At 64.8% G+C, this 55,426-nt stretch carries 66 protein-coding genes and 1 pseudogene; 33 read left to right on the top strand and 34 right to left on the bottom strand.

Annotation, left to right across the window (positions count from 1 at the left end; genetic code table 11):
- The first annotated feature begins 533 nt into the window (after window positions 1–533).
- The 18 genes from ABT053_RS05715 to ABT053_RS05630 all read left to right on the top strand — a co-directional run bounded on the left by ABT053_RS05715 (window position 534) and on the right by ABT053_RS05630 (window position 13,498).
- Window positions 534–953, top strand: coding sequence for a hypothetical protein (locus ABT053_RS05715; protein ID WP_350967704.1), 420 nt, complete (start codon window positions 534–536; stop codon window positions 951–953).
- 85 nt (window positions 954–1,038) lie between these two features.
- Window positions 1,039–1,287 carry a hypothetical protein gene (locus ABT053_RS05710; protein WP_350967703.1) on the top strand — a complete coding sequence of 83 codons (249 nt, stop codon included), beginning with the start codon at window positions 1,039–1,041 and terminating at the stop codon, window positions 1,285–1,287.
- A gap of 35 nt (window positions 1,288–1,322) precedes the next feature.
- Complete coding sequence (locus tag ABT053_RS05705; RefSeq protein WP_350967702.1) at window positions 1,323–2,105, top strand: RecB family exonuclease; 783 nt, start codon at window positions 1,323–1,325, stop codon at window positions 2,103–2,105.
- A 71-nt stretch (window positions 2,106–2,176) separates the two neighbouring features.
- Window positions 2,177–2,986: an AAA family ATPase gene (locus ABT053_RS05700; protein ID WP_350967701.1), complete on the top strand. Its 810-nt coding sequence runs from the start codon at window positions 2,177–2,179 to the stop codon at window positions 2,984–2,986.
- Window positions 2,973–3,404, top strand: a complete 432-nt coding sequence (locus ABT053_RS05695) for an endonuclease VII domain-containing protein (protein ID WP_350967700.1) — start codon at window positions 2,973–2,975, stop codon at window positions 3,402–3,404. Before ABT053_RS05700 ends, ABT053_RS05695 begins: the two co-directional genes overlap by 14 nt.
- A complete protein-coding gene (locus tag ABT053_RS05690; RefSeq protein WP_350967699.1) occupies window positions 3,401–3,526 on the top strand; it encodes a hypothetical protein in 126 nt (41 codons plus the stop codon). Before ABT053_RS05695 ends, ABT053_RS05690 begins: the two co-directional genes overlap by 4 nt.
- Before the next feature lie 214 nt (window positions 3,527–3,740).
- On the top strand, window positions 3,741–4,376 hold the full coding sequence (locus ABT053_RS05685; RefSeq protein ID WP_350967698.1) for a toprim domain-containing protein: 636 nt from the start codon (window positions 3,741–3,743) through the stop codon (window positions 4,374–4,376).
- A gap of 38 nt (window positions 4,377–4,414) precedes the next feature.
- Complete coding sequence (locus ABT053_RS05680) at window positions 4,415–4,729, top strand: hypothetical protein (protein WP_350967697.1); 315 nt, start codon at window positions 4,415–4,417, stop codon at window positions 4,727–4,729.
- On the top strand, window positions 4,729–4,872 hold the full coding sequence (locus ABT053_RS05675; RefSeq protein ID WP_350967696.1) for a hypothetical protein: 144 nt from the start codon (window positions 4,729–4,731) through the stop codon (window positions 4,870–4,872). Before ABT053_RS05680 ends, ABT053_RS05675 begins: the two co-directional genes overlap by 1 nt.
- Complete coding sequence (locus ABT053_RS05670; protein ID WP_350967695.1) at window positions 4,869–5,201, top strand: hypothetical protein; 333 nt, start codon at window positions 4,869–4,871, stop codon at window positions 5,199–5,201. The genes ABT053_RS05675 and ABT053_RS05670 overlap by 4 nt, the downstream gene beginning before the upstream one ends.
- A gap of 193 nt (window positions 5,202–5,394) precedes the next feature.
- Complete coding sequence (locus tag ABT053_RS05665) at window positions 5,395–6,210, top strand: metallophosphoesterase (RefSeq protein ID WP_350967694.1); 816 nt, start codon at window positions 5,395–5,397, stop codon at window positions 6,208–6,210.
- A 35-nt stretch (window positions 6,211–6,245) separates the two neighbouring features.
- The gene (locus ABT053_RS05660; RefSeq protein ID WP_350967693.1) at window positions 6,246–6,896 is read left to right on the top strand and encodes a hypothetical protein; all 651 of its coding nucleotides are present in this window, start codon (window positions 6,246–6,248) and stop codon (window positions 6,894–6,896) included.
- Window positions 6,897–6,899: 3 nt separating this feature from the next.
- Entirely contained in the window at window positions 6,900–8,957 is a 2,058-nt protein-coding gene (gene nrdJ / locus ABT053_RS05655; RefSeq protein ID WP_350967692.1) for a ribonucleoside-triphosphate reductase, adenosylcobalamin-dependent, read from the top strand.
- Between the two features lie 377 nt (window positions 8,958–9,334).
- Window positions 9,335–9,859: a D29-gp49 family protein gene (locus tag ABT053_RS05650; RefSeq protein WP_350967691.1), complete on the top strand. Its 525-nt coding sequence runs from the start codon at window positions 9,335–9,337 to the stop codon at window positions 9,857–9,859.
- A gap of 27 nt (window positions 9,860–9,886) precedes the next feature.
- Complete coding sequence (locus ABT053_RS05645) at window positions 9,887–11,701, top strand: DNA polymerase (RefSeq protein ID WP_350967690.1); 1,815 nt, start codon at window positions 9,887–9,889, stop codon at window positions 11,699–11,701.
- A 9-nt stretch (window positions 11,702–11,710) separates the two neighbouring features.
- Complete coding sequence (gene thyX, locus ABT053_RS05640; protein ID WP_350967689.1) at window positions 11,711–12,415, top strand: FAD-dependent thymidylate synthase; 705 nt, start codon at window positions 11,711–11,713, stop codon at window positions 12,413–12,415.
- 143 nt (window positions 12,416–12,558) lie between these two features.
- Complete coding sequence (locus ABT053_RS05635; RefSeq protein WP_350967688.1) at window positions 12,559–13,017, top strand: hypothetical protein; 459 nt, start codon at window positions 12,559–12,561, stop codon at window positions 13,015–13,017.
- 82 nt (window positions 13,018–13,099) lie between these two features.
- A complete protein-coding gene (locus ABT053_RS05630) occupies window positions 13,100–13,498 on the top strand; it encodes a deoxycytidylate deaminase (protein ID WP_350967969.1) in 399 nt (132 codons plus the stop codon).
- A 575-nt stretch (window positions 13,499–14,073) separates the two neighbouring features.
- Here ABT053_RS05630 and ABT053_RS05625 read toward each other — a convergent pair.
- Window positions 14,074–14,376, bottom strand: coding sequence for a hypothetical protein (locus ABT053_RS05625; protein WP_350967687.1), 303 nt, complete (start codon window positions 14,374–14,376; stop codon window positions 14,074–14,076).
- A gap of 343 nt (window positions 14,377–14,719) precedes the next feature.
- On the opposite strand from ABT053_RS05625, the gene ABT053_RS05620 reads away from it, so the two are divergent.
- Window positions 14,720–15,091, top strand: coding sequence for an Lsr2 family DNA-binding protein (locus tag ABT053_RS05620; RefSeq protein WP_350967686.1), 372 nt, complete (start codon window positions 14,720–14,722; stop codon window positions 15,089–15,091).
- A gap of 302 nt (window positions 15,092–15,393) precedes the next feature.
- Entirely contained in the window at window positions 15,394–15,762 is a 369-nt protein-coding gene (locus ABT053_RS05615; RefSeq protein ID WP_350967685.1) for a hypothetical protein, read from the top strand.
- 99 nt (window positions 15,763–15,861) lie between these two features.
- Here ABT053_RS05615 and ABT053_RS05610 read toward each other — a convergent pair whose 3' ends face one another.
- Window positions 15,862–16,401, bottom strand: a complete 540-nt coding sequence (locus tag ABT053_RS05610) for a hypothetical protein (RefSeq protein WP_350967684.1) — start codon at window positions 16,399–16,401, stop codon at window positions 15,862–15,864.
- A 1,437-nt stretch (window positions 16,402–17,838) separates the two neighbouring features.
- Here ABT053_RS05610 and ABT053_RS05605 point away from each other — a divergent pair.
- The 10 genes from ABT053_RS05605 (at window position 17,839) to ABT053_RS05560 (ending at window position 24,684) form a co-directional block, all read left to right on the top strand.
- Window positions 17,839–18,099 carry a hypothetical protein gene (locus ABT053_RS05605; protein ID WP_350967683.1) on the top strand — a complete coding sequence of 87 codons (261 nt, stop codon included), beginning with the start codon at window positions 17,839–17,841 and terminating at the stop codon, window positions 18,097–18,099.
- Window positions 18,100–18,150: 51 nt separating this feature from the next.
- A complete protein-coding gene (locus ABT053_RS05600) occupies window positions 18,151–18,738 on the top strand; it encodes a DUF7178 family protein (RefSeq protein WP_350967681.1) in 588 nt (195 codons plus the stop codon).
- Between the two features lie 255 nt (window positions 18,739–18,993).
- Window positions 18,994–19,509: an antirestriction protein ArdA gene (locus ABT053_RS05595; RefSeq protein WP_350967679.1), complete on the top strand. Its 516-nt coding sequence runs from the start codon at window positions 18,994–18,996 to the stop codon at window positions 19,507–19,509.
- Window positions 19,510–19,552: 43 nt separating this feature from the next.
- Window positions 19,553–19,804, top strand: coding sequence for a hypothetical protein (locus tag ABT053_RS05590; protein ID WP_350967678.1), 252 nt, complete (start codon window positions 19,553–19,555; stop codon window positions 19,802–19,804).
- Window positions 19,805–20,116: 312 nt separating this feature from the next.
- Entirely contained in the window at window positions 20,117–21,376 is a 1,260-nt protein-coding gene (locus tag ABT053_RS05585) for a DUF3987 domain-containing protein (protein ID WP_350967677.1), read from the top strand.
- A gap of 642 nt (window positions 21,377–22,018) precedes the next feature.
- Window positions 22,019–22,282: a hypothetical protein gene (locus tag ABT053_RS05580; RefSeq protein WP_350967676.1), complete on the top strand. Its 264-nt coding sequence runs from the start codon at window positions 22,019–22,021 to the stop codon at window positions 22,280–22,282.
- Window positions 22,275–22,778 (top strand): DUF6879 family protein, encoded by a 504-nt coding sequence (locus ABT053_RS05575; RefSeq protein ID WP_350967675.1) that lies wholly within the window; start codon window positions 22,275–22,277, stop codon window positions 22,776–22,778. Before ABT053_RS05580 ends, ABT053_RS05575 begins: the two co-directional genes overlap by 8 nt.
- A gap of 14 nt (window positions 22,779–22,792) precedes the next feature.
- A complete protein-coding gene (locus ABT053_RS05570) occupies window positions 22,793–23,641 on the top strand; it encodes a helix-turn-helix domain-containing protein (protein ID WP_350967674.1) in 849 nt (282 codons plus the stop codon).
- 60 nt (window positions 23,642–23,701) lie between these two features.
- Complete coding sequence (locus tag ABT053_RS05565) at window positions 23,702–24,082, top strand: hypothetical protein (RefSeq protein WP_350967673.1); 381 nt, start codon at window positions 23,702–23,704, stop codon at window positions 24,080–24,082.
- A gap of 146 nt (window positions 24,083–24,228) precedes the next feature.
- On the top strand, window positions 24,229–24,684 hold the full coding sequence (locus ABT053_RS05560) for a hypothetical protein (RefSeq protein ID WP_350967672.1): 456 nt from the start codon (window positions 24,229–24,231) through the stop codon (window positions 24,682–24,684).
- A 115-nt stretch (window positions 24,685–24,799) separates the two neighbouring features.
- Here ABT053_RS05560 and ABT053_RS05555 read toward each other — a convergent pair whose 3' ends face one another.
- From ABT053_RS05555 to ABT053_RS05450, 22 genes are all read right to left on the bottom strand, one after another.
- Complete coding sequence (locus tag ABT053_RS05555; protein ID WP_350967671.1) at window positions 24,800–25,057, bottom strand: hypothetical protein; 258 nt, start codon at window positions 25,055–25,057, stop codon at window positions 24,800–24,802.
- A gap of 11 nt (window positions 25,058–25,068) precedes the next feature.
- Window positions 25,069–25,602, bottom strand: coding sequence for a DUF4082 domain-containing protein (locus ABT053_RS05550; RefSeq protein WP_350967670.1), 534 nt, complete (start codon window positions 25,600–25,602; stop codon window positions 25,069–25,071).
- Window positions 25,599–26,276, bottom strand: a complete 678-nt coding sequence (locus tag ABT053_RS05545; protein WP_350967669.1) for a hypothetical protein — start codon at window positions 26,274–26,276, stop codon at window positions 25,599–25,601. Before ABT053_RS05545 ends, ABT053_RS05550 begins: the two co-directional genes overlap by 4 nt.
- On the bottom strand, window positions 26,269–26,616 hold the full coding sequence (locus tag ABT053_RS05540; protein WP_350967668.1) for a hypothetical protein: 348 nt from the start codon (window positions 26,614–26,616) through the stop codon (window positions 26,269–26,271). The genes ABT053_RS05545 and ABT053_RS05540 overlap by 8 nt, the downstream gene beginning before the upstream one ends.
- 77 nt (window positions 26,617–26,693) lie before the next feature.
- Window positions 26,694–27,236 (bottom strand): hypothetical protein, encoded by a 543-nt coding sequence (locus ABT053_RS05535; RefSeq protein ID WP_350967667.1) that lies wholly within the window; start codon window positions 27,234–27,236, stop codon window positions 26,694–26,696.
- Complete coding sequence (locus ABT053_RS05530; protein WP_350967666.1) at window positions 27,236–27,976, bottom strand: peptidoglycan-binding protein; 741 nt, start codon at window positions 27,974–27,976, stop codon at window positions 27,236–27,238. The genes ABT053_RS05535 and ABT053_RS05530 overlap by 1 nt, the downstream gene beginning before the upstream one ends.
- A 148-nt stretch (window positions 27,977–28,124) precedes the next feature.
- Window positions 28,125–28,373 carry a hypothetical protein gene (locus ABT053_RS05525; RefSeq protein WP_350967665.1) on the bottom strand — a complete coding sequence of 83 codons (249 nt, stop codon included), beginning with the start codon at window positions 28,371–28,373 and terminating at the stop codon, window positions 28,125–28,127.
- A gap of 14 nt (window positions 28,374–28,387) precedes the next feature.
- The gene (locus ABT053_RS05520) at window positions 28,388–29,449 is read right to left on the bottom strand and encodes a hypothetical protein (RefSeq protein WP_350967664.1); all 1,062 of its coding nucleotides are present in this window, start codon (window positions 29,447–29,449) and stop codon (window positions 28,388–28,390) included.
- A 25-nt stretch (window positions 29,450–29,474) separates the two neighbouring features.
- Window positions 29,475–30,791 carry a hypothetical protein gene (locus ABT053_RS05515; protein ID WP_350967663.1) on the bottom strand — a complete coding sequence of 439 codons (1,317 nt, stop codon included), beginning with the start codon at window positions 30,789–30,791 and terminating at the stop codon, window positions 29,475–29,477.
- 3 nt (window positions 30,792–30,794) lie between these two features.
- Window positions 30,795–32,342, bottom strand: a complete 1,548-nt coding sequence (locus ABT053_RS05510; RefSeq protein ID WP_350967662.1) for a Gp37-like protein — start codon at window positions 32,340–32,342, stop codon at window positions 30,795–30,797.
- On the bottom strand, window positions 32,342–33,421 hold the full coding sequence (locus ABT053_RS05505; protein ID WP_350967661.1) for a hypothetical protein: 1,080 nt from the start codon (window positions 33,419–33,421) through the stop codon (window positions 32,342–32,344). The genes ABT053_RS05510 and ABT053_RS05505 overlap by 1 nt, the downstream gene beginning before the upstream one ends.
- 79 nt (window positions 33,422–33,500) lie before the next feature.
- Entirely contained in the window at window positions 33,501–36,707 is a 3,207-nt protein-coding gene (locus ABT053_RS05500; protein ID WP_350967660.1) for a hypothetical protein, read from the bottom strand.
- 460 nt (window positions 36,708–37,167) lie between these two features.
- A complete protein-coding gene (locus ABT053_RS05495) occupies window positions 37,168–37,518 on the bottom strand; it encodes a hypothetical protein (RefSeq protein WP_350967659.1) in 351 nt (116 codons plus the stop codon).
- Window positions 37,519–37,646: 128 nt separating this feature from the next.
- On the bottom strand, window positions 37,647–38,495 hold the full coding sequence (locus tag ABT053_RS05490; protein WP_350967658.1) for a phage tail tube protein: 849 nt from the start codon (window positions 38,493–38,495) through the stop codon (window positions 37,647–37,649).
- A 44-nt stretch (window positions 38,496–38,539) separates the two neighbouring features.
- The gene (locus tag ABT053_RS05485; protein ID WP_350967657.1) at window positions 38,540–38,971 is read right to left on the bottom strand and encodes a hypothetical protein; all 432 of its coding nucleotides are present in this window, start codon (window positions 38,969–38,971) and stop codon (window positions 38,540–38,542) included.
- A complete protein-coding gene (locus tag ABT053_RS05480; protein WP_350967656.1) occupies window positions 38,971–39,264 on the bottom strand; it encodes a DUF5403 family protein in 294 nt (97 codons plus the stop codon). Before ABT053_RS05480 ends, ABT053_RS05485 begins: the two co-directional genes overlap by 1 nt.
- The gene (locus tag ABT053_RS05475; protein WP_350967655.1) at window positions 39,261–39,629 is read right to left on the bottom strand and encodes a hypothetical protein; all 369 of its coding nucleotides are present in this window, start codon (window positions 39,627–39,629) and stop codon (window positions 39,261–39,263) included. The genes ABT053_RS05480 and ABT053_RS05475 overlap by 4 nt, the downstream gene beginning before the upstream one ends.
- Window positions 39,626–39,997, bottom strand: coding sequence for a hypothetical protein (locus ABT053_RS05470; protein ID WP_350967654.1), 372 nt, complete (start codon window positions 39,995–39,997; stop codon window positions 39,626–39,628). The genes ABT053_RS05475 and ABT053_RS05470 overlap by 4 nt, the downstream gene beginning before the upstream one ends.
- Before the next feature lie 70 nt (window positions 39,998–40,067).
- A complete protein-coding gene (locus ABT053_RS05465) occupies window positions 40,068–40,946 on the bottom strand; it encodes a phage capsid protein (RefSeq protein WP_350967653.1) in 879 nt (292 codons plus the stop codon).
- Window positions 40,947–40,989: 43 nt separating this feature from the next.
- Complete coding sequence (locus tag ABT053_RS05460; RefSeq protein WP_350967652.1) at window positions 40,990–41,583, bottom strand: hypothetical protein; 594 nt, start codon at window positions 41,581–41,583, stop codon at window positions 40,990–40,992.
- Between the two features lie 88 nt (window positions 41,584–41,671).
- Entirely contained in the window at window positions 41,672–43,150 is a 1,479-nt protein-coding gene (locus ABT053_RS05455) for a phage portal protein (RefSeq protein WP_350967651.1), read from the bottom strand.
- 59 nt (window positions 43,151–43,209) lie between these two features.
- Entirely contained in the window at window positions 43,210–44,808 is a 1,599-nt protein-coding gene (locus tag ABT053_RS05450) for a terminase TerL endonuclease subunit (RefSeq protein ID WP_350967650.1), read from the bottom strand.
- A 44-nt stretch (window positions 44,809–44,852) separates the two neighbouring features.
- Between ABT053_RS05450 and ABT053_RS05445 the strand changes: the two genes are divergently transcribed.
- Entirely contained in the window at window positions 44,853–45,383 is a 531-nt protein-coding gene (locus tag ABT053_RS05445) for a hypothetical protein (RefSeq protein ID WP_350967649.1), read from the top strand.
- Here the strand turns inward: ABT053_RS05445 and ABT053_RS05440 are convergent, their stop codons facing one another.
- The 6 genes from ABT053_RS05440 to ABT053_RS05415 form a co-directional block, all read right to left on the bottom strand.
- Window positions 45,384–45,809 carry a phage terminase small subunit gene (locus ABT053_RS05440; RefSeq protein ID WP_350967648.1) on the bottom strand — a complete coding sequence of 142 codons (426 nt, stop codon included), beginning with the start codon at window positions 45,807–45,809 and terminating at the stop codon, window positions 45,384–45,386.
- Between the two features lie 4 nt (window positions 45,810–45,813).
- Window positions 45,814–45,975: a hypothetical protein gene (locus tag ABT053_RS05435; RefSeq protein WP_350967647.1), complete on the bottom strand. Its 162-nt coding sequence runs from the start codon at window positions 45,973–45,975 to the stop codon at window positions 45,814–45,816.
- 142 nt (window positions 45,976–46,117) lie between these two features.
- Window positions 46,118–46,528, bottom strand: a complete 411-nt coding sequence (locus ABT053_RS05430; RefSeq protein ID WP_350967646.1) for a CHAP domain-containing protein — start codon at window positions 46,526–46,528, stop codon at window positions 46,118–46,120.
- Window positions 46,529–46,604: 76 nt separating this feature from the next.
- Window positions 46,605–46,922 carry a hypothetical protein gene (locus ABT053_RS05425; RefSeq protein WP_350967645.1) on the bottom strand — a complete coding sequence of 106 codons (318 nt, stop codon included), beginning with the start codon at window positions 46,920–46,922 and terminating at the stop codon, window positions 46,605–46,607.
- Window positions 46,919–47,110, bottom strand: coding sequence for an HNH endonuclease (locus ABT053_RS05420; RefSeq protein WP_350967644.1), 192 nt, complete (start codon window positions 47,108–47,110; stop codon window positions 46,919–46,921). The genes ABT053_RS05425 and ABT053_RS05420 overlap by 4 nt, the downstream gene beginning before the upstream one ends.
- A gap of 393 nt (window positions 47,111–47,503) precedes the next feature.
- Window positions 47,504–48,736, bottom strand: a complete 1,233-nt coding sequence (locus tag ABT053_RS05415) for a tyrosine-type recombinase/integrase (RefSeq protein WP_350967643.1) — start codon at window positions 48,734–48,736, stop codon at window positions 47,504–47,506.
- Window positions 48,737–48,863: 127 nt separating this feature from the next.
- On the opposite strand from ABT053_RS05415, the pseudogene ABT053_RS05410 reads away from it, so the two are divergent.
- Together ABT053_RS05410 and ABT053_RS05405 are read left to right on the top strand one after the other, a co-directional pair.
- A pseudogene (locus ABT053_RS05410) lies at window positions 48,864–49,892 on the top strand (catalase); the annotation flags it as partial.
- 275 nt (window positions 49,893–50,167) lie between these two features.
- Window positions 50,168–50,440 (top strand): WhiB family transcriptional regulator, encoded by a 273-nt coding sequence (locus tag ABT053_RS05405; protein WP_350967642.1) that lies wholly within the window; start codon window positions 50,168–50,170, stop codon window positions 50,438–50,440.
- 116 nt (window positions 50,441–50,556) lie between these two features.
- On the opposite strand, the gene ABT053_RS05400 is transcribed toward ABT053_RS05405, so the two are convergent.
- The 4 genes from ABT053_RS05400 to bdeA all read right to left on the bottom strand — a co-directional run bounded on the left by ABT053_RS05400 (window position 50,557) and on the right by bdeA (window position 55,179).
- Entirely contained in the window at window positions 50,557–51,579 is a 1,023-nt protein-coding gene (locus ABT053_RS05400; protein WP_350967641.1) for a DUF72 domain-containing protein, read from the bottom strand.
- Window positions 51,580–51,705: 126 nt separating this feature from the next.
- Window positions 51,706–52,755 carry an NAD-dependent epimerase/dehydratase family protein gene (locus tag ABT053_RS05395; RefSeq protein WP_350967640.1) on the bottom strand — a complete coding sequence of 350 codons (1,050 nt, stop codon included), beginning with the start codon at window positions 52,753–52,755 and terminating at the stop codon, window positions 51,706–51,708.
- Window positions 52,756–52,870: 115 nt separating this feature from the next.
- Window positions 52,871–53,686, bottom strand: coding sequence for a DUF3152 domain-containing protein (locus ABT053_RS05390; RefSeq protein ID WP_350967639.1), 816 nt, complete (start codon window positions 53,684–53,686; stop codon window positions 52,871–52,873).
- Between the two features lie 548 nt (window positions 53,687–54,234).
- Window positions 54,235–55,179: a bis(hydroxyethyl) terephthalate hydrolase gene (gene bdeA / locus ABT053_RS05385; RefSeq protein ID WP_502991705.1), complete on the bottom strand. Its 945-nt coding sequence runs from the start codon at window positions 55,177–55,179 to the stop codon at window positions 54,235–54,237.
- Window positions 55,180–55,426: the final 247 nt, after the last annotated feature.

The following is a 55,426-nucleotide window of genomic DNA, read 5'->3' as shown; positions in this document are numbered from 1 at the left end:
GTCTGGTAGCTTCAAAATACGCACCGCCACCGACCAGCCCGCAAGGCCGGAAAGTAGAGCGGATACGCACTCGGCACGAATTGACAGCATTAACGTGGGCACCGTCGCCAGAAGAACGGTCCGGGATCAGTAGCTAAGCTCGTAAGGCGAACCGCTGAAATCTCGTGAGGTGGAAAGATGCAAAGACGGCTGTCATGGCCGCGCCCCAGTCATTGCATGACCACAAAGGTTCTGTGAATCTAAACCGAAAACCGTGGGCCTGCTTATGCGGGCAGTACTGGCTCTGGGTTGGAACCTGACTATGTGGATTCGATAGTAATTGAGCGTACGGCCTCATGACCGTACGTTCGGATCACCGTCGAAACACCAACAATTCAATAGAATTTCACATAATCCAATAACAGGGACCGATACCACCATGTTAAACATACGAGTTGAAACCGTATGTGCCCACTTCTACCACTACTACACGCATTCGTAGTCCCCCGAAGAGAGGTAGCCCATTGGTATAAGCGACCTACTAAGGAATCGAAATGGCAAACAGGCAGATTGATCCTCTGGAACTCAGGCGAATGGTCGAGTCCGGGACGAACTACAGCGAGATTGCCCAGCATTTCGGCGTTTCGGTCGGTGGTGTACAGCAAGCCGTCGAGCGGATCGGCCTACAGCGGAGGAATCTCCGGCACGACAAGTTCATTCCCTGGAAGATGGCCAAGGAGCACAACCAGTCCGGCCCCACCACCTCCCTGCGCCAACTGAGCCGGGTCGCACAAGGACAGCCAGTCCCCCTTGCGAAAATGAACTCCGCGCTCCGCTGGGCCACCCGTTTACACGATGCCCACCTGGACATCGACTACAACGAGGAGACCGGCTTCTTCGAGAAGCCCGCCGACGAGGCCAGCTGGCACATCAAGATGGTCCTCGACGACGTAGACCGTGCTCTCAATCAATAGACTTCCCCCCTCGCGTGCGGGAATAGCGGCCCCATCTCACTGGGGCCGCTTTTTTTATCCTCACGAACATAAGATTGGTAACACTATGCTCGGACCCGACAACCTCAATGACCTCGACACCCCCGAGCCCATCCTGTCCCTGCCCGGTCTCTCGGTGGACCTCTCCAGAGGCGAGCAGGGGACGTACTACGAGATCACTGCCGAGCGCGAAGCCTTCAACACGGTCGCCGACATCATCGCCGCACTCCTGCTCCTGCCGCAGGACGCCCTGATGCGCGACGCGTTCAGCTACCCGGACGGCATCTGCATCAACTTCTGGAAGGAGGTTGCCTGACCCATGATCTCAAACAAGAGTGTGGGAGCGATCAAGTGAGTCGCCGAACGTCCGTCTCCCGGATCACGAGCATCGCCCGCTGCGGAACGGCCTTCGAGCTGGAACGCGTGATGCGCCTGCCCTCCCTCCCGGCCGGATGGCTCGCCCAGGGAACCGCCATCCACGAGGCCGCCAACCGCTGGGAACTCTCCGGCCGGACCATGTCCATCCCTGAGGCCCAAGAGGTCTTCAAGCGCACGTGGACGGCCGAGATTGCCAAGGCCGACGCGGTGGAGCCCGACCGCGACAGGTGGCTTGTGGGGGGCCGCAAGAAGGTCTCCACCGACCTGCGTGACCGCTACGACGGCGGCTTCGAACAGGTCGCCAACTACATCACCTACAACCTCGAAGACACCAACCTCCAGCCCTACCTCATGCCGGACGGCTCAGTGGCCGCCGAAGTCGGCTTCGAGATCGAGTTCCAGGGCGTCAACGTCCGGGGCTACATCGACATCATCATGCAAGACACCATCACCGGCGAGCTGATCATCCGCGACATCAAGAGCGGCTCCAAGGTCCCGGCCGTGCCCTTCCAGCTCGTCGTCTACCGAAAAGCCATGCAAGAGATCCTCGGCATCGACGTGAGCTGGGGCGACTTCTTCATGACCCGCGACGGCCACCCCACCCGCGCGATCGACCTCACCACCCTGGACAACGAGTGGATCGAGAAGTGGTTCGTTCGCCAGGTCGAGATCGAGCGGCAGGGCCTGTACCTCCCCAACCCCGGTGACGCCTGCCGCACCTGCGGCGTCGCACCCCACTGCCCAGCCCTGAAATAGGAGGTGAGGAGATCCTTCTTCTTTCTCACGCCAAGCGAAAAGCCAAGGACGCAGGCGCACCCATCCCCACGGTGTGGAAGTCCCTCGAAGCCATCGGCGTCCACGTCCGCCGCTCGCAAGTCGCCATGGTGGTCGCGGCGCCAGGAGTGGGCAAGAGCGCCCTCACGCTGAACCTCGCGATTCGCTCGGGCTGCCGGGGCATCTACATGAGCGCCGACAGCGACGAGGTCACCCAGGCCATCCGCGCAGCAGCGATCATCACCGGCGAACGCGTCCAAGACATCGAGGCCGCCTACAAGGCCGGCAAGGGGGAGAAGTACGACACGGCGCTGCGGGAGTTCACCAGGATCTGGTTCGACTTCGACGCCGCGCCGAGCTTGAGCCACATCGAAGCCGAGGTCACCGCCTACGCCTACATGTACGGCAAGTGGCCTGAGCTGATCGTGCTGGACAACCTCGCCAACGTCTTCGACGAGGACGGCGGAGAGGGCTTCACGAGCCTGGAATCCACTATGAGCTTCCTCGCGGATCTGGCGCGCAAGACCGAGGCCGCGGTGGTCGTTCTTCACCATGTCGTCGGCGATGCCGAGTCCGGAGACCAGCCGCTCAAGCTCAAGGACGTCCGAGGCAAAATCAGCAAGCTCCAGACCCTCATCATCGGTCTGGCCTACACCGACACCTACACCCCGCAAGGCCGGGCGATGGGCGTGTACGTCTTGAAGAACCGCTCAGGCATGGCCTCAGCCTCCGGAGACCTGATGGTCGAGCTGGAGGCGGACCTAGACCGGATGCTCATAACCGACATGGAGGAACAGGTGGCAGGCATGCTGCCCGACGAGGTCTGGGACGACTTCAAGCGGGACTTCTATGAAGCGCTGTGAGCGATGCGAGCGCAACCGCGACGAACGCTTCTACTCCGGACCTCGCGGCCGGATCTGCCTGTCGTGCCAGAAGAGGTCGAGAAGCGACGCCACCCACCGGGCACGCGTCGGCAAGACCTACGGCCTGCTGCCGGGGGAGTACGACACCCTCTTCTCCGCCCAAGGCGGCGTCTGCGCCATCTGCCTGGGCGCTCGCAAGCAACGCCTGAGCGTCGACCACGACCACAAGACCGGCCTGGTGCGCGGACTCGCGTGCCGGATGTGCAACGGACGGCTGCTCACCGCAGCCCGAGACAGGCCCGAGGTTCTGCGGGCCGCTGCTGAGTACCTGGAGAACCCCCCAGCCCTTCGGGTCCTTGGGGAGCGCTACGCCAGCGAGGAAGCCAACACCAACACCCGCCGAAGGAGAAAACGATGAAGCACTACACCTCCACCCCGCCCAAGAACCTCAACCGCCCGGCGCCGCGCGAGCCGAAGCCCGCCAACCTCGCGATGATGCTCGCTTTGGGCAAGGCCCTTTTCGCACGCACCGATACATGAGTTTGGTAGCCATGGACCTTCCCATCACCCCACTGCTCCAGCACTTCGGCGCGAACGTCCCCCACGTGGAGCAAGGAGGGAAATGGCGCTCGATGCGCTGCCCCTTTCCACGATGACTCCCAAGCCTCCGCCAGCGTCCGCTACGAGGCGTTCAACTGCCAAGCCTGCCCCGCCAAGGGCAACGCCTACACCCTGCTACGGAGGGTCCAGCTAGATGAAGGCGATAGTCCCCAGCGCATCCTCCAGGAGGTTTATGGAGCTGACCTCCAGGGCGTATCACGACCAGCTCGACGACGAGGCTTTGGCCTACCTGACGGGCCCGGAGCGGCTGCTGAGCGAGGAGTCCATCGCAAGCCACCGGCTAGGCGTCGTCCGTTCTCCTGAGCCCGGACACGAGCACGTCAGAGGCCACCTGGCCATCCCCTACCTCACGCCTGACGGCGAGTGCGTAGCGATCCGCTTTCGGCGGCTCGGCGACGGCGACGGACCCAAGTACCGCTCGCTCGCTGGTGACATCCCCCGCCTGTACGGCACCGAGGCACTGCAACTGGGCACCCGCAACATCTGCGTGACCGAAGGCGAGTTCGATCGCATCATCGCCAAGCAGTGCGGCCTGCCCGTCGTCGGCATCCCCGGCGCGAAGTCCTGGGAGCCCATCTGGAAGAGGCTCCTGGTCCAGTTCGACTCCGTGTACGCCCTGCACGATGACGACGAGCCCGGCCGCGAGCTGGTGGCCAAGATTGCAGAGGGCCTGGACAACGTCCGCCCCATCCCGATGACCGGGGGCGACGTTACTTCTTACTTCGCTGCCCATGGCAGAGATGGGCTGCGAGCCAAGCTCGGAGCCTGACCCCTTTTTTTTCCACTCAAACAAGAGATTGGTAGCTCATGACCAGCGAAGAACTCGCGAACGAAATCATGGCGGCCGTCGTCGCGGTCCAGGACCGCATCCTGAGCGTCGGCCGAGCCCAGTACGAGGAAGGCGCCAACCAGCAGTTCGAGCGCCAGAGCCTCCAGGAGATCGTCCAGTACGCCCTGGAGGAGGTTGAAGACGGGATCGCCTACAACGTGATGCTCCGCTACAAGCTCACCCGCCTCAAGGCCGCACTCGACCTCGCCTTCCCCGGCACCACAGCCCTCGCCCCGCCAGCTCCGGCTGCGCCCACGACGGGCGCCCACTCCTACCGCCCCACGGGACCGTGATGGCGCCCGAGCACATCGAGCAAGCGGCCGAGGACGTCTGGACCGCCTACGTCGAGCTGACCGTGAACGGCTTCAACCACGACGAGGCGGTCAAACTCGCCGGCCTCGTCCTCATGCACGCAGAGCGAAGGGGCAACAGATGAACCTGTCCGGCGAATGGGAACTCGATCCCACCGAACTGTCCGGGCTGTTTCAGGCCAAGGGCTGGTGCTACCACACCGACGAGGGCCTGATCCTGCCCAGCGCCAAGACCATCGAAGGCATGCTCGCCCGCCTCATCGGCGATGCGCTTTCCACCGGCCGCGACGAGGTCCAGGGCGGCCGGTTCATGGTCTTCAAGGACGAGGAACTGCCCAACAGCTACGACCTCTGGCTGAACGTCGGCTTCATCTGGGATGAGGACAAGCTCACCGAGGAGGAGCGGGAGATCCTCGCCGCAGGCGACGACGAGGACGACGAGGACGACGAGTGAGTCTCCAGACGCGAGCGCGCTACGCGGCGCTGCGCCGACACAGAAGGCGCCAGCAAAACGGCCTGTGGTGCGAGCCGGGGTGCTCATTCCACACCGCAGCCAAGCTCACCGCCGAACACATCTGGGACAAGTCCACGGGCGTCTGGACGTGGATGTACTGCAACAACGTCGATCAACTGGCTCGGGAGGGCTTGTGGGACTAACCAAGCGCATCGTGATCATCAGCGACACGCAGATGCCTTTCGAAGATCGCCGCGCCATGAAGAACGTCATCAGCTTCATCGGCGACTACCAGCCCGACGCGGTGCACCAGATCGGTGACCTCATGGACTACCCGACGCCGAGCAGGTGGTCCCGAGGCACCCGCCACGAGTTCCAGCAGCAGGTCATCCAGCACAGCGAGTACGGCAAGAAGCACTTCTTCGAGCCACTGCGCGCCGTCTACAGCGGCCCGGTGGGCGTCCTCGAAGGAAACCATGATGAGCGCCCGAGGGTGTACCTGGAGCAGACGGCGCCCGCTCTCGCGGAGTTCGCCGACACCTTCCACTTCTCCAAGCTGCTCGACTTCAACGGCTTTGGTGTGGACCTCATCAAGCCGTTCTTCAAGGTGGGACCGGAGACGGTGCTGGTCCACGGACACGAGATCAAGGGCATGTCCCAGATCGCCGGGACCTCCGCCTACAACCACGCCACCAAGGCCGGGGCCAACATTGTCATGGGCCATACTCACCGGCTCGGCGTCCGCCGCCACACCGCCCAGTACATCGGAGGCAAGCCCACCAGGCGGTGGGGCTTCGAAGTCGGGAACTTGATGGACCACCGCAAGACCCAGTACCTGGGGGCCGGGGGAGTGGCCAACTGGCAGAGCGGCTTCGGGCTGCTGTACGTCGGCAAGTACGACGTCTCCCCCGTCGCGGTCGACGTGTGGCCGGATGGCTCGTTCGTTGTGGAAGCCGAACGCTACGGCTCCCTCAAGCGCACCCCCAGCGGCAAGTTCAAAGCCGCGTGATGACCCATGCCCAGATACATGAGATTGGTAGCAGCGTGATCAGCAGCGAGCACACCGACCTGCTCCTAAGGGTGGCGACCAACGTCGGACGCAAGTTCGCCCAGCGATACCCCGCGATGGAAGCCGAGGACGTCTCCTCCGAGATCACCGCCCGAGCCCTGGAGGAGTGGAAGACCTTCGAGAACAAGCTCAACCGGGCCTCCGAGCACGGCCGGACCGAGTACGAGGTCCTCCACCTACTTCTCTCTCAGCGGGCCTCGAAGTACTGCGGCGAGCAGAGCTACGCCTACCAGATGAACAGCGCACAGGCGATCTACACGCCCATGGAGGTCCGGGCGCTGCTGCGCGAGCACTACTACAACCCCGACTCCTGGGTGACCCCTGGCAAGGACACCGAGCACGGCACCGCCGTGCATCACAAGGGCCTGTGGGCCAACCTCGCCGACATCCGCGAGGCACTCAACCGAGTCTCCGACAAGGCCCACGACCACATCCTTGCGGCCTACGGCCCCGAAGACCTGGGACTGCCCGAGCCTGACCGCTGGAGCGTAGACAGGGCCGTGGCTGCGGTCACCCGTGAGCTGAACCGGCATCTGAACAAGGTGAACACCCCACACGAAGGGCCGGGCGGGCGGCGGACCATCTCCAACGCCGATTCCAACTACACCACTCGAAAGCAGGGCTAACCCTTGACCAACTTCACCTTCGGACCGACTGGCGAAGCGGTGTACTCCCGCACCTACAGCCGCACCAAGGCGGACGGCAGCAAGGAGACCTGGCCCGAGACCGTTGACCGGGTGGTCCACGGCAACCTCGACCTCGTCCTCGCCCACGGAGGGTGGAACACCGATGAGTACTTCCGCGAGAGCGTCGAGCTGTCCAAGCTGATGGAGTCCTTCGCCATCCTCCCGGCAGGCCGGCACTTGTGGGCCTCAGGAGTCCGCGGGCGTCAGTACCTGTTCAACTGTCACACCTCGGGCTGGACTCCCAGGTTCAGCGAGCACTTCGAGTTCACGTTCTTGCGCCTCATGGAAGGCGGGGGAGTCGGCAGCAACTACGCCTCGACCTACCTCGACACCTACGGAGAAGTGCAGCATGACCTGACCGTCCACGTCGTGTGCGACCCCGGCCACGCCGACTACGCCGACATGAAGGACGCGGGCCTGCTGAGCGAGGACTACTCCCACGAGTGGGACTGGCCCATGGTCGTCGATGACTCCCGCGAGGGATGGTCGGACGCCCTTTCCGACCTGCTCGACGCCTACATGCGGCCCGGCACCCGGCACACCGACCGCGTCTTCGACGTCTCCAACGTCCGCTGCGCGGGCAGCCGACTGAAGACCTTCGGCGGCACCGCCTCGGGGCCAGCACCTCTGGCCCGGATGCTGCACGAGGTCTCCACCGTGCTCAACCACCGCAAGGGCCAAGCCGTCACACCGCTGGACGCCATGGAGATTGACCACGCCATCGCCCAGTGCGTCGTGGCCGGAGGCAACCGCCGCAGCGCCCGGATGGCGATGCTCCCGTGGGACGACGAGCAGATCTTCAACTTCATCGACGCCAAGGCCAATGGCGGCCACTGGACCACGAACATCTCGGTGGTCATCGACAACGCCTTCGTGGACGCCATCTCGGGGGAGGCTGGCGAGGAGGACAAGGCCCACGCCCAGGCTGTACTCGACCGGATCGCCAAGGGCATGCTCGCCAACGGCGAGCCCGGCGTCTGGAACCGCGACCTGAGCCAGGTGGGCGAGACCGGCGAGGTCTTCGCGACCAACCCCTGCGGCGAGATCGCCTTGGAGGAGTTCGAAAACTGCAACTTGGGCCATGTGAATTTGGCGGCGTTCGCCCCCGACCATGCGGGCGCCGACTTCGACCTCGCCGGGGCGACCAGGGCCGCCCGGCTGATGACCCGCTTCCTCATCCGCGCCACCTTCGGGGACGTCAACGACGCCAACCAGGCGGCGATCCTGGCTAAGAACAGGCGCATCGGAGTGGGGTTGTTCGGAGTCCAGGAGGCGTTCGCCCTGATGGGCGTTCGCTACAGCGACGCCCCCAACGTCAGCTACGTCCGCTACATCCTGCGCACGCTGAAGAAGGCCGTGCGCGACGAGGCCCGCGCCTACGCTTTCGCCCTCCGCATCCCTGAGCCGGTCAAGGTCACAACCATCGCCCCCACCGGCTCGATCGCCAAGCTCCCCGGCACCACCGAGGGCATCCACCCCATCTTCAGTCGCTACTACATCCGCCGAATCCGCTTCTCCAACCTCGACCCCGACCAGCGCAAGCAGGTCTACCGCTACATCCAGCTCGGCTACAACGTCGTGGACGACCCGATGGCGGCCAACACCGTCGTCGTAGAGATCCCCTCCAAGGAGTCCGTCGTGGAGCGGGTGGAGGCCGCAGGCTGGCCCGCCTCCATTGTGGAATCCGCCGATGAGCTGACGCTGAAGCAGCTGCTGTCCGTCCAGGAGCTGGTGCAGGCGGAGTACGCCGACAACGCAGTGTCCTTCACCGCCAACGTCGACCCCCAGCGGTACTCACCGCAGGACATGGCCGACACCATCTGGCACTTCGCCAACAAGCTCAAGGGCTTCACGATCTTCCCTGAGCAGGGATACGCCCTCGCCCCCTACGAGCGGATCACCGAGCAGGACTACCTCGACTGGGTGGCCTTCACCGGCCTGGTCAACATCGAGGACGGCATCGACGAAGAGTGCGCCAACGGCGCATGCCCCATCCGTTAGGAACCAAATAAATTGGAGATCCAGTCAGTCCCGCTAATGATCAACGCAGCGCTGAGCCATATTACGAGCATTAGCCACCAGGGAGTAAGCCTCTTCTTCCGGGGCGAGCGGTAGACGCGGGAGGTAAATCTCGACCGGAACGCCAACTCCATGCGTGGCTCCATGCGTGGCTCCATGCGTGGCGTTCGCGAGGACGGCGAGTCCTTACTGCCCAGCTCATCAAGCTTGCTCTGCTTGCGTGCGTAATGGGCCTGCATGGCGGCGAAAACTACGCCCACCAAGGCAACGACCACGCCTAAGACTTCCATGAATTCAGGCTAACGCCGGTCCTTGATCGACGCTTGAAATATGCCTTCAAACACGAGATTGGTAGCAACATGAGCGCTTTCGACACCGACCCCTGGGCCACCACAGCACCCGCCACCGCCCCGCCTGCCGACGAGGCCCAGACCGCCGCACAGCCCACCAACACCCTCCCCACCACCGCACCGAGCAAGGAGAGCACCATCACCGTCAACAACAACTCTGAGGCCAAGGTCACCACCACCATCAAGTACGGCGCGGGCTTCGACGCCCCCTGGACCGTCTTTCACAGCAACTCCGTGCAGGAGGCCGAAGCCACCCTCAACGAGGCCAAGGCCCTGCTGGAACTGACCGCCAAGGTGGCCAAGTTCGCCAAGGCGCTCGACTCCGGCACCGCCGCCCGCCCGGCCGCCAGCGGCGGGACGGCGGCATCCCGCCCGGCCACCTCCACCCCGCCCGGCCAGCAGGGCAAGAGCTGCGCCCACGGCGAGATGACCTACCGCACCGGCAACGGCACCAAGGGCCCCTGGGCCGGATACTTCTGCCCGCTCCAGAAGGGCGACCCGGACCAGTGCAAGGCCATCTTCGTCCGGAACTGACCCACGCCCACATATAGGAGTCTGGTAGTGCGAACCCACGAGATGCGGCTCGCGGGCCGCACTGTCCATGGCCACGTCGTCGAGTCGGAGGCCGATCTCCCGGCCTTCGCCGACTTCGCCAAACGGCACACCGAGTTCGGCTACGACTCGGAGACCACGAGCCTGGCCGTCTACAAGCCAGGCTTCCGGATTCGCACCGCCCAGTTCAGCGCGGGGGACCAGACCTGGTTCCTCCCCGTTGAGCGGCACCCCCGAATCCAGTGGTACGCCGCAACCACGCTTCGACACGCGAAGCGGCTCTACATCCACAACGCGAGCTTCGACCTCCAGGTGGCTGATCGCCACCTGGGGGTTCCCCTCGGGGAGCTGTTCCCCAAGACCATCGACACCGGGATCATCAGCCGCCTGGTCGACTCCCGCGCCCGCAAGGAAGGCGGCCCCGGGCACACCTTGGAGGAGCTGATCGAGGTCTACGTCGACCCGGTGGCCGCCAAGGACATCAAGGGCAGCGTCGGCCAGCAGTGCAAGGACCTCAAGGTCACCAAGAAGCAGTACTTCGAGTCGGTCTCGCTCGACGACGAGATCTACCAGCTGTACGCGCTCATGGACCCCGTTCTGGCATGGGTCCTGGCCAAGACGCTCACCCCGAAGGTGCCCAGCAGCGCCCACCACCTCATCGGCTACGAGCACGAGATCGCCCGCATCTGCTCCGACATCTCCAAGCGCGGCTACCTGCTGGACCGGACCTACACCACCGAGCTGGCTACCCGCCTCCGACAAGAGGAGGAGTACTGGCTGATGGAGATCGAGCGCGAGGTCGAGAAGCTCGGCTTCATCGACGTCGAGGAGTTCAACCCCGGCTCGACCGACCAGGTCTTCGAAGCGCTCGTCTACATGGGGCACACGGAGTTCCTCCAGACCCCCACCGGCAAGGCCAAGGTCGATGACGACCTTCTGGAGCACCTGGCCGAAGGCGGCATGTACTTCGCTCGGGCGATCAAGGAGTACAAGAAGGCCGGCAAGTGGGCGGGCACCTGGCCGGAGTCCTTCTTGGACAACGCGGACGAGGACGGCCGCTGCCACGCCAACATCAACACGCTCCAGGCCCGCACAGGCCGCATGTCCATCACCGGCATCCCAGCCCAGACCCTCCCGTCCTCGGACTGGATGATCCGCCGCTGCTTCCTCGCCGACGAGGAAGAGGTCTCCGGGTCGATCGACTACCAGGGCCAAGAGCTGCGCATGGCCGCCGCGCTCAGCGGTGACGAGCGCATGCATCGGGCCTTCGCCAACAACGAGGACCTGCATCAGATCACCGCCGACGCCGCAGGCGTGAGCCGAAAGATCGGCAAGATGGCCAACTTCCTGGTGTGTTTCGGCGGGGGCTGGAAGGCCCTCGTGGAGCAGGGCAAGGTCACCCCCGCAGTCGCCAAGCAGACCATCGCCGGATTCAACAAGGCGTACCCCGGCGTCGCCAAGCTCGCCAAGGAGATGACCCGCGAAGCAGGCAAGGCGGGCTACATCACCACGATCACAGGCCGCCGCCTGTATGTGGACTCCGACCGCGCCTACTCGGCGATCAACTACGCCATCCAGTCCGCGTCCCGCGACGTGACGGCCCGAGGGCTGATCAAGTGCGACCGGGCCGGACTTACTTCTTACTTGCGCCTGCCGGTACATGACGAGGTCGTAGCCAGCCTGCCGCGCAAGCAGGCCAAGGAGCTGGCCCTGTCGATCGGCGAGTGCCTCCGCACACAGATCCGAGGCATCGACTTCACCACCGACGTGGCACTCGGCAAGCGCAGCTGGGGCTCACTGCCCGACTACGGCGCCGACTACTAGGAGATCACCTTGAACGTAACCCTCATCGCATCTACCGAGTTCCGCTCCGGCGTCTTCGAGGACGAGACCGGCTTCGTGAGCGAGGTCGCAGCCACCGGGGCGGACGCCCTGGCCGAGGCCGCGGGCCGACAGTGCTACGAAGCTTGGGAGAGGCGAAACCCGGCTACCGCCCACAACCGTGGCTACCTCGCCAACATCATCAACCACCAGCACTTCTCGGTACTGGAGCACTCCTCGGCAACGTTCCTCATCCAAGGCGTCAGCCGAACCCTCCTGGCGGAGCTGACCCGCCACCGCCACCTGTCCTTCTCCGTGCAGTCCCAGCGCTACGTGGATGAGACCTGCCGACAGCCAGTCACCCCGCCCGCCCTGCGCGGCACCCCCTACGAGACCTACCTCGCGAACTTCTCGGTCATCGCCGAGGACTGGTACGTCGCCGTCCGCAACGACCTCGCCCGCAAGGGCGTGCCCCGCAAGAAGGCCAGGGAGGCCGCCCGAGCGTTCCTCCTCAACTCCCAGCCGGTCTCCATGGTCGTCACCGGCAACCTGCGCGCGTGGAGAGAGGTGTTGAGCAAGCGGCTGCACGAGGCCGCCGACGCGGAGATCCAGGAGCTGGCGAACGAGATCCTGACCCGCCTCAAGGACATCGCCCCAGGGTCCTTCCAGGACTTCGAGGGCCTCATCGGCAACGACGTCATTCGTCGTGCCGCTTAACAAGAGTCTGGTAGCTCCCCGAGAGGTAACCCCATGAACCAGTTCAACCGGATCGTCGCCGCCGTCTACGGCGTCCTATTCGCCCTCCTCATCACCTCCGCGCTCATCGCCGCCATCGCCTTCTTCGTGCGGACCTTCATCTGATGGGCCTCCACGTTGTCCAGCGACCCAACGGGGCTCTCGAACTCGACGTCCGCGACCTCGACTTCCTCCCCTTCATCAACCCCACGGTCGAGTACCAGGCGTACGGACGCCAGCTGTTGAACGCCGACATCCCATTCACCAAGCTCACCGTCATCAACCTGGAGAAGCTCATGGCCGACTACCCCCAGCACACCCGCCTGCGCGACGGCAACGCCACCCTCGACGCCGCCTACCGCCTCATCAAGCTCGATGACGAGATCAGCCAGCTCCGCAAGACGAACGACACCCTGCGAGCCTCACTGGCCCAGGCCAGGGCGGCCGACAACGGCCTGAAGACTCGCATCGAGAACCGCGTCGTCAAGGCCAGGAAGCTCCTAACGCGCCTCACCGAGGCCAACGACTACACGGCGATGGCCGTCGTATCCGCGCGCCTGCGCGAGCTGGAGAGCCTCCTGTGAAGATCGAGGACGCCATCTTCCTGTTCATCTCCGTGGCCTGCGTCATCCTCGGCGTCGTCCTCATGGGCCTGGTGATTTTCCTCTGAGCCCGCACGAAAGGCCATCCTGGGATGAGTACTTCCTCGGTATGGCCCGAGCAGCATCCCTCCGTGGGGACTGCTCTCGCCGCCGGGTTGGCGCGGTCCTTGTGCGCCCCGACCACCGAACAGCCGGCACCGGGTACAACGGTGTCCCGCCTGGTGCCCCTGGCTGCCTCTCTGTGCCGTGTGAGCGAGTCGGCAAGGCTCTGCGCGGGGACGATGTCTGCCCTGGCTACAGCGATTGCAGGTCTGTCCACGCCGAAGCCAACGCACTCCTGGATGCCGACAGAGACGACCGGATGGGAGCCACCCTCTACGTCACCGACGAGCCCTGCTCGTCCTGCATGAAGCTAATCCGCGGTGCCGGGGTGGCGCGCGTAGTGACTCCGCAGAGCTTGTAAAAGTGAGAGCCCACCTGCATGCAACAGGAGGGCTCTCCATTCAATGAAGCCCCCCAGTCTTGCTTAGGTCAGCTTGGCGGGCTTCTGTGGCTTCGTTACCACATGCTTCTTAACAGGAAAATTAAGTTGCACGCTTAATCGCCCTGCGATACTTCCACTTCAACGCTATTCATGCTCCGACGAACTTTGATTCCCGTGGGACTGATTTCGATATCTATGTCTGCATCTCCAATCTCGCCGGCCTGCTTTAACAGCAAGCAGGCCCCCAAGATGGCGAGTATGCGATGCAGCACGAAGAGAACGACACCGCCACTGCCAGCCGCCAGGAGCATGCTCCCGACAGTGGCCACCAGGTCTCCTAGTTCCCGGTCTCCCGACTCGACCTAGATGCTCCCATAGGCTGACCAACCTCCTAGATCACCCCGAGAGGGACGATCCCTCTCGTTCAGGCGAGACTACAAGGGCTGCTGTCGCTCCGGGAGAGCAGGATCGCGTTCTGTAGATAACTACCGGAGATGACTAGTCACATACCTGAGATGAACTAGCCCCCGGCCTTCGGGTCGGGGGCTCTTTTTCTATGTTTCTGCCACTATCGGTGGGTTAATCCGGGTCTCGCAGTGCGGGCAGTGGAACGGCTCCAGGATGTCCTCCACCAGCTCGGCCTGGTGGATCAGGAGCCAGTCGTAGATCTGATACAGGAAGTACAAGGACAGGTTGACCTTGTTCGCCATCTCCCGATACACCCCGGCCGCTATTGCCCGCCCTCCCAGGGCGGTCATAACGCTCTCAGAGCCGCGTATGTCGTTCAGCAGCTTGGCGTAAATACGAAGCTCTCTCTGAGCCTCATCACTCACCGGGCTCGGTGCGATATCGCACATCCTGTATTCCTCGCTAGACGTCGGATGATGTGGTGGCTACAACACCGGTCCGTCAGACCATATTTCGTGCACAAACTACCCAAAGCCTCCACAATGCCCAAAAGGCGCAAAGAAACCACAAAGGACGATCTCCAGCAACTTCGAAAAGGGCCTCGAAAGGCCCTCTGGGAACGTGCTTACCCAGCCTATGGAGATCAACCCGCTGTGACCGACTCCACAGCCCGAAGTGCAACCGAACGCTCACCGCAGCGGACAGGCCCCCAACGACAGCGCAGCGTGAGGGTTGCTAGGATCTCCCTCCGGTTGAACAACCGGGCTTCTTACTTCTTTCTAGGGGGTGAACGTGGCTACCAAACTGGTAGTGATCTGCGACTGGCACGAAGGCGACGCCGAAGCCACCCACCACAACGAGTGGACGGGCCTGGACGGCAAGGCCAAGGAGAACGACCTGTGCGACACCCACCAGAAGCCGTTCCTCAAGGCGTGGGAGACCATCGACAAGGGCTCCACCGTCCGCACCACCACACCGGCCGGCACCTCCAACGGCCGAACCCCCCGCAAGAAGCTCCCCAAGGGCCAGCACACCGACAACGCCAAGGCGAGGGCCTGGGCTCAGGCCAACAACATGGAAGTCAGCGGCAGTGGGCGAGTCGGCTTCCACGTTGAGCGGGCCTGGAAGCAGGCCGGAAGCCCGGATCTCCTTGGATCTACCTAAACTTGACTCCCTCTTTACTGGCCGTAACCGCCACGAGACCGTAAAGCCCTAGGTCAAGTGGTACAAATTTCAACATGTCAGGCACTCCTCTTTCACTGGCATCACAGGCCGCCCCCCACCACGGCCCCGCAGATGCGCTCCACCCCCTGGATGACCCCGAAGTGCTGACGCACTCACCTACAGGGGTTCATATCGTCCGGCAGCGGTACGCCGACGGATACGTATACGAGTACGTCGTCCCAAAGGGGACACGTATTCACCCGGAAATGGCCAATAACCTTATGCCGTTTCTGCAAGGCAGAATGCTTTTCAGTTACACGGAAGAGGACCGCAACTACCTCAGCGTCTGGGTGCCGAACGAGGAGTCGCTTGCCTACGATCTCGCCTTCGAAGAGGCGATCTCCCTCCCCGAGTACGCCTACAGCCAGCCCACCGCTGAGCCGGAGGCCCTCTACCAGGCACGCGGCCTGAACGTCACGCGGCAGCGCTACGGGGGAGGGTGGATGTACCAGGTCGAGACCACCTTGGGCATGCCCTGGCCACGTATGGCCGACATCTGCTGCTTCGAGGAGATGGTGGAGGCCCCCATCGTGGCCGTCTACCGGGACGGGAAGTCCATCTACAGCAAGATCTGGGCAGCAGACAGCCCGCCTTCGGGGAGTGTCAGGTAGAGGTCCCTCAAGTAGTGGGTATCTGACCAGGCAGGCCGTGGATACGGCCTGACACACCATCCCGGTTGAGCCGCCCTCGGGGCTAGAGGTCTAGGAAGATCAGCCGCAGGGAGTGATCTTCTTAACTTTTGTCAGTTTTAATTGGTTGATCACAAAGGGTATTTTTCCTGCCCATTTAAACAGATCTTGGGGTCCGTTCTTTTTGAATTGGGCTATCGGCCAATGCCCTCCGTCGGCCTCTTCGAATGAGGCGAGCATCTCCCAACTGTAGGCGTCGCTGGGGGGGATGGAATCGGCATAACGTACCACACCTTGAGTGCAAGGTTCGAGAATTACATGATAGATGGTCCTAAATTCTTTGGCCTTTCTGGGTGTATCGCCTTGATCGGACGTCTGTAAATCTAAAACGATGTTTTGGAGCTTGTGGTCCTGTTGGATCTTGAGGTATAAAGACACGGGAAGCGAATTAGCGTTCCGGAGACTCCAAAATCTCCCTTTCCCTGAGGGTGAATTGTCAAATCGGACGGTTATATTTTTGACGAAGGCGGATCTCTCCTTGATGTCTGCCTCCTTCTTATCCTCGATTCTTTGCTTTCGGGCGTCGTCTTGCTGCTGTCGGCTGACCTCCAGTGCGTTCATGGAGATGACGATCGCAGGGATGGACATGAGGCCAGCAATGACGGTGGCGAGGGCCGCGACCGATTGGACGCTCCAGTCAATGCGGAGCCGCTTTCTCCGGCGCGGCCGTGCGGGGAACGTGAAACGTCTGGTGGTTCGGGTCGGAGGGCGAGGATTGGTACCTCGTGGTGGGGGTTGCTGCGGCGGTCTACGGGTGATCACGGCTCCAGTATTCCGAGATGAAGCGCCTCCAGCCACCCAAACCATCACCTTCCAGACAGATCTCTCAAGGCAGTTTTCAGGTCGCCGGCTGACCCCTCACCGCGGTCCCTCAAACACCCCGCTCACGGCCCCAGAAGGGTCCTCTGAGCGGGGATTTTGTCGTTTTGACCCTCCTGTGCCAATCTGCCGTTTTTAGCCCCGAGAATGGCACATAGAGCGATCCCAGACTTGTACTTGTTCGGAAGAGGCAGACCCTCCGGGCTCGCGTGCATCATGATCTTAGGTATCCCCCCACCCCCTTGATCGCTCTCCTTCCTTGATCCATCCGTGCCCCGGCACGGTGAGAGAGAAGTAAGAGCGTTGATCACAGACTTCTTTACTTCTTTCTACTCAGTGCCTTATGCCTCACTGCCTCTGTCTCACTAGCTCACTGCCTTACTCACTCATCACTCACTCTCTGCCTGCCTGCCCTAGTGAGAGCGCGCGTGCTGAGCCCCTAGTGCTCAGCTGTGTGTGTGCCTGGTGGCACGCGCGCAACGTGCGCTGTGTCCTGTGTGTGCATGGTGCTGTCTGTGTGCGCACGGGGGAGGGAGCACCGGGGGGGAAGGGGCGAAGGCGAGCCCCTGAGTGGGCTCACCATGATTCTTTGGGGGGAGTATCGCCAGGTCAGGGGCAACATGAGTGTGGGAACTAAGCAACCTCGTCTTGAGATTGGTAACTCGGTGCCGTAATGTCTGTCCTGTCACCACCGAGCACCGCCCGGCACCACCGGGGGGAGCACGGGGGAGGCGCCCCTACCGGGGGCCAACCCAGTACAGCGGGGAGGCTGCGCAGGTGAGGGGCGTGGCGAACGGCCACCGGGGATCACGAAGAACCTGCCAGAGCGTGGGGGAGTGATCATCACCCGAACAGCCAATCGGCCACAAACAAGAGTGTGGTAAAGTGGTACCAAGTCCAGCACCTCCGGGAGCTGGCAGGCGGATCATCGCCTCATCCCTTCAAGCCTCCTGCGGGAGGCGCTGGTGAGCCCCAAGCGGGCAGGCCCTCAAGCCCTTCTTGTGAACTGAATAGCGGACGGATCAAACGCCTCTCCAATGCGAATGGTGGGTGCGATTGATCTTCATACGGGCTGCCTGTCGGGACGTTATGCACAGGCGTAGAAGTACATCACCGCTTCGGCGGTGGTCTAGGAATCGCATCTTGGAATGCGGTTCTCAGATCACAACTGGAGGTTCAATGCTCGATTTCAGCTATGGCGCATATCCTCACCGCGATGGATTGGCCATGAAAGACGGGAATGGCGAGACAAAGGGCGTGACAATGCGTCGGGAAGAGCAGGTCGGGTCCACTGTCTGGGAAACTCACGAGGCATACATCGTCCTTGGCGAGCGTGTGCGGTTCATCGGTACGGCCCACGATGTGTGGTCGGCATTCGCTCAGATCGAGCAGTGGTACGCAGACCAGGACAACTACTACCTGGGGTTCGACGCGGCCTAATGGCCTTTCCATGCCCACAAACAAGAGTCTGGTAACTAGGAGAGTGGCGCTGTGACAATTGCAATTCAGGCAAATGCCGAGACCCGCGAGCTTTATGTGAACAACATCATCCGGGTTTGGGATTCAGCCACATGCGACCAGTTGGCGCGTGGCAGGAACTGGTATCCGACCGCAAATCAGCTTGCGGAAATGATGTCTGACGGTCACGTGGTCAAGGGTGCGGGCGTTATTGCCGCACTCTCCGCTAACAAGCGATGGGGCGAAAACATCGTGCTCGCTAATCGCGCATTCGGTGCCGGAAAGGCTTCGGGACATTTCTCCGACGCCATTCGTAAGGCAGAAAGGATTATGTCAGGTGAGCAACCAGAGCAAGTGCTCCCGATGGATATTAAGACTGGCCATTTCTACCGGTGCATTCTCGACCCCACCGACCCTGACGCGATCTGCATTGATCGCCATGCTCACGACATTGCCGTGGGTGAAAGGTATGGGCAGCGTTCACGTGGATTGGGTGCGAGAGGGCGCTATGCCCTTATGGCACATGTCTACCGGGAGGCCGCGCAGCGCCTCGGGGAACTGCCGCAAGTCGTCCAGGCCGTGACATGGGTTGTCTGGACCGAGCAGAACAAGGGTGCGTGAGCGATGAGTAAGAGCGAAGCACTGAGCATCGTGCTCAATCGAATCAAGGACGTCGTATACAGCGACACATTCGGCGGCATATTCGAGTGCCCTAAATGCGGGCGACTTCTGCACGGCCTCGATGACGGCGATTACCTCGAATGCATGGTGAGCAACGTATTCGGTCACAAATGTGCATGAACGGAATGTTGGGCCTGGTGGCCCTCGGGCCACCTTACCGAGCAATTCGCTCACATATACGAAAGGGAATCAGAGATGCGTGCTCATGAATCCACCATCACTGTCCACTTCTGGAACCTTGCCGCATACACCAACGGCCAGCTGGTCGGTGACTGGGTTGACCTTGACCAGTGCAAGGACCTTGACGATTTCGAGGCCAAGGTGAAGGCGGTCACCAAGGGGGCCGAGGAACTCCTGGTCAGCGCCTCCGAGTGCGATTTCGGAATCACGTTCTCCGAGTACTCCGACCTCGGTTCGATCTGGGAAGCGCATTCAGCGCTTCTTGAGATTCTCGAAGACGAGCGTGACGCATTCGCTGAATACCTCGCCTACATCGGCGGGGTTGAGAGCTTGGATGAGTGCGTACGCAGCTGGCGGGACGCCTACTGCGGGCGCTTCAACTCGATTGAGGAATACGCCTGGTCATTCGCCGAGGACTGCTACCCGGATCTGGCCAATGTGCCGCCCGGCTTCCGCGTCGAAGTCGACACCGCTACCTGGGAATCCGACCACTGGATCTCCGCCACCGGCAATGTCTTCCGCTCCATCTGATAAGCGCCCTGATCACCTCAATCCCCACGGTTGGAGAACTGAAATGAACGATGCAATCACCCGTGCACGGAACGTCCAGAAGGACTACATCAAGGTGAGTGGCACGGACCTCTCCGAAATGGTGTCCGACATCATCACCGATCAGCTTCGGGTACTGCCCGGATATGAGTGGGAGCGCGTGATTCGCAGCGCGGTGGTAAGCGCCTATGAGGAGATCCACGCACATCGCTCGGGCCTCGACCTTGATGTCTTCATCATCGGTGCGGAGCACGACGAGGAAGAGATGGCTGCCTGATGGCTCTCACTACCTACACCGTGACCGTCTCGGGTCGAGAGCGCGAGGACGGAGAGAAGCCATACACCTGGGCTGTATCCGCTCTGAATGAGCTGGATGCGGTATGGCGGGCGAAGAACATTCACTCGGTGAATGCCCAGTGTGACCGGGCTGATCTGGAGGTCGAAGAGATCTTCGAGGGGCTGCCAGACAAGAACTGCGGATACCACTGGAACGACCATCGGAGCGTATAGCGGTTGGGCCTGGGGCGCCCGAATGGGCGCCCCTTACCGAGCCTCTAAGAACTCAACTTACTTGGTAAAGGAGAATGCCATGAACACATTGACGAATGAGATGCCGGTCGCTGGCGAGGACATGTTCCACGGTCCCATCGGCGGGATGGTCGAAGAGATCGACAAGTACACCGAGGGTTCCAAAGTGGGCGTGTTGGTCACTTTGATAGCGGCATTCAGCGCTGCGGTGGGCAATCAGCCCGGCGTTGGCACCGGCAAGGGGTCAATGCCCTTGAGTTTCTGGCCGGTGATGGTCGGGCCTACGGGTGTGGGCCGCAAGGGTACGGCTACCGGAATCGCGATGAGGGTCGTCGCGGCCGGTCTCGGCGTCTTCAGTGCGAACAACGTCTCGTACAACCTCCCGGCCACGGGGCTGGGTTTCGCCAACGAGCTGGTGGAGCGTGCGATCCGGGGCGTGTCGGCCCCCATGTTGTTCATCTCGGAAGAGATGGATGAGTTCATTGCCAACGCCCGGCGAGACACCAAGATCGGCGGGTACCTCCGCAAGGCGTGGGACGGCTCGACCATCGGTCACCGCACCAGCCAGGTTGATCTCCAGATCCACAAGCCGCATGTGGCGATCGTCGGGCATGTGCAGCCGATGAACTGGGGTGCGATCTCGGGCAGCCGGGATGCGACGGGCGGCACCTACAACCGGTTCTTCCCTGTCTGGGTGATCCAGAGCAAGAAGCTCCCGGTGTTCTCCTCGGCGAACCCAGACAAGGCCATCGAGCGTCTGGGTAACCGGTTCCGCAGCATGGTCAACTTCGCCCAAGAGGTCACGGACCTGAGCGTTCCGGAGGACGTGGCCAAGGTGTTTGAGTCCAAGCACCGCGAGATCTGCGACGCGATGACGAGCGGCAACGAGGCCCTCGGGCAGTACACCGAGCGGGCCATGGCCTACATGATCCGTCTGGCCGGGCTGTACGCCCTGGCCGACAAGCGCACAGAGATTTCGGTTGCGGACTTCGACGCGGCGCTGGCGCTCGTCACCTACATGGTCGAGACGGTCACGTACACGCTGCCTGAGACGTCGGCGTCCGGCAACGACATCCCGGCGCGCATCCTGGCCTTCATCCAGGAGGCCGGGTCGGAGGGTGTGACCAGTACTGAGGTTGCCCGCAAGTTCCAGCGGGTCCGGGCCGCTGAGATCCGGGCCATCACTGACGGATGCGAGTTCGTGGTCACCTCCAGGCTGCGGTCCGAGGGCGGCCGACCGGCAACCCTGTTCACCTGGGATAAGGAGAAGTCCGCGGTGGTTATCGAGCAGGGCCAAGACGCTCTGTTCGTGGCGGCCTAACTCCTATTGAAGGACGGACAAAGCGGATGGTGACTAGGTAGGCTCAGAGAGCACGTCATATCGGGTGGGGTCTTACATCTAGCCCGAGTGGAGGACATGACCAAGCCTGTCCCAGGCAGTGCCCGTTGTCATGAGCGTGTTTACTTACCGATCTGAAAAAAGGGAGGGATGATGACGCGATCCACTAGCTTCAAGGGTCGGGTCTAGCGAGCTATGGGGGCTACGATCGCTCAAGCGGTCAGTAGCCCCTTGGGCTGGGCGCTTGCCGCTGGTCTATGTCTCGCGATCACGTTCCTGGGCCTCCTAGGATTGATTAGAGGAGGGCGTGTTCATCGTGTGGCATCAATCGAGTGGAAGAGTCGGCTCGTTGGTGAGCTCAAACTGACCTACCGCACTGATATGAGTGCGTCGGAGTCGGACAGCGAGACCAGCGGGGAGGTGGGCACTATACCGCCACCTTCCGCCTAGAGCGTCCTCTCCAGGATTAGATGAGGCCCCTTCTCATATGGGAAGGGGCCTCGGCATATCGGAGGGTATGCGGCGAGTCGGACCTTGTGCTTATCTCGATCCCTTCGATCTGCCTCAAGTCGCTTGACTACCTCAGCACTGGCGTTCAGCCTCAGGGGGCGTACAAGTCCATGCATGCTTCCAGTACAGGAGACCCTCATGGCGTTACGGTTCTACGGCAAGGGCGGCAGTCAGAGCGACAGCTGTCCCTCGGTTCATGTGGACGACACCGACGGAAGTCTCGTGATAGTAGGTACCCTCCTCGAAGATCCGGCCATACTCGCCGAGATTCAACGGGAGAGTCACATCGACCCCCACGAGCGTGCCGTCCGCGTACCGCGTGAGTTGCGGAAGGCTCTTTGGGAGGCGTTGGGTGGGAATGATCCAGATCTTGGCTGAGCTGTTCGGGAAGGCGCAGCACTCGGTGACGCACCTGGAGTTGCGCGACACCTACGGTCATGGAGGACCTAGCTACCAGGCGTGGCGAGAAGGCGCTTCCATTGAGCAGATCATCGAGTTCGACCCCATCGAGCCTTGGGTGAACCTGGTGCGCGCAAATGTGGACCGAGGGGTCACCTTCCGTCGCGCCAGGGTCATCTCTGAGCCGGTCAGCGACTACATCAGGTTCGAGCACGCCGCCACCCCACATTCCAACTTGGCCGGAGGGGAGCAGGTGCGTTGGCTTCCCCGGCCGAAGGCGGCCGGCCTCGCCCTGCCGGGGTGTGACTTCTGGCAGCTCGATGACGGGCTCGTGTGCTTCGTCTTTCAGAGTGGTGACGGCGACCCCGTGGGCTATGACCTGGTCGACGAATCCGCGGTGGCCAAGCTGTGCTCCTCGGCGTTCGAAGCGGTATGGGAGCGGGCCTTGGATCACGCGGAGTACAACCCCGCCTAGATTCAACGACGCGCATGCCCACCCCGCCGTCTTCCAGCGCCCAGCAAGCCCGTCAAGCCATCGCCGACCGGCTACGTGAGATTCTGCGCGACTCAGGTATGACCGCTCGGGCGTTCGCACGGCAAGCCGGATGGGACGAGACCAAGTGCTCTCGTCTCATCCACGGCCGGACCCCGCCCTCGGACGAGGACATTCGTACCTGGTGTCAGATCTGCGGGGCTGAGGATGAGATCCCCAACCTCATCGCCGCGTCCCGTAACGCCGACAACGCGTACGTGGAGTGGCGCAGAGTGCAGCGCAGCCAGAAGCGGATGCAGGATCTTGGGCTGTCGCTGTATGAGGACAACCACCTGTACCGCTTCTACTCCTCCAACGTCATCCCTTGGCCCTTGCAGACCCCCGAGTACATGCGGGCCATCATGACCCGCTTTTCGGAGTTCCATCAGGCGCCTGTTCCAGACATTGAAGAGGCCGTGAAGGCGCGGGTTGCCCGCAGACGTTTCCTCAAAGACGGCACCCGCCGCTGCGCCATGGTTATTGAAGAGTCAGTGCTGCGGAGCCTTCCCTTCAACGCCGAGGTGATGCAGGAGCAGCTCCGCTACCTCCTGACCGGAATGCGCCAGTCGAATCTATCGCTCGGCGTCATCCCCCTGGAGGCTCCTCGTGTGCAGAAGCTGACCGAGACATTCCACATCTACGGGGACGCTACGGTCTCCATCGAACTGGTCTCGGCCATCGTCACCATCACCCAGCCGCGCGAGATCGACCTCTACGTCAGGTGCTTCAACGACTTGGCGTCAGACGCCGTATATGGGGACAAAGTCAAAGCGCTGATCACGGCGGCTGTCAGCGCGCTCGAATAGGCGTACAAGTTCGTACAGGTTCGTTGAGCCCCGGAAACGCCCGCTCCTACTGTCTGAGTCATGGCATCCGGACAGACAGTGACAGAGGTACACGTCGAGGTATACGAAGATGACGAGGTCACCAAGGAGACGGCGGAGGAGTACGGCGAGGCGTTGGCCGTCGTGCAGCGGTTGTTGCGTGCTCAAGGGATCCGCTCATGTCTCTTCCGTACGATCAGCCTGAAGCTGCTCGGGTCCGGAGGCCCCCACCCATACCGGTGGCGTACGCCTGAGTTGGTTGTGGCCAACTCGCGGGGCTCGCGTGATGCCACGGTGCGCGTTGGGCCCCGCTCCGGCTGCTACTTCGTGACCATCCGCAACCGCACCGGTCTTGAGACGGTGCGCGAGCCTCAAAAGGTGGCGGACCTGATCCTTGCTTCACGGCGAGGGAGCGCGGCGTGAGCGCTGCGGCGACACAGCTTCGCGCCCCGGCCGTCGTCGCCCATGAAGGCGAAGACCTGCCGCAGCATGTCATCTTCGTGAACCACCCCACCGGGCCGCGCCTGCGGCATGCTCGCCCCCGCCCCGGCGACTGGGGCCATGGGGTCTTGCGGGCTCGCCAGCGGACCAACAGGCGGGCCCGTCCCCTCTTCCCCAAGGTCCACACCCGCCGTCAGTGGCAGTACATCGACCTGGGCCTTTGCCAGATATGCACTAGGCCGGCACTTGATCAAGGCTCGGGGCGGTGGTCGTGGCTGCTCTCTGATGACGGCAAGTCGGCGGCCCAGGGATACACCAACGCGCCACCCACCTGCCAGGGCTGCATCCCCGAGGCGATCGAGCAGTGCCCCCACCTTCGCAAGGCTGCGGCCACCTACACCGTGGGCAAGTTCGCTCCCTACGGCGTCCTGGCGAACCTGTATGTGCCCCTCGGGGAGATAGCTCTCCCTCTGGCGCAAGGAGTCGAGCTGACCCTGTCGGATGACCGCCTCGGGCGGGCTCTGGCCACCCAGCTTCTTGTGCGCCTCGACGACCTCCAGCCCGCGCCGCACCTGGTGGGCTGAAAGCTCCTCCGGTAGGGCAATCCCTTCCCCGGACGGTCCACACCCAGTGACCGCGCCCTATCGGGGGCTTCAACGCAAAAAACGCCCCTCGGCCGAAGCCGGGGGGCGCTGTGCGTTACGGGGTGATGACCTGCGTGCTGGGGAAGGACCGGTAGCCGCTCACCGTCCACTCGGGGTGGGCGGTGGCCAGAGTCGTCAGGAGCTGCTGGACGGCGTCCGGCCACTGGTAGTCCATGGAGGAGCCCAGGGGGATGACCTGAAGGGCGTAGCCTCCGGGGTCGGTCTGCCAGTCCTCGCGGGGGAGCGAGGGATCGGCGATGTGGATGGTGTACGCGGACTGGCCGTGGTGCGGGGTGGCCTCTTCGAATGCCAAGTGGTTCTCCTTCAGTTGAGGGGGACAGGTCCCCAGCCGTTGACGGTCCCGCTCGCGCTCGTCTCGAAGACCGGGGTGACCCAGTAGCTGGCGGCGCGCGAGGTCGAGGTCGGGAAGACGTGGGCGGCGTTGTAGATGTAGACCCCGTTGCCGCCGTCCGTGCCAGTGGCCAGCGCGGTCAGCGGGCCGCTGGTGACTGCGGCGGTGGCGAAGTAGTCCAGGGTCACCGAGAACACGCCGGTGGTGGAGTGGTGGGTGGCCACGTAGGTCGTCGCGGCGGCGATTGGGACCGGCTCAGCAAAGTTGGCCCAGACCCAGCCAGCCGGTTGGCCGGTGCTGAGCGTGGCCGTGGCCAAAGGCGCCCCGGCTCGCGTCCACAAGGTGACCGTGCGGACGCTGGCCCGCACGCTGCCGAGGTATGTGCGGATGCCGGTGACGAAGCCGGGGATCGACGAGCGGAACTTCGTGCCCGTGACGACTGCCCCAACGCCCGTGTCGGTGACAACGCCCGGAGGCACCGTGGGCTCCCACAGGACGAAGGTCATGCGACCACCACCTGCACGACGAGGTTGGACCCCTTGGTCGTCGTACCGACCACGTCCACGTCGATCGTGATGTAACCCCCGACCGGGATGGTGGTGACGTTCATGGTGGTGACCTTGCCCGAGGTGTTCGCGCCTGCGGGGATGGATGGCCGGTTGGCCTGAGTCGTGAAGATCGTCACGTCGTTGAGGTGAACATCCACCGTGAGTGGTCCACCGGTGGGCGCGACGCCGACCGTGGCTCGGACGCTGCGGATCGTCCACGCGGCCAGGGTGTCGTTGTAGAGCCGGAACGAGCCGACTCCCGCCGAGATCTCACCGGTGGCGGAGTAGGTCAGCACTCCGGCGCCTACCGCGCCCGTTGTGCCGGTGTCGCCCTTGGGCCCCTGGGCGCCGGTGGAGCCGGTAGCTCCCGTATCACCCTTCGCGCCCTGCGGGCCGGTCTGCCCTGGGACGCCCTGCACTCCCTGGATGCCCTGGATTCCCTGGTCACCCTTGGGGCCAGCAGGTCCGGTGGCTCCGGCAGGACCCTGCGGGCCGACCTCACCCGTGGGGCCGGGCTCGCCCTGGGGTCCGGGCGGGCCGGGAAGGCCGGAGCCTTGGCCGAAGGGCAGGTAGCCGACCTCGACGACATCGGCCAGCTGGCCGCCGTTGTAGACTTCGACGACGTCACTCACCTGTAGTCACCTCCGGGGAAACTGAGACGGGGCCTTGGAGTAGGCGGGTTACCGCGCCGCTGGCTTCGACCACTTCGAGGTCGTAGACGGCCTTGAAGACGGTCCATGCCGAGGAGACCTCGGGGGCGATGATGAGCACGATCGTGCCGGATGTTCCGCCCAGCAGGATGCCCTCGTTGGCAGTGTCGAGCCGGTGGAGTAGGGCGCCTCCGGCCTTGGCCCGGATCTCCATGCGGGCGGTCGCGCCCGTGAGGTCCACGGGGGCGCCGTCTCGCATCCAGCGGAGGGGACGCCGAACGGTCGTGCCCTGGTCAATGTTGAAGCGGTACGTCCCCGCCACGGTGCTCTCTCCTTCGGGAGATGGAAACGGCCCCCGTGTGAGCGGGGGCCGGCACTTACTTCTTTCTTGCTACGGGATTACTCGGAGGCGGCAGCGGCGGCGCTGTTGTCGTTGTGGAGGTAGGTGATGGCGGCGGTCAGCACGGCCTGGCCGACCGACAGGCCCACGAGCTTCCAGTCGATGTCGGCGCTGGTCTGGAGGGAGACCAGGACACCACCGATGGCGATCAGTACGGAGGCGATGAGGCCCTGGATGCCGGTTCGCTTGGCGCGGTAGGCGGCGTTGGCGGAGGGGGTGATCTTCACATGTCCTGCTTCCTCTTGGTCGTCACGAAGGTCGTCGAGCTGGTCGAAGGGTTCGTACATCGCGGTCTGCGGGGTGAAGTACTGCTCGAAGAAGGGGTCGGCGTCGGCCGCCACGGGCGGCTCGATCTCCTCGCTCAGCAGCTCCTGGGGAACCCACGTGGGCCACTCGGGCTCGGGCTCCTGCGCCACCTCGACCGGGGGCGGGTAGTAGGGCTGCGGAACGGGTGCCGGAACCGGCGCCGGGGTGGAGGCCGGCGGATTTGCCCGCTGGGCGGCGAGCGCCTGAAGGCGGGCCTGGAGGTCGTTGGGGTCCATCAGTGCAGAGCCACCCACGTGTCACGGCCGATGACGCCGTCCACGGTCAGGCCACGGAACTTCTGGAGCGCGCGGACCTGGATGGCCATGGGCTCACCGAAGGTCTGGTCGTCAACGCCCTCGCCGACCGGGAATCCGCGGGCGTCCAGGAGCTTGTTCGCGGTCTTGATGTGGCGCTTGAGCGCCGGGGTCTTCTCGCACCCCTTGGTCAGGGTCGGCAGGTTCTCCACGAGGGTCTCCGTCCAGTTCGGGGTGGGCTTCGGCGCAGTCGGCGCGGGAGTGGTGGGCTTGGGGGGAGCGGGCGGCTTGGGGGCGGCCGGGGCCGCCGCGTAGCGGGGCCGCACGTAGCCGTAGATGCGGGTGTTGGAGCGGCTGAGGGTCTTGCGGTAGCAGCCGTCGCCGTTGCCCTGAACGCCGTTGGCGGCCGAGCCGGAGGTGTTGCCGCCGATGGTGGTGATGGTCGAGCCGGTGACCTTCTCCACCAGCTCGACGTGGTAGATGCCAGCCGCGCCACCGGTGGTGTAGATGACGAGGTCACCTACGGCCGGGGTGGTGAACCACCTCTTGTTGGCCTTGGCCCAGGCGTACTGAGACAGGACGCCAGCGGTGTGGGGGTAGTCGGTGTTGGGCTTGAGCCCGGCCGCCTTGCACCAGATGGAGGTGGCGGCGGCGCACCAGGGGTAGCCGTAGCCTCCACCGGGGTAGCCGGGAATCTTCCCGAACTCGCGGGTGATCGGCACGAGGTTAGACCCTGCGGGGCTCTCACGCATGCCCAGGTCCGCCCGAGCCTCTGCGATGACCTTCGCAGCGGTGGTCAATTGGTCCTCCAATGACAAAGGGCCCCGCCGTTTCCGGCAGGGCCCCGAGGGGGGGTGTCTTACTTCGTGATCAGGGGTTGATGACCTTGATGACCGTGATGGCGAGCGCGCTCAGGGAGCCGACCACCGAGACGGAGATGGCGTACTTCCACTTCTCCAGGCCCCGGATGCGGGACTCGTGATCGCCCTGGGTCTCGCCCACACGGTCGATCTTGACCATCACGGCCTTGAGGTCGTACTTCATTTCCAGCAGCTGGGCGTAGATCTGGTGGGTGCCGATGAACACGCCGCCGAGGTTGTGATCCGTGTTGTCGTCCATGGTTTCGGCTCCTCTCAGACCAGGTTGTAGGTGCCGGTGAAGTCCACCCGAGTGATGTTGGAGCGCAGGGTTGAGGGGGTGTAGATCTGCAACGCCCCGGTGGTGAAGATCTTCACCGCGAGGGTGGAGATGGAAGGGGTGTCGGACTCGAAGGCCACACAGGTCAGGTAGACCGGCCGGTCGGGCCGGAACCCGGCAGGGATGGAGATGACGTCGGTCTTGGCGATGGTCGTGTTGAGCGCCGTGCCAGCGCTGGTCGCCACCATGCCGCCCCGGATGTGAACGACGTTGCCCGCCTTGTAGACCTGCACCTTGGCGGTGGTGGTGTTGGCGTGCGTCACCGAGGAGGTCAGGAAGGTCGCATCGGTCCACACGCCCGGCGTCAGCGCGTTCACCTTCGCGATGGCGTCGACCGTGGCGGGGTTGGGGTCGTTGTTGAAGACCTGGGAGGCTGGCACCCACAGGCCGTTGGACCCCACCACCAGATAGTTGTTGTGGTAGTCCACGCCCAGCTCGCCATTGGCGGGCACGGGGTGCAGGAAGCCGTAAGGCCCCTTGATGGGCCGCACCTGACGGGACAGGAACCAGCGGCGGTCAGCGGGGTCGCCGGTCAGGCCGACCCCACCGGTGATGTCGATCTGAACCAGGGGCAGCTCATCAGGCGCGGCCGGGAGCGTCATGGTTCCCGCGCCGATGCCGCCCTTGACCTGAACGAAGCGGAACGTGCTCTCCGCCCGGTCCAGGCGCAGGGTCAGCAGGTCACGCCGAATGTTGGTGCCGTCGAAGCCCGCGCCGGTGATATCCAGGTCGAACGTCTTGGGGTAGCGCAGCTCGAAGAAGTGCCCGCCGATGTGGGCTACGCCCGGCTGGATCTCGATCTGGGTGTTGGAAAGCCGCGTGGCATACAGTCCGCGGTTACCCGTCACAGGCACCTCGGGGCCGGGCATTCCGCGCACTCCGTTGAGCTGCCAGGTGCTGGCCATCGTTTCCCAGTTCTCGGCCGTGACGACTCGGCCGGCACCTGTGGCGAAGGGCCAGGAATGCTCGTTGGGGTCCGGGTTCTCCAGATCCGCCATGTCTTACACATCCTTCACGTAGTGGTCAGCGCCATGCGTGGCGCCAGGTGACGTCCAGGCGGTTGGACCAGGGGGAGAACTGCTTGTTCTGCCGAATACGAGCCCGGTATCCCAGGACCTTGTAGTCGTGCGGATCGACCTGCTTCTTGCCGAAGACGCGGGTCTCCCACTTGCCGTTCGCGCCGACGGTGGTCGGCTCGGGGACGTAGTTGGTCTGGCCCCAGGCGGTGACCCGTTCGGTGGAGAACTCCAGCCGCGCTCCGGGGGTGCCGGTGCCGTAGATCTTCAGCCAGGTTCCGCCAGCTTGGTCACGTCCGGTCGGGCCGGTGATGGTGGGGGCGGTCAGCGTCGGCAGCGGGTTGCCGCCGCCGTCTGTGGGCGGGTCCGGCACGGTACCGGCCACCATGTTGAAGTAGTGCAGCGTCGGCGTGGACTCGCGGTAGTTGCGGAAACGCCGGGCGCGTACATCCCACTGCGATCCCACCGGGTAGGTGGCGGCCGTGGTGGGGATGGCGGTCGACCAGGTTCCGTCCTCCTGTGGGGCCAGGAGCCCGCCTTCGTAGCCCACCGGCTTCCAGGTGCCTGCGTTGCGGGGGCTGATCTCCATCAGCACCCACTCGCTGCCATCGGTGGCCAGCGGGGAGCTGGAGGTGGCCGACTGGATGATGACGGTCTCACCGGGCTTGAACTCGGTGGCACCGGCCGAGGGGTCGGGCGGCGGCGGGATGGGCGCGTTCGCCGCGATCACGTACCACAGGCACGGGTCGTTGGCGAAGGACGAGCCGATCTTCACCTCGCCCTTGATGACGTGCTGCTTGCTGTCAGCCGGGATGGTGATGCGGCGGGTGGCCGACTGGCCGGGGTTGAGCACGATCTCCGTGCCCACCGTCACGCCGTTGAGCAGCAGCCGGTTGGTGTACGCCTGCTGGATGCGGCCGGTGTTGGAGACCGTGACGTCCACGTACTGCTCGTTGGTGGCCGGGTTCTGGGTGACCGCTGAGACGACGTGGGAGACCACTCCGGTGCAGTCGGACCAGACCTCGATGGAGGCGGACTGGGCGCCAGGGGTGCCGTCAACTCCTCGGTCCACCACCTTGACGAAGTGGTGGCGTCCATCGTTCGGCACCGGCAGGCGGATGTCGCGCACCGTCGCGCCACCGCTGTAGAGGTAGGAGGAGGTGATGGTGGCGCCGTCGAGCTGGAGGACGACGTTGTGCGTCACCGAGCAGGTGAAGTTCACATGGTGAATCCGGTTGGGCAACGGGACCTGGACGCCACCTGAGGTGTAGGCCAGGCAGAACGTGCCGGGGTCCTGGTCGATCACCGCGTTGTTGATCGCCATGGGTTACGCCGCCTTCTTGATGGTGAAGTCCACGGCGGAGACCTCTTGCAGTTCGTTGAGCTGCTCGCGAGATTCCACGCCGGTGACACGGGCCCACAGGGCCCGGATGGATGCGTACAGGTAAGGGGTCTCACCAGAGCCGTAGGTGCCGATGGTCGGCTTCACCCTCGGGCCGTCGTCGATGCTGGAACTCAGCCGCACCTCGCGGACCATCTCGTCTCGGGTGCCGGACTTGAGCTCGACGCGGACGACGTCACCCAGGCCGTAGGCCCGGCCGAACATCACGGCGTCGGTCTCGATCGGGTCGATGGAGATGGACGCCTGCGGGCCCTGATCGAGGTTGAACGCCTCGACCTCGTCTTGGATGGCGCGGTACTGCGCTGACCAGACGGGCGGGTCCATCGCCCAGCCGGTGGGCTTGGCGGGGTCCTGGAGCCACTGCCAGCCGATGTCGCGGCGGTCGCGGTAGCGCTCAGCGGTAACGCCCCACTCGGTTTCGGTGGCGGAGTAGCCCTGGGCGGCCCAGGCCAGCGTGTGCTGACGGTCAGCCGGCGTTTCGGCCGCATCGCCCCACCAGTCGGGGTCGTACTGGTCGTTGTTGAAGTAGCCGTACCAGCGCTCGGGGCCGGACTTGTCCACCCAGCTCTCGGTGTAGCCGTCTACGACTCCTGCCGAGGTGTAGGTGGGTGTGCGCTCCAGTTCGCGCCAGGTGCGGTTCTGGGTGGCCACGACCAGGCGGGTCGCCTCGGGGGCGCGCAGCGTGTAGTGCAGGCCGCGCAGGTTGCCCAGCTCCGCGCCGAAGCGCACCTCGTTGGTGAGGTTGGCGATCGGCTCCAGCTTGAGCAGGATGCCGGGGCCGGTGGCGTTGGGGTTGCCGTTGCTGGCGACCTCGGAGGGGTTGGGGTGCCAGATGAACCTGATCCGAAAGCCGTAGACCGCGCTGAGCATCGAGGTGAGCTGGTCGGCCTGGTCGAAGCGCAGCCGGGCCGCTCGGGCGGAGTCGTCCCGGAGGAAGTTCGTGGTCGAGTCGGCGGTCGGGATGAACAGCCGGTCCAGCTTGCGCACCGCCAGCCCTTGGGTGTTGGCCAGGAACAGTTGGCGCAGCAGTTCGGCGACGTTGGGCCAGGACGGGTTGGCCTGCCAGTGCTGGACGGCTGAGGCCAGGTGGATGTCAGCGGCCGGGTTGGTCCAGGCGAGGCGCTCGGCCATCAAGTAGTTGTCATCCACCCCGGACACCACGATGGAGCCCTCTCCGGAGTTCTCCTCATCCCAGCGCTCCTCGATCTGGCGGATGGGGCCGCTGAAGAGAGGCTCGCTGTCGTCTTCCTGGCGGACGATGATGCCCCGGCCAGGGGTGAGCATCTTGGCCTGCGGGTGCCCGGCCGGGGTGGTGAGGGTCCAGGTGCCGACCGCGTTGTGTCGCAGGATGGAGGCGAAGTCGGTGTAGGAGTCGATCTCGCCGACGATGGCCAGCGGGGGGAGCCCGGCGCCTCCCTCCGCAACGCTGCGGGGAAACAAGGACTCCCGGACGAAGATTCGGAAGTTACGCATCAGATTCCCAGGTAGGCAGGCAGGTAGGAGACGTAGGCGCGGGGGCTGTTGGCCGCCAGCCAGGCGGCCTCCTGAGTGGGGTTCATGCCGGGCGGCTTGTCGATGGCCAGAGCCACCTGGTTGGTGCCGGGCTCTATCGCCCACAGCGATGAGGTGGTGTCGAAGGCCCAGTAGACGGACTTGCCTGCGGTGGGGGAGTAGTTCCCGCTCGGGCTGACCTCGGGGTAGAGGCGGATGCTCTGGGCGCCCTTGACGGTCTCGATGACGAGCACCTCAGAGGTGAGCACGGGGAACGCCTCGGCGAAGCGCAGCTCCTTGAGCGTGGCGCCCTCCTCGTCCAGCAGCATCAGCCGCAGGCGGGAGTTGAAGGGCCCGCGGACTTCCCAGCGCGGCTGTGCGCCGATGTCGCCGGGGTTGAACAGGCTGATCTCATCCGCCCAGATCGGGTTGGTGGACAGCTGAAGGCCCATGCCGGGGGTGGTGCCGTCCACCGAGACGAACGGGTCGGCGGCGGGGGCGTCGGCCATGAAGGCCCGCAGCTGGTCATAGACCTGGAAGCTGGCCCGGATGCGCGACAGGCCGGAGAAGTAGGGGACGGGGCAGCGCAGGATGAGGCCGTAGCTGGCCCAGTGGACGCCGTTCTCGCTTCCCTCGCCGCCCTCCATGCCTCCGGCGTAGAAGCACTCGATCGCGCGAGGCGGCTCGGCGATCATGTCGTCCAAGGTCGCCGCATCACCGAGGTTGTCGGGGATCGTGTACTCGGTCGTCTGGAGGGTGACCAACCCCTTGGCGGGGTTGAGGCTGTTGATGAAGCGGCGCTTGAGCGCCATCATCTCCGGCCGGGTGGTCCCGGTGATGATCAGGGGGAGGAAGAGTTCGCGGATGCCCGCTCGGGCGAAGCGCACGAACCCGCCGTCGATGGCGGGGTACTCATCCGTCATGACGTTCCAGGTGGGGGCGTCCAGTCCCTTGGCTCCGGGCCGCAGCATGACGGCTGCTCCGGTGGAGGTCTCCTCGGTCAGGGTGTAGAGCTGGCGGTCGACTCCCCACAACTGCACGACAGTGGGCTTGAACAGCACAAAACCTCCTGGAGGCAGCGAAAAGAGAGGCCCCGGCCGGGAGGGTGTGGCCGGGGCCTCAGTGCGGGGGAGCGGGGGGTTACTCGTAGAGGGTGTCGGCGTAGGAGAGCTGCTTACGCAGTTGCTCCTCGGTGGGGATGTTCGGCGCCGCCGTGATGGTGAAGTTGTAGATCTTCTGCACGGTTGGCTGACGTCCCTCGGGTGCCTCGTCCCTCGTCTTCATCTGGCGGGCGTAGGTGGTGACTCCCTGAGCCAGCTCGTTGACGGCGGAGACCGCCGACATGCTCGCCGCCATCGGGGTGACGTCCTCGACCGCCATCAGCGACATCGGCGCCATCATCCGCATCATGGGCTCGGACTGCGGAGTGACCAGGCCGGCCGGAGCCGCCCCGCCGCCCTGCACCGTGGGGGCCGTGACGGTCGGGCCCTTGAAGGTGCGGTTCAAGCTGTTGAGCGAGGCGACCATCGTGGCGACGGCCGAGGAGACCGCCGACTTGGCCGAGTTCATCGCCCCTTGGACCGCCGAGACGAACCCGGAGAGCTTGCCGGCCGATGCAGCCTGTGACGCCAGCGACTTGAACTGAGCCACCGACTGAGTGACGGCGGTCTTGATGTTGCTGGTGACCTTCGTCATGTTGGACTTGACCGCGTCGGGGGTCTTGTCGGCCCGCGCCGCAGCAGCCATCTGGGTGGGCAGCTGCTTGAACGCGGTGGTCGCCTGAGTGGCTCCCGTCTTGATGGCCGCGGTGACCTTGGTCATCTGGCCCTGGACGCCGGTGACGATGGAGCCGTCCGAGACGACCGCCGAGGCCATCCCCTTGGGCAGCTCGGCGAAGGCGGTCTTCGCCGAGGCGACCCCAGTGGTGACCGCAGCCGTGATCTTGGTCATGATCGAGGTGATGCCGGTTGAGACGTTCTCGCTCAACACCGCCTGGCTCATGCCCTCGGGCAGCTTCTTGAAGGCCGCCGCGCCTTCGGTGGCCTTGGCCCCGATGATGGCGTTCATGGCGGTGAGCTTCGTGCCGATCTCCTCCGGGGTCTTCGCGGAGTTGATGATCTCCTGCATGACCTGGGGGAGCTTGGCGAAGTTGGACTGAGCGGCCGTGACACCAGCGGCGATCTTGGCGTTGGTCTCGTCCAGCTTGATGCCCATGAGCTGGGCGATCTGAGCGGCCTGGACCTGGTCGTCCATCCCCTTGAGCATGTTCGTGACCTGGGCGATGGCCTCGGGGCTCTTGGTCTGGATCGCCGTGAGCACCGACTGCATGCTCGCGCTCATGCTCATGGCCAGCGGATCGCCGCTGGCGGCGGTCGTGGCGATGAGCTTCTGCATCGAGGCTTGCCAGGCCGCGTCAGCCTCGCCACCCTTCGTGGTGACCGTGTTGATCAAGCTAACGAACTGCTCCTGGAAACCAGCGTTGAGCTGGGCAGAGCCGGTCTTGCCGGTCTCCACCAGGCCGTCGATGGAGGTCTGCCACGAGGTGTTCAGCTCGCGCATCTTGCCGACGCTCTCGCCCACGACGGCTGCGAGAGTGAGTCCGAGCTGGCGCTGGAGGTTGGTGGCCGCTTCCTTGGTGGTGTCGGCCTGGGTGACCAGGCCCCGCAGGTGCTCCGTCGAGACGGTGGCCGTGGCCTTGAGCGTGCCCGAGATCAGGTCGCCGAATTCGGCCGTGGACTCTGCCGCGTCACCGATGTAGTCAGCCATGCCCAGGGCGGCCGAGGCCGCCGACGAGGCGAAATTGATCAACGCCGTGGTCAGGTTGGTGATGCCGTCGATGGCTGCGGAGTCAGACAGCTGGGCGGCCAGCGCACTGACCGCGACGGCCAAAGTGCTGAGAACCTCGGGCGCCATCTTGGCGAAGGCGCGAGCTACCTGCTCCAGGGCAGGTGCCATCGCCGACAGCGAATCGGCGAACGCCTGAGCCGCTTGCCCGTAGACGGCGCTGTTGCGGGAGAAGGCATCGAACAGCTTCTGAAAACCTGATGCGAGGCTGGTGATCACGCCAGGGGAAAAAGACGCGAAAGATCCCATGAGGGTCGAAATCGGGCCAGCCAGTTTGAGTGCCGCCTGGGCGATCGACGCGAACCCGGCCTGGAAGGCGGGGCCCCACTGTGACAGTCCGGCGAAGAAGGCACCGAACGCGGTACCCAGTACACCCAGGCTGGCGGAGATCCCGGCGAAAAAACCCGAGCCGTTCAGCGTGGTCAGCGCGCTCTTGAGTCCGCCGAGCGCGTTGGTGGTGAAGGACAGCAGCCCTTGGGTGAGGACCGGCAGACTGATAGCCGACTGTCGAAACGCTTCGACAAGATTCGAAAAAAGGGGCGTCCCCTTCTGGAGCGCCGAGTTGAGCAGCGTCATCGAGCTGCGCAGGCCATCGACCATCGGTGCGGCGACGGTGCCGATGGTCTGCTTGAGGGTGTCTCCGAGCTTCTTGAAGTCGGCCCGCAGGTCGTCGTTGGTGGCGACGACCGCTGTGCCGATCGCGGCGAAGACGAGTGGCACCGCTGCCAGCGCGGCCACCCCGATGACGAGCGAGCCGATCGCCAGGGCCGCCGACACGGCGGCGGTGGCCATCGCTCCCAGCGCGGCGACCACGGCGGTGAGGATGACGACCGAGCCCGCCATCTGGACCAGGCTCGCCACGATGCCCGCGACGGCGGAGCCGACCGAGCCCAGTGCGTTGCTGGCCAGGCCCCCGGCCCGCGTCATGCCGGAGAAGGCGCCCTGGGCGCTCTCGCCGAGAGATCCGAAGGACTGCATGGTCTGGCCGACCGCTGCGGAGACTCCGGCCAGGACCCCGATCGCGAGGCCACCGACCCCGCGCAGGGAGCCCGACAGCGAGGTCAGGCCAGAGCGGTCGACCTCGACCCGGACCTTCTTGGTCTCGGGCTTGGTGATCTCCTTGACCTTCGCCTTCGCCGCTGCGACGTCGGCGTTGACGTTGACCTGCTTGCTGGCCTTCTTGGTGACCTCGGCGATGCGAGCGGACGCATTCGCGGTGTCGAGCTGGAGCTTGACGTCCACGCTGCGCTCGCGCAGGAACGTCTTGAGCGACGCACCGGCCTTGCCGGAGTCGAGCGTGATCTTGACTTTGAGTTCGCGGTCACGCAGAGCCTTCTTGAGGTCAGCGTCGAACTTCGTCAGGTCCGCGTCGACCTTGATGTCGATCGACTTGTTGGACCACTTCGCCAGCTCGGCCTTGACCTTGTCGCCGAACTCGCTGGTGTCCGGGACGACCTTGACGCCGACGCGGCCGACTTCCTTACGAGCGGGACTTCCCGCCATGGATTCCTCCGGTCCGCCCCCTAAGGGGCGGACGGGGGAAGGGCAACCTTCCGCTGGCCAGGCCCGATCACAGGCGCAGGAGCGTCCTCACCCCGCAGGCGGGCAAGCAATGGGGTGGGCTTCTTGGGGGCCTGCTCCGCAGCCGGGGCGCCGGGGCGAGGGTAGGCGGGGAAGGGCTCGACCTTCTTCGGCTTGTCGGAGTTCGACATCTGGAAGAGGTAGGTCAGAGCGTTGATCGCGTCGTAGAGGTCGGCCAGCACGAACGTCTGCCGGTCCCAACCCGCGTACTGATGGCCACCGCGGACTGCCGTGACGTAGGCCGAGTCGATGGGGAGCTGCCTGATCCATGCCAGCGCCAGTTTGGGAGAGAGTCGGCCGCGCGAGATGTCGCGGATATCGGTGTGGTAGATCCGCTGGAAGTCGGCGGCCAGCTCATCTCCGTACTGGTCGATCAGCTCGATCAGGCTGAGGCTTCCCCCAGGGCGTCTCCGTTGCCGGCCTTCATCCAGGCGTCGAAAACGCGGGTGCGGATCTGCGGCGGGAGGTCGTCCAGGGAGTTCTTCAGGGACTTCTTCTTGTCAGCGGAGGCGATCAGCATCGCGTCCATCGCCTCGATGCGGGCGAAGGTGTCGGCGCCTTCGTCGCTGACGACGTTGAGCAGGGTGGTGACCACCTTGAGCTCCTCCTTGCCGAGGAGCAGGACCGGGCGAAGGGTGACGGTCTCGCCGTCCTTGGCGTGGAACTCAAGGCCCTTGGCGGCCAGCTCACGCTTGACGTCTTCAACCAGGTCTTCGTACTTCAGAACAGCCATGGGGATTCCTTCACAAGCAGCGGGAACGTGGGAATGGGAGCCCCGCCGAGAGCGCCATTCCCAAGCACTCTCGACGGGGGGTCTTAGCTACCAAACTCATGTATGAGGGCATGAGTAAGGCAGGTGGATCAGGACTGGTCGATGGTGAACGGCTTCGAAGCGGTCTCGCCGAAGTTCGTTTCGACCTTCACGTCCACCGGCAGGTCGCCAGACTCCACGGGAGTCGGGACGGTGACGGTGACCTGGGTACCGGTCGGGGTGGTGACCACTCCGGTGCCCTCGTAGACGCCGAACCACACGGTGAGGGGAGCGTCCAGGTTCGTGCCGGTGAGCTGGACCGTGGCGCCGGGCGCGGCCGTGCCGGGGGTGACGGCGCTCAGGGTCGGGGGAGAGATCTCGACGGACTTGCCCCACATGACCGGGGAGATCTCACCCAGGCCGTTCGAGCCGCCCAGGATGGTCGCCTTGACCGGCATCTCACTGAGCGCGGCCGGGTCGTAGGTGACGCCCTCGGCACCGATGAGGCTCACGCGCTCGTAGTACTCCACGACATGCCGGTCACCATCGACAGCGACGATGAGCATGGCCTTGGTGGTGGAGGAGGGGACGGACGGGATGATGAACGAGCCATCCGCCGAGACGCCGCCGCCGCCGTAGTACAGCTTGTAGGTCTCCAGGTTGAAGTCCGCCAGCGCCAGGGTGACCGTGTAGATCTTCGCCGGGCTGGTCGTGCGCAGCGCCGGGTTTTGCCACGTCCCCAACACTTCGGGCTCATCACCCTCGGACTCGTGGGTGATGCCGTTCTCCAGCGAGGTGTTGCCGATGCTCGCCCAGGAGCTGCCGACGCTCTCACGCAGGGTGCGCAGGTTGAGGATGTCCAGCGGCAGCACGGGCTTGGGCGTGCCCTCGGCGGCGACGAAAACGTATCCGGTCGCCGGAACGAGGACGGGGTCCTTGGTCAGGTACGTCGGGGGCATTGCCTATCTCCTATGTGCAGAAAGAAAGAAAGAAGGAAGGGGTGTTAGCGCAGCGCCCGGACGGAGATCTGGTAGGTCCCCTGGCTCATGTACGTATCGCCGTGCTTGGAGGAGAGGCCGTCATAGACGCGCGAGGGCGCGTTGACCTCGCGGTGGCCGAACAGGTAACCGGCCTCATCGGGGGTCTCGTAGCGGAAGCTCTCGCGGCTGGCCTTGGACAGTGAGGCCCCGGCTCGTCGAGCGAGCAGGGAGGCATCCCCGCGTTCGAAGGCGAACGCCTCCACCTCGAAGTAGCAGACCGCGAACAGGTGCGGATACCTGCTCGCGCCTCCTCCCGTGGCGCGCACCACGAGGAAGCTCTGGCGTGCCCACTCCTTGGGAGGCTGGCTGTGGATGCGGGGAACGCCATCGGTGACCAGGTCCGGCATGTAGTGCGCCAGCGCGGCGATGATGGCCTTTTCCGGATCGGGGATCATCACATCCTGCCGATCGTCTTGGCGATGACGTGACTACCGGGGACGTACTGATCGGACCGGTTGTTGTGGTGGCCGTAGTTGTAGCCGAGCGCGCCCTCGTCGCTGAGACCGAAGAAGGCGTCCTTACTCCCCATGGCCTCGGAGAAGACGCTGCCCGCCATCGCCCCGGTCTCGGAGCTGATGGTGTTGCGCAGAATCTTGGCTCCGCGATGCGCCGTCTCGATGACCTCGGCGTGGACGCCGGGTAGGCCGGCGACTATCTCGGCGATGTCGGGGTTGACCCAGTAGCTCACGGCGGGTCTCCCAGCAGCTCACACAGAACCGTGATGTAGCTGATGCGGCGGTTGGTCCAGCGGCGAGGCTGTTGAACGACCGTCCACAGCAGGTCCTGGGCCTCGACGCGTGACCACTGGTCCAGCTGGGCCAGCTCGGGCTTCCACTTGATGACCAGGGTGATGCGGGCGGTGTCGGCCCACCCCTGAGAGGCGAATCTCTGGTTGGCCGCCCACCCCGCTCCGGCGAAGCCGGTCGGCATCACGAACGCCTTGAACTCGGTGTAGTCCGCGGTGGCCACCGGGCTCTTGCCGCCGCCGTAGCCGTCGGGAACCCACTCGGTGTGAAAGACCTTGATGGTCTCGTTGGCCTTGTCCAGGATCACGCCTGCTCCTCGGGAACGAGGTGGCTGATGACCTGGATCGAGCCCAGACCGCCTCGCCTGCGGAAGGGGCGAAGAGACTCCTTAGCCGCAGGGGAGAGCGTCGTCACCGCGCCTGCGTAGGCGTAGGTCGTGGACAGGTCGCCGACCCTGTCGGCGGCCACACCGGGGTCGGTGTTGAGCGTCCGGATGACCTCCAGGCAGGCAATCGCCTTCACCGAGGCCGGGGCCCTGGTGGTTGCGTAGCTGCGCCGCAGGAAGGTCTCGACCAAGGCGGTGATGTCGGCGATGAATGACTGGACCTGGATGAGCCGTTCGTCTTCGAAAACCTGCCCGGTGCGGGCCTCGATGTCCGTGACCGTCATCAACATGCGGCCCCCTTTCGAGCAGCACGGGGCAAGCCCCCGGCGTCAGGCCGGGGGCTCACCAAGCGGGCATTGATCAGGGGGTCGGGTCCGGCAGGACGGTGACCAGCGCCTCCGGGCGAATCACGCGGGCGCCGTAGACGTGCAGGCCCTTGACCGCGTCGCTGAAGTACTTCTCGGGGCGGTACTGCTCCGTCTTCACGATCTGGTTCGCGAAGGTCACGGCCATCTGGTGGCCGATGAGCATCTCCCGGCCGCGCATGACGGTGGTCATGTAGACCGTCATGTTGAGGATGCGGCCGACCTCACCGTTGACGATGACCGAGCCCGCGCCGTACTTGTCGGCGCTGATGAAGCGCTCGTCCAGCAGCAGCTCGGAGCGGACCTTGGGGGAGACGACGATGTAGCGGCCGTTCTGGGGGACGTCGTTGCTGTCCAGGATCAGGTTGGCGGCCACGATGGTCTCGTACGCCTTGTCGGGGTTGTTGCGGACGATCTTGGCGACCGTCTTGCCCCGGCTGTCGGCGAGCGTCTCAGCCGTGGTGATGACGGAGGAGACGAACAGGTCGGCGGACTCAGCGAGCTTGCGCGAGGCGCGCTCCTGGCCCTTGGCCACCAGACCCTTGACCGCGTTCTGCACGGCCGAGATGTCCTCGACGCGGAAGTTGAAGCTGTCCGCCTGGGTGATCTTCAGGTCGGTGTCGAGCAGGGTCAGCTCCTGCGGAGCCGCCAGACCGTTCTGAAGGTGGTACGGGGTGATGGTGGGGTCCAGGATCTCCATCGGGATGTTGACGGTGTCGCCCTGGTTGCGCACCTCGCCTTCGAAGTCCCGGTTCGCGACGACCGCAGAAGCCAGAACCAGAGAGCCCTCCAGCTTGACCTGGAGGTTGGCGGAGTAGATCTCCGGCACAAAGCCGGGGTTGACCACACCGTTAGTGCCGGGGGTGAGAGCCATGCAATTCTACCAATCTTATGTATGTGGGCATGGAGAAGGAGGCTCAGGCGAGCCCGTTCTTGATGTCGTCGAAAAGACCCTTGGCATCGGCCTCGACGATTTCCGCCGCAGACATTCGCCCCAGATCGGCGCGGGTAAGCTGACCCGGCTTGGTCTGGCTGCTCTGCGGGCCGATCCCCAATCCCTGGGGGAACTTCGGCTCCTTCGGCTTCGCGAACTGGGCGGAGAACTGAGTGACGAAGTCGCCGATCGCGTCGTTGTTGACTTCGCCCTCATTGATGAACTTGGAGACATCCAGCACTTCTAGAACCGGAGTGATATCCACCCCGGCCTTAGCCGCTGCCGTCTCCAGCTTGAGCTGCGCGCGCTCGGTTGCGATGGACTCCAGCGCGGCCTTACGGCCACGTCCCTCCGCCTCGGCGATGGCCTTCTCCGAGTCAGTCATCTGGGCCTTGCGCAGTGAATCAGCCTCGGCGGAAACCTTCTTCCAGTTGCCCTCATGCAGGCGGGAGAAATGCTGCCATTTCTCTGCCTCTGCCTTCCAGTCCTTCTCCTCGGTCTGCGGGGCAGCCGGGGTGTCGGTCGGAGTGCTTGCGGGGGTGGTGCTGGTGGCTTCGCTGGGCGTAGGGATATCCATCGTCTTACGGGACCTCTCCATGTCGGATTGGGGCATGCAAAAGGCCCCAGCCATGTCAGCTGAGGCCCATCGAAAAAGGGGGGAATTACTATGCGGCGCGCTTTTGGCGCTCGACCGAAGCGACCTTGTCGGTAGCCGACTTCGGCTTGGCCTCACCGCGAGCTGGCGGCTGGCCGGCACCCTGCGATACAGGCTTGCCGTCCAGGCCCACGACCGGGGCCAGGCCGTACTTCTCCTCCAGGCGCTTGGTCTCCTTCATCTCCTCTTCGCGCATCGCTTGGAAGCGGAGAATCTGGGTCGGGGTGTAGCCGTACTCCTCCTGGAGCTGCTTGATGGGAACACCGAGTTCCTTCATCTTCAGCAGGGAGTCAGCCAGAGCCGCCTTGCTGCGGTATTCGGGGTCGGCCCAAATCGTTTCGGCGTTGTACGCCTTGGCCTTGGACGTGTCGCCCTTGACCAGGAATGCAAGCCTCATGGACTCTTCCCAGGATTCCCCGAAATGCAGCATTCTCTCGTGGGCTTTGGCCACGAGCCCTGCTTCAGCGGCGGTGATTGATTCCCCGGAGGGAGCCTGACCGCCATTGAGCAAGAAGTAGTGAAATGGAACTCGCGACTGCGACGCCATATGCTGGACGAGCATGTCGATGAGAGTCACATAATTGCTGAGATCGGCAGCCTGAAATTGCCCCCATTTCGCCTCGGGATTATCCAAGGTGAGAATGCGGTCAATGTAGGCGCGCACGGCATCCGCTCGTGCGGCTGCCACTTCCTCGTCAGTGGCGTCATCGGGCAGGGATTCGACCCCGCTGATTACCCGCTGCGGAAAGGCTGCGAACTCCGAGGCGACGATCGCGTCAGCGCTTACTTTGTTGATCGCGTCCTGAACGCGGAGGATGGCTGCCAATTCAGAGAATGGCGCCATGCGCAGTCGGGAGCGATTGTTCAGCGGGACGACCGGGACAACTCCGAGCGGGTTCTTGACGTCTGAGGGCGTTTCCCACTTCATGCCGTCACCCAGTCGGGTGGTGGTGAACACCCGCTTGGGGGTCCACAGGGTGACGTGTTCGCTTCCCCAGTCATCGGAGTACTGCTTCATGGCGGCGGCCAGGCGGCGGCGAGAGCCGGGCTCGTACTGCACCACGACGTCTTGAGCGTTCTCGGGGACCATCTGCGGCTCGTCGTCGGAGTCGCCCCACACCGTCACGTACGAGCTGCCCTGCACCAGGGCGTCGATGTGGGCGGAGTTGGAGTCGGCGTCCAGGAAGTTGCGCTGCCAGATCTCAGTGGCGTCCTTGTCGGCGGGCTCGTCAGGGCCCATGCGAAAGCCCTGGACGCGCAGCCGCTCACTGATCGAATCCACGATCAGCGCGCAGAAGTTGTCCCTCCAGCCGGTGAACATCCCGCCGAAGATTTCCGAGAACTTCTGCTGCGCGAATTGCAGGTTCTTGTTCTCGGAGTCGTAGTAGTCCACGTACTTCTGGCCCGCCGAGCGCTGCGCGTTCAGCTTGCCTTCCAGGTAGACGATCCAGTCCAGCGGGGTTTCAGGGCGGCCCCCGATGCTTGCCACTTAGTGCCACACTCCTAGCTACCAGACTCATGTATCGGGGCAAAAAAGAGGGCCAATCCCTAGTAACTGCGCAAACGCGCTTTTCTCCGGACCTTCATACGTCCGTCAGCAATGGCCTCAGCCCTCGCCTCATAAGCGAGAATCGCCGCAATGGCGATGTCGATTTTCTTGCGGGACTTCTTGCTCTCCTTGCGGATCAAGGTCCCCTGGGGAACCTCGTAGGTCACCGCGTTGGCCACATGACGAGCCATGTCGGGGTTGCCGTCGTGGCAGATGCCCTCGCCCAGATGCGCTGCGGTGTGCATGCGCTCGACCGCCTGCGCCATCTGCGTGGCGCGCTGCGGGCTGAACTCGAAGACGATGTCTCGCCCCTCGGGGTCCTTCTCCTTGAAGTCCAAGGCCCAGGTCCCGACGACGTTTTGCCAGTACGAGGGATCGGCGAAGACCCACATCACGCGGTAGGTGGCGAACGCCTCGCGCATCTTGCGATCCACGAGCAGCGTGTCCACCTGCCAGTCGGCAGCGAACTTGGAGAACTTCGGGTCCGGCTGCTCATCCAGGTGGATCAGGAACAGCTTGCCGTCGCGCAAGCGGCAGCCCACGATCGCCGTGGAGTCGGAGTAGAGGCTCCCGTCGAAGCCGATGCTGATCTGATCGCCAGCCTTGATCGGATCGACGTTGGACAGCAGCCCATCCCAGACGGGCTTGGCCATCCACGAGTCAGCCGATTCCTGGATCTTGTTGAGGTAGAACCTGTACGCCTGTGCCTGAGTCGTACGCGGGTCCTGGATCGCCTCCAGCAGCCCTGGGATGTCCACCCAATGCGAGTCGCCGTACGCCTGCCGCAGGCCCAGCTCAACGGCCTTGAGGTCCTTGAGGTCGATCTCGTCGGAGTCGGCCTCCACGCAGTCGTACAGCAGTCGCCCGTTGGGCTTCTTCAGGTACGCCTCGTAGGTGCGCTGAGCGACGCTCTCCTCGTTGGGGTTGAACGCGTTGGTGGACTCCACGATCCGGCTACCGGCTCCGGCCGTCTTTCGCACGTTGCGGTCCAACACCTCGAAGACGGAGATGCCGCCGTTGGAGGACACCCAGTGGTGGGTCTCATCCAGCACGCAGAACGTCGGCCGTGCGCCCTCCAGGCCCCTGCTGGAGCTGGTGACGGGCTCGATGCGTCCTGGGCGCCCGGAGCGGAACTGGATGCGCTCCTTGCCAATCTCGATGTCGTACTCGACCTCAGCCGGCGAGTTGGCGAGCATTCCGCGGACCATGTCCCGCGTGTTCGCGGTCTGGTCGATGCTGGTCGCGGCGATCTGAACCAGCGGCAGGCGCACCGCCTTGCCGACTGGGTAGCCGTTCTCGTCGAAGTGGGAGAAGCGGCAAGGGCCGATGAACTCCACGATCGCCAGCGCCGCCAGGACGGGCGTCTTGCCCCAGCCCTTCGACCTGCGGAGGCAGGCGGTGTCGTACAGCCACCGGCCGCGCTCGTCGATGGCGTACAGCCAGAGGATGAAGCGCTTCTGCTCGGCGGTGAAGACCCAGGGTTCGCCCGCGTTCTCCCCGTCGGGTTGAACGAGGTAGCGCTCGCCCCAGCGCAGGATCTGGTACCCCAGGGATCGTGTGGGGTGGGGAACGCCTTGGGGAAGATTTCCGCTTTGCAACGGTCATCACCCCCCGGCCCCTGGGGGCACTACGATCTGTATTTATGTCGTTAGCTACTGACGAGATCACCCTGGTCGAGGGCAGGCTTGAGGTGACCATCAATCAGGTGGAAAACGTATTCGACAGCCACCCATCTCTCTTGCGCCTAAGCAGTCTGATGACGACATTGCAAGAAGTCTTCGAGGCGGTCGCCGTGGCAGCGGATATCAAGGAGGGGCGTCGCCCTGTAGACGACGCTCCGCCCCCGCCGAACGCGCCATCCATGCCATGGCGACACCTTCCTTTAGCTATACGGAGGGAGATGGATCCCTCTCAAGTCAGCGAAAGCGTCACTGTGCGGGTAAGTAAAATATCGATGAACTCGCCGCTGGTGATGGAGTTGGTTACCACCGGGGTGGGCGGGGCGGGGGTGGTCTCTGCGGTGGTATACCTCTTTAGGAACCCCGGGAAAGTCGGCGAGTGGTTCCCGAAACTTCAGACGTCCTGGTACAACGGACGCACAGAGGCTGAGAAGGCCAGAAGGGCGTTTTTCGAACTGCGCAATGCCCGGACAGAGATGCGCGAGTTGGAATGATTAAGCTCCGCTGAGTGACCGGTAAAGGTCCATGTCGGCGACGTTCTCCGGCAGCCGGTCAGGCTTGGAGTCGTCCTTCTTCTCGGCCTTGTTCATCCGCAGGCGCATGCGGTCGGTGACTGTGGCGCCCAGGAGTGACTCGTTCTGCCGGATCTCGGCGAGAGCGTTGTGGCCGGGCCTGCGGAAGTAAGCCTCCACCAGAGGCGCGAGCATCTGGAGACGCATCCAGTCGGTGGCCCGGAACGCCTTGGACTGCTCGGAGGCGACCCAGGTGTCCCACCAGCGCTGCGTGGCGACGCTGTAGCCGTCGCGCTTGAACAGCTTCTTGACCTTGTCGGGGACGTCCTCGTCCACTTCCAGGTGGCTCAGGTCGACCGCGTTGCGGCGGACCGCGTTCTCCTTGGGAGGGGGGCCGTTGCCCGCCATCAGCTCACTCGCTCGTGGACTCGTATCGGCCGGCGAGTACGTCGGTCACGCTCAGCGGGGCGCCGTCCTCGGCGGTCTCAGGGGCGTCCTTGGACTCCTTGGCCTTGGTCACCTTCGCGACATCCTCGGGAGTTGCGTCCTTGCGCCTGCCTCGTGCTGTTGCCATGTGCGTCCTTCCGAAGGGAGAAGAAAGAAGTAAGAGGCGCGCGGAACCCGCCCTCGCGTGCGCCATGTCAGCCCCACCGGCTCAAGGCTCGGTTTTTGCTGACAGCCCATGTACTGAGGGACTGAGTCCGGGAGTAGCGGACTCAGGCCCAATATCCGTAGCCGACGATGCTGCTGGTCCGGTGGACCCGCTGCACCCGGCCGCTTGAGTTGCCCTCGATCGAGGTGATCGAGCCATCGGCGTTGACCTTCTCGACGATGCCCACGTGGTCGATCCCGCTGCGGCTCTTGCCGCCGGACCAGTCGAAGAAGACCATCGCCCCCGGCCGGGGCGTAGTGCCCCAGCGGCCCCTGGCCGCGTACCAGGAAGCCCAGGTGGGCGTGTAGGCGTCCGTGCCAACCTTGGCCCGTACACCGACCTGCTCAGCGACCCAGGCGATGTAGATGGCACACCAGGGCGCGGTGAGGAAGTAGCTCCCCATGTTCAGGTCGTTGGTGTACCAGCGGGTGTACTTGTTGGGCACCCCGGAGGTGCCCATCTCCCCAGCGGCCACCTTGAGGAAGGCGCTGACCTGGCTCGTCGCCGTGGTCGGCTTCGGCGTTGGCTTGGGAGTTGGCTTCGTGGACGGCTTAGAAGTAGGCGTCGCCTTCGGCGGCCCAGGGGTCGCCTTCGAGGTCGGCGTAGCTGGCGTACTTCTCGAAGCAGAAGTAGTTGGCGATGCAGGTCTCGACGTCGCACTCGGCCGAGTGGTCGTCCCAGCGCGCACAGCCGAGCGCGTCGGTGTCGGAGTCGAACTGGGCGTCGGCGAGGCCGACGTAGTCGGAGTCGAGCGGGCCGCGAGCGATGAGGGTGTTGAAGGAGTCTGTATCAAGAGGCTGGCAAGGAGCGGTACAAGAGCCGCAACTGCTGCCTGGGCAGTTGCCCGAGGGGTAATTTCCATCGCTCATAGGTGACGCGCCCTCCCCCGCGCGGCCTCCGTTCGAGACTTGGTGTGGTGACAGGGGTCGCAGATGCACATGAGATTGGTCAGATCCCAGGAGCCGCCTTCGGCGACGGGGATGACGTGGTCCACGATCCGTCCGGGGCCGCCACAGAGGTAGCAGCGCTCTCGGTCTCTCTGTCGTGCCTTGCGCATCAAGGTCGCGGCGTTACTCGGCCGCGTGAGGTTACGGGGGCTTGTCTGAGCCCAGGGCACGTAGTGCCCCTGGCATCGTCCCGCGTTGGTCGCTGGCTTTGAACAGCCAGCTTGGAGGCACTTCTTAGGAGCCCTAGGCATGGAAACACCCCCAGAACTCGGAGACGGTACTGGGGGTGAATCTCTCTTCGGGGGCCTGGAGGCCCCCTCGTTAACGGGGTTAGTACTAGAGCCCTAAGGGGCTCTTACCGGTAACTAGTTAAGAAGTAAGGAGTCTTGAGACTCCACTAGACGGTAGGAGCGGAGCGGAGCCCCAACCCCCCTACCCCCCTTCCCCACATGTATATAGGTGCGCTTTGTCGGAGACCGTGCATGCCCATGATGTGACCTCCGTCACACGTCTGGGGTCCAGTCGGGGAAGATCTCAGCCCGTACGGCTGCCAGGCCCGCCAGGATCTCCTCACGGGTGGTGCGGGTGTATCGGTCGGTCATCGACTCGGGGGAGTGGCCCAGGATGTCCCTGCGTACGGCCTTAGGAACGCCCACACGCTCCGCGATCGTCGCCCAGGAGCGACGGAGCCCATGGGGGCCCATGACGGGGAATCCGAGCTTCTCAGCCCCTCGGCCCACCCGAGCGGTCACCGTGTTGGGCATCGTGTGGGCTCCGGGCGCCTCAGGCTTGGACAGGTGCCAACGCCTGCGGGTGAAAATCCAGTCGCCCTCATCCCAGGTGTCGTAGCGGGCCTTCTCCTGATCCTGCTGCTTCCTGTGGCGCTCCAGGACCCATCTGGTCATGGGGTCGAGCCACATGCGCCGGGGCTTACCGCCCTTGGGGGTGGGGGAGTAGATCGTCCGGCCCATTCCCATGGTGATGTTCTCGCGCAACCGCACGAATCCCCGGTCATCCAGGCTGGACCACTTCAAGCCGATACTTTCTCCCCGGCGAGTGCCTTGGAGGGCGATGAAGGTCAGGAGTCCCTGGTGGGGATAGTGCTCCTGATCCAGGAATATGCGGAGCTGCTTGGCGGTCCAGACCGGCCCGCGTCCGAAGAGGTGGCTGAACCAGTCCTCCTCGCCCAGCTCGTCCATCTCATCCTCGTCATCGTTAAAGACCAACTGGTTGACAAGGCGTCGTGCCCCGGCTGCCTTCACCGGGTTGCCTACGTGCAGGCCGTTATCGGAGGCGAAGCCGAACGCGGCGGAGACTACGGAGATGTAATTGAGCATCGAGCTGGCCTTGAGGTCGCGATGGACTAAGTCCTCGGTGACCCAGATGGTGATCATTCCCTGAGTAATCTTGCTCATCGGGGTTTTCAAGAGCGTGCGGGGGATGTGGGGGAGCGCCTTGCGGTTCCCACTGATGGTGGACTCCTTGAGTCCCGACTGGGCGAGTCGGAACTCGATGACCTCTTCCAACGTCGCATTGGTCGGCAGAGGCTGGTGGAGTGCGTGCTTGAGGTTCTGCTCGATCTGCCAGGCGACGGCGTCTTCTTCGCTGTCGAAGGATTTTGTCGGCCTGAACGGGGAGTGGGAGACTGGGTCCAGGACGGGAGGCATCTGCACCCTGTACTTGGTGCCCTGCTTGGTCTCGTAGGTGGTGATCGTGCCCTTCAGGGGGTTACGCATAGTGACCCTCCTCAGCCGAGGTGGGGGGTCGGAAAACTGGCGTTGCCCATGATCATGCCCATGAAAAGTGGTCTCACAGTGGTGTTTCCCCTGTAGGTGTTGGGCCCAACCGGACATATGTGAACGGTTCGGCGTCAACACCTACAAGTGGGTGAACGCCCAGGGCGAGACCCACCTGGTCAAGTACCACTGGATGCCCAGGCAGGGCGTGCGCAGCATGACCGCCGAGGACGCCGCCGTCGTGCAGGGTGGCGAGCTCGGGCACGCCACCAAGGACCTGCACGAGGCGATCGACCGCGGCGACTTCCCCGAGTGGGAGCTGCTGGTGCAGATCATGAGCGACGACGACCACCCCGAGCTGGACTTCGACCCGCTGGACGACACCAAGGTGTGGCCGGAGGACCGGTTCCCGCCCAGGCCGGTCGGCAGGATGGTCCTGGACCGCAACGTGGCCAACAATTTCGCCGAGAACGAGCAGATTTCTTTCGGCACCGGCGTCCTGGTCGACGGTCTCGACTTCTCCGACGACAAGATGCTGACGGGCCGTACGTTCTCCTACAGCGACACCCAGCGCCACCGGGTGGGTCCCAACTACCTGCAGCTGCCGGTCAACCAGGCCAAGCACGCCGAGGTGCGCACCAACCAGCGTGACGGCCAGATGACCTACCACGTCGACGGGGAGGGCGAGAACCCGCACGTCAACTACGAGCCGTCCATCACCGGGGGGCTCAGGGAGGGGCAGTACCCCACCCACGACGAGCAGGGTCCTGTCGTCTCGGGGCGGCTGACCCGCAAGCGCATCCCGCGTACGAACGACTACACCCAGGCGGGCCAGCGCTATCTGCTGATGGAACAGTGGGAGCGCGACGACCTCGTGCTGAACTTCGTCGACATGCTGTCCCAGGCCGCGCGCCCGGTCCAGGAGCGCATGGTCTGGCACTTCCTGATGATCGAGGACGACCTCGGCCTCAGGGTCGGGGAGGGACTCGGGATCGCTCCCGAGGACGTCTCCCACCTGGAGCCGCTGGCCGGACAGGACCTGAGCGACGAGGACCGCGAGCGGATGTCCGGACTCGGCAAGAACGGGTCCCGCGACGTGAGCGGTATGAAGATGACCCACTGCGTGCCCGACGAACGGGCGCGGGCGGAGAAATAGGAGCCGCCGCCGGGTCGGAGCGGGCAGTGCTCCGGCCCGGCGGGGCGGGAGGCGTGAGCGGGTGACCACCGCGCCGAGACGGCGTCCCGGGGCGCGAGAAGATGATCCACTCGCTCCGGGAGGTCGCTGACCAGCAGCTTCAGTGCGGGGAGAAACGCTCGGTCAAGGTCGCCCGATTTTTCCGCTTAAAAGGTATGAATGCCATTACAGCGGGCACGCGATCCTCAACCTGAGCCGCCAGCACCTGAGCCGTTCCGACTCCCAATTGGATTGCCATGCCTGCTAAGAGCAACGTCATTCCGATCATCCACTGGTCCCGCCGCTCGTCATGCCTCAGTGAGGATCCCGAGCTGTTCTTCCCCGTGTCGTACGAGGGGCCGGGCCGTGAGCAGTACGAGCGCGCCAGGGCGGTGTGCCGCCGGTGCCCGGTGCGCGGGCGCTGCCTGGAGTACGCGTTGAACACCCAGCAGATGTACGGCGTCTGGGGAGGTACCACCCCGGAGGAGCGCAGGGCCACCATGACCGGGGAGAGACGGCGGGTCAGATAGCGGCCCTTGGCGGCCCTTGGCGGCACTGCCGCGCCGATCGCCGCTTCGGCCCTTTTCCGGCTTTTCCTGGCTTTTCCTGGCCTCTTGGCCTCCTGAGCCTTTTCCGGCCTGCCCGCTCAGCCGCGCCCGCTCGGCGCCCGCTCCGGTGTGTCCGGTCTGCCGGGTCCTTTGAGATCACCTGGCTCACCGGATTCGCCGGGCCCGCCGGATTCCCCGGCCTCCCGGACTTTCCCGGCCTCCCCGGCTCCCTCGGGTTCCCCAGCCTCCTCGACGAGGGCGCGGAACCGGGACGCGTTGCGCTGGGAGTTGTCCGCGCAGCAGTTGTTGAAGAGCACGTGGGTCGTCTCGGCGCCCTCCGCGAGCTCCCGGACCCTGGCCGCCCACCGCCCGAGTTCCGGCTCCGAGTACATGTACGCGAAGCGCTCGTCGATGTTCTTGCTGGTCCACTTGTCGGAGTGCCCGTGCAGCCGCAGCACGGCGAGGCCGGAGGTCGCGGCCAGGATCGGCGGGATCGACGAGGTGTGCCCCTGGGGCATGTCGACCCCCACGTACGCGAGGTCGTGTTTTGCGAGGAAGGCCAGGGTGTCCTCGCGGTTCTCCTCGTCCATCCAGGTGTGGTTGCGGAACTCGACGCTGACGCGCATCGGCGCGCAGCGCCGGGCGCACTCCAGGATGTAGCGCCGGTTGCCCTCCCCGATCGGGAACCACGGCGGGAACTGGAAGAGCACCGCCCCCAGCTTGCCCGCCTCGTGCAGCGGCTCCAGCGCGCCGAGGAACCGCCGCCAGACCTCGTCGGTGATCTCCGGCGGCACGTCCTTCGGGTAGAGGTTGCGCTGCGGCGGCGCGCCGAGGCTCTCCCGCAGGTCCTTGTAGAGGGCGGCGGGCCGGGTGGGGTGCCCGGTCAGTAGGGAGAACGCCTTGATGTCGAAGGTGAACTCCGGGGGCGTACGGTCACGCCACGCCTCCACGGTGCTCAGCGACGGCGGGTGGTAGTAGGTGGCGTCCACCTCGGCGATCGGGAACCTCGTCGCGTAGTAGGCCAGGCGTTTCGCCGGGGTGGAGGCGTCATCGGGGTACCAGCCCGACTCCAGCAGCGACCGGTGCGTCCACGAGGCCGTGCCCACGAGGATCCTGCCCATACTTCGCGTCCTCCCTGACGAGTCCGACGTCCGCTCCGAGCCCTGCCCCTTGAGCTCCAAGATCCGTTTTCCCCTGCCCCTGCCTCTGAGCCCCGAGCCCCGGCCGGGGCGGCGGGGAGAGGGCCGCTAGGGCTTTCCGCCGACACCTCCGGCCAGCTCGCCCAGGCGCGCGGGGCCTCCGGTGTGCGGCGACAGCGGCGGGGTGTCCATGCCCTCGGCGCTCCGCAGCCCCTCGAACATCTCCCGCATCGCCTCCGTCGCCGTGTGGCGCGGCCGCCAGCCCAGCTCGTCACGGGCGCGGCCGATGTCCATGATCGGCATTCTGAGCACCAGGTCGACCAGGCCGGGCGAGGCGGGGATGAGCCTCATGTGCCAGGCCGCCGCGACGGTGCTCCTGAGCGCCCAGCCCGAGACGGGGACCAGCCGGGCGCCGAGCAGCTCGGCCAGCACCGAGGGCTCGATCACCGGGTCGGCGGCGATGTTGAAGGCGCCAGACACCGGCCGGGTGACCGCGAGGCGGTAGGCCTCGCCGACGTCGTCGCTGTGGACCGTCTGGAAGCGGAGCCCCGGGGTGTCGGGCACGAACGGGATCAGGCGCGGCCGTACCAGCCGCTGCGGCACGAACGGCCCGCCGAACAGGCGCCGCTGCCCGACCGCCGCCTCCCGTTTGAAGATGAAGCCCGGCCGCAGCCGTACGACCCTGATGTCCGGGTGGTCACGCTCGAACAGGTCGAGCACCCGTTCCACATAGGCCTTCTCCCGGCCGTAGGCGGCACCGGGCCAGCCGTGGGTCGGCCAGTCCTCGGTGACGGCCCGGTCCTTGGGAGCGGAGGAGTACGCGCCCACCGAGGAGGCGTGCACGATCGCGGAGACCCCCGCCCGCGCGGCGGCCTCGAAGACCCTGATGCTGCCCAGGACGTTGTTCCGCCAGGTGGTCACCGGGTCGCGGGTGGGCTGGAACAGCCACGCCAGGTGGACGACCGCGTCGGCCCCCTCCAGGTGCGGCGCCAGGTCGCCTCCGGCGACGTCGGCGGTCCGCCAGGTGGTCTTGGGCGGGCGCCAGTCCGGCTGCCTGCGGGCCAGGCCCACGATGGATGTGACGTCCTGATCTGCCGCGAGGGCGGACACCACGCTCGTGCCCACGTTTCCCGTCGCGCCGACGACTACTACTCGCATGCCTACCGGGTGCCCAGGGAAGGCCCGGCGAACCCAACCTTCGCCACGGCTTTGCCGTACGGGGAGACGATCCGGCGACATGTGACCGTCACGTCCGTCACGTCCGTCGCGGGGGTCAGCGGCGGGGGGACGGCCAGGGGTTGGGGCGGCAGCCGTACAGGGACTTGGTCTGCTGGAGCATCACCGGCGCCCGCCGCCCGCGCCCCGGGCAGGACACGTGGCCGTGGCCGAGACCGTGGCCGACCTCGTGGCTGATGACGTACTCGCGGTAGGAGGCCACGTCGCGGCCGTAGCCGGTCGCCCCGCTGTTCCAGCGGACCGCGTTGATGATCGCGCGCTCGCCGTTCCAGCAGGAGAGTATGCCGTTGGTCCGCATCGGCAGGCACCGCCGGTCGGCCGTCTCGGGGCTGGACAGCGAGACCCTGATGCTCACCGGGCCACGGGCCACCCGCTTGAACCGGTACCCCCAGCCGCGCCGGTCGTTGAGGATCCGGTGCACCTCGGCGGCGAACTCCTCCACCTCGAACGGCAGGCCCCGCTCGACCTCCACCGCGTACCGGATCACCTTGCCCTTCCTCCCCTTGGGGGGCCGGGCCTCTCCGGGGGCGACGGTGTAGCGGCCCTTGGCCGACCGGGGCACCCTCACCTTCAGCGGCTGCTGCCGGCCGTTGGCGAGCAGCAGCGGCTCCTTGGCCGGTGACGGGGGCGTGGGACCGGCGGAGTTCGCGGGGGCGGCCGGGTCCTGGGGTTGCGGCGGCGGGGTCGGGGTCGCGGGCACCGCGGGTATCCCGGGCGGGGCGGCGTCAGGGGGCGCGGGCCTGTCGGGAACGGGGTCGAGATGACCGCTCAGCACCGTGGCCCCACCGGCCGAGAAGGTGACCACGATGCTCAGCGCGAGAAGCCACAGAACAGTCTTAGGGTCACGTCTCATTGCGTTCCTGGACATAGACCGTAAACCTTATTGCCCCTCGGCGGTAACTAATCAAACCAGGAGAAAATCCATCATATGAGGGCACCGCTGGGGGACTTTGGGGGGGTATGCCAACGGCGGCCGCATGCCGCGGCCGCCGTCGGATCAGGCGTTTTGCGAACTTAACAGAGTTGAGAAGGTCTTCGCTGGCTTAACAGATGGTTTGCGGTCCTACGCCACCGTTCTTCGCGGCAACCCCACCGGTCATCGCCGGAACCCGCTGGCCGTTGCCGGAACCCACCGGCCGTCGAGGGGAGGTACCGGCTGTCGCGGGGAGCCATCGGTTGTGGCCGAGGCGCGCCCGCCGTCGCCGGGAGGCACCGGCTGTCGCCGACCACCGGCCGCCGTTGCCGGAAGCGCACCGCCGGCCGTGGTCGTCGATGACTACGGCCGGCGGCGCGCTCCGATGGCGGTCCCGCAGTCCCGCGGTCCCACGGGTCCGCGGGAACGCCGGTCCCGCGGTCCCGTGGTTCGCGGCCTGCGGGCCTTCGGCTCCGCGGCTCGCGGCCCTACGAGTGCGGGCAGGTGTCCTGGTACTCGGAGATGTTCAGGTCGACCCGGGGGGCCGGGCACAGGAACTGCTCGTACCGGGTGTCGTTGTCGATGAAGCGCTTCATCCACGAGACGCTGTACTTGGCGATCGTGGTGTTGGAGGAGTTGGGCGCGAAGTGGCTGGCGCCGTTGAGCTCCAGGTACGCCTTCTCCGAGGAGGCGGGGATGCTGTTGTAGAACGGCTTGGAATGCGAGGACACCGGGGCGACCGAGTCGTTCTCCGCGCCGACGACCAGGGTCGGGACGCGCAGGCTCGACCAGCTCTTGGTGGTGTGCCACCCCGTCAGCGGGATGGCCGCCTGCAGCTGCGGCCGGCTGCTGGCCGCGGACAGCGTGCCGCCGCCGCCCATCGAGTGCCCGGCGACGCCGAGCCTGCTCGCGTCGACCCGGTTCGCGACCGTGCTCTCCTGCGTGAGGTAGTCGAGCGCGGCCAGCAGCTGCCGTCCCCGGCTGGCGGGCTGGTCGGAACGGGTGAGGGTGTCGATGTTGAAGACCACGAAGCCGTGGGAGGCCAGCCGCGAGGCGAGCCAGGCCATGCTGGACCTGCTCGCGGTGTAGCCGGGGGCGATGGCGATCCCGCCGAACGTACCCTCCGCGGTGGACGTCGGGTAGTAGATCGTCCCTCCGCCGAAGCCGGACACCCGGAGCGAGGAGACTGTGGTCTCCGAGATCGCGAACGGTCCCCTGGACGCCTCGATGAGGGAGACGGTCGGGTCGGGGCCGCGGTCGTAGGGACCTGCGGAGGAGGCCTGCGCGGCGGGGGCCGCGACGGCCTGCGCGGCGGGCGCGAGGGTCCCGCCGGTGCCGAGCAGAGCGAGTGCGAGGGTCAGCGTGGCGACCGTCGTCGCCCGGCGGGAACGCCTGGACGCGGGGGCCTGGGGGGTGGTGCCGTACGGCTGCACGTTGCTGTACTCCGTTCCTGTGGGGGGAACACGGCGATGTTCCTGAGGGGGAACACGGCGTACGGCGGTCGGTGCTGACGGCCGTTCGTCGCGCGTCGGCCCGCCACCGGGAGCGGCGGCGGTACGGTCAGCGTCACCGGGGTGACCCCTCGGGTTTCTGACAGACGCCACTTTCTCGTTGTCAGCCCTGGAGTGCATCGGTGAAATCACCCGTACTCCATCGCACTGGTTAACACCGGTGGATAAC

It is taken from the genome of Streptosporangium sp. NPDC002524 (genome assembly GCF_040295985.1).
In the GTDB taxonomy this organism is placed as follows: domain Bacteria; phylum Actinomycetota; class Actinomycetes; order Streptosporangiales; family Streptosporangiaceae; genus Streptosporangium.
Note: the sequence above shows the minus strand (reverse complement) of the source record. Positions and strands in the feature narration are given on the sequence as shown.

Coding starts and splice junctions, on each gene's coding strand:
- ABT053_RS05715 (WP_350967704.1), top strand. CDS start 534: ATGGCAAACAGGCAGATTGATCCTCTGGAACTCAGGCGAATGGTCGAG.
- ABT053_RS05710 (WP_350967703.1), top strand. CDS start 1,039: ATGCTCGGACCCGACAACCTCAATGACCTCGACACCCCCGAGCCCATC.
- ABT053_RS05695 (WP_350967700.1), top strand. CDS start 2,973: ATGAAGCGCTGTGAGCGATGCGAGCGCAACCGCGACGAACGCTTCTAC.
- ABT053_RS05690 (WP_350967699.1), top strand. CDS start 3,401: ATGAAGCACTACACCTCCACCCCGCCCAAGAACCTCAACCGCCCGGCG.
- ABT053_RS05685 (WP_350967698.1), top strand. CDS start 3,741: ATGAAGGCGATAGTCCCCAGCGCATCCTCCAGGAGGTTTATGGAGCTG.
- ABT053_RS05680 (WP_350967697.1), top strand. CDS start 4,415: ATGACCAGCGAAGAACTCGCGAACGAAATCATGGCGGCCGTCGTCGCG.
- ABT053_RS05675 (WP_350967696.1), top strand. CDS start 4,729: ATGGCGCCCGAGCACATCGAGCAAGCGGCCGAGGACGTCTGGACCGCC.
- ABT053_RS05670 (WP_350967695.1), top strand. CDS start 4,869: ATGAACCTGTCCGGCGAATGGGAACTCGATCCCACCGAACTGTCCGGG.
- ABT053_RS05650 (WP_350967691.1), top strand. CDS start 9,335: ATGAGCGCTTTCGACACCGACCCCTGGGCCACCACAGCACCCGCCACC.
- ABT053_RS05635 (WP_350967688.1), top strand. CDS start 12,559: ATGGGCCTCCACGTTGTCCAGCGACCCAACGGGGCTCTCGAACTCGAC.
- ABT053_RS05625 (WP_350967687.1), bottom strand. CDS start 14,376: ATGTGCGATATCGCACCGAGCCCGGTGAGTGATGAGGCTCAGAGAGAG.
- ABT053_RS05615 (WP_350967685.1), top strand. CDS start 15,394: ATGCTTTTCAGTTACACGGAAGAGGACCGCAACTACCTCAGCGTCTGG.
- ABT053_RS05610 (WP_350967684.1), bottom strand. CDS start 16,401: ATGAACGCACTGGAGGTCAGCCGACAGCAGCAAGACGACGCCCGAAAG.
- ABT053_RS05605 (WP_350967683.1), top strand. CDS start 17,839: ATGCTCGATTTCAGCTATGGCGCATATCCTCACCGCGATGGATTGGCC.
- ABT053_RS05595 (WP_350967679.1), top strand. CDS start 18,994: ATGCGTGCTCATGAATCCACCATCACTGTCCACTTCTGGAACCTTGCC.
- ABT053_RS05590 (WP_350967678.1), top strand. CDS start 19,553: ATGAACGATGCAATCACCCGTGCACGGAACGTCCAGAAGGACTACATC.
- ABT053_RS05585 (WP_350967677.1), top strand. CDS start 20,117: ATGAACACATTGACGAATGAGATGCCGGTCGCTGGCGAGGACATGTTC.
- ABT053_RS05580 (WP_350967676.1), top strand. CDS start 22,019: ATGCTTCCAGTACAGGAGACCCTCATGGCGTTACGGTTCTACGGCAAG.
- ABT053_RS05570 (WP_350967674.1), top strand. CDS start 22,793: ATGCCCACCCCGCCGTCTTCCAGCGCCCAGCAAGCCCGTCAAGCCATC.
- ABT053_RS05565 (WP_350967673.1), top strand. CDS start 23,702: ATGGCATCCGGACAGACAGTGACAGAGGTACACGTCGAGGTATACGAA.
- ABT053_RS05550 (WP_350967670.1), bottom strand. CDS start 25,602: ATGACCTTCGTCCTGTGGGAGCCCACGGTGCCTCCGGGCGTTGTCACC.
- ABT053_RS05535 (WP_350967667.1), bottom strand. CDS start 27,236: ATGGACCCCAACGACCTCCAGGCCCGCCTTCAGGCGCTCGCCGCCCAG.
- ABT053_RS05525 (WP_350967665.1), bottom strand. CDS start 28,373: ATGGACGACAACACGGATCACAACCTCGGCGGCGTGTTCATCGGCACC.
- ABT053_RS05520 (WP_350967664.1), bottom strand. CDS start 29,449: ATGGCGGATCTGGAGAACCCGGACCCCAACGAGCATTCCTGGCCCTTC.
- ABT053_RS05515 (WP_350967663.1), bottom strand. CDS start 30,791: ATGGCGATCAACAACGCGGTGATCGACCAGGACCCCGGCACGTTCTGC.
- ABT053_RS05510 (WP_350967662.1), bottom strand. CDS start 32,342: ATGCGTAACTTCCGAATCTTCGTCCGGGAGTCCTTGTTTCCCCGCAGC.
- ABT053_RS05500 (WP_350967660.1), bottom strand. CDS start 36,707: ATGGCGGGAAGTCCCGCTCGTAAGGAAGTCGGCCGCGTCGGCGTCAAG.
- ABT053_RS05495 (WP_350967659.1), bottom strand. CDS start 37,518: ATGGCTGTTCTGAAGTACGAAGACCTGGTTGAAGACGTCAAGCGTGAG.
- ABT053_RS05490 (WP_350967658.1), bottom strand. CDS start 38,495: ATGCCCCCGACGTACCTGACCAAGGACCCCGTCCTCGTTCCGGCGACC.
- ABT053_RS05485 (WP_350967657.1), bottom strand. CDS start 38,971: ATGATCCCCGATCCGGAAAAGGCCATCATCGCCGCGCTGGCGCACTAC.
- ABT053_RS05470 (WP_350967654.1), bottom strand. CDS start 39,997: ATGTTGATGACGGTCACGGACATCGAGGCCCGCACCGGGCAGGTTTTC.
- ABT053_RS05465 (WP_350967653.1), bottom strand. CDS start 40,946: ATGGCTCTCACCCCCGGCACTAACGGTGTGGTCAACCCCGGCTTTGTG.
- ABT053_RS05460 (WP_350967652.1), bottom strand. CDS start 41,583: ATGGATATCCCTACGCCCAGCGAAGCCACCAGCACCACCCCCGCAAGC.
- ABT053_RS05445 (WP_350967649.1), top strand. CDS start 44,853: ATGTCGTTAGCTACTGACGAGATCACCCTGGTCGAGGGCAGGCTTGAG.
- ABT053_RS05440 (WP_350967648.1), bottom strand. CDS start 45,809: ATGGCGGGCAACGGCCCCCCTCCCAAGGAGAACGCGGTCCGCCGCAAC.
- ABT053_RS05435 (WP_350967647.1), bottom strand. CDS start 45,975: ATGGCAACAGCACGAGGCAGGCGCAAGGACGCAACTCCCGAGGATGTC.
- ABT053_RS05425 (WP_350967645.1), bottom strand. CDS start 46,922: ATGAGCGATGGAAATTACCCCTCGGGCAACTGCCCAGGCAGCAGTTGC.
- ABT053_RS05420 (WP_350967644.1), bottom strand. CDS start 47,110: ATGCGCAAGGCACGACAGAGAGACCGAGAGCGCTGCTACCTCTGTGGC.
- ABT053_RS05415 (WP_350967643.1), bottom strand. CDS start 48,736: ATGCGTAACCCCCTGAAGGGCACGATCACCACCTACGAGACCAAGCAG.
- ABT053_RS05405 (WP_350967642.1), top strand. CDS start 50,168: ATGCCTGCTAAGAGCAACGTCATTCCGATCATCCACTGGTCCCGCCGC.
- ABT053_RS05400 (WP_350967641.1), bottom strand. CDS start 51,579: ATGGGCAGGATCCTCGTGGGCACGGCCTCGTGGACGCACCGGTCGCTG.
- ABT053_RS05395 (WP_350967640.1), bottom strand. CDS start 52,755: ATGCGAGTAGTAGTCGTCGGCGCGACGGGAAACGTGGGCACGAGCGTG.
- ABT053_RS05390 (WP_350967639.1), bottom strand. CDS start 53,686: ATGAGACGTGACCCTAAGACTGTTCTGTGGCTTCTCGCGCTGAGCATC.